The organism is Mesorhizobium ventifaucium (genome assembly GCF_935822925.1).
Classification (GTDB): Bacteria; Pseudomonadota; Alphaproteobacteria; order Rhizobiales; family Rhizobiaceae; genus Mesorhizobium; species Mesorhizobium ventifaucium.
The window spans coordinates 115,344-171,496 of record NZ_CAKXZS010000004.1; the positions used below are offsets into that span (position 1 = coordinate 115,344).

The 56,153-nt window shown below is 61.4% G+C and carries 53 protein-coding genes and 2 pseudogenes (1 of these 55 only partly in view); 28 read left to right on the forward strand and 27 right to left on the reverse strand.

Annotated elements, in window-relative coordinates; genetic code table 11:
- The 14 genes in view from NMG70_RS04155 to tssA are tightly spaced (at most 49 nt apart) and all read right to left on the reverse strand, a layout consistent with a single transcriptional unit that may run on beyond the window.
- On the reverse strand, nt 1-907 hold the 5' portion of the coding sequence (locus NMG70_RS04155; protein ID WP_254023359.1) for a DUF2169 family type VI secretion system accessory protein. The gene continues 191 nt to the left of window position 1, outside the view; only the first 907 of its 1,098 coding nucleotides appear in the window; its start codon is at nt 905-907; its stop codon lies off the left edge, out of view.
- Nucleotides 907-1,434 (reverse strand): type VI secretion system-associated protein TagF, encoded by a 528-nt coding sequence (gene tagF, locus NMG70_RS04160; protein ID WP_254023360.1) that lies wholly within the window; start codon nt 1,432-1,434, stop codon nt 907-909. Before tagF ends, NMG70_RS04155 begins: the two co-directional genes overlap by 1 nt.
- Complete coding sequence (gene tssM / locus NMG70_RS04165; RefSeq protein WP_254023361.1) at nt 1,431-4,967, reverse strand: type VI secretion system membrane subunit TssM; 3,537 nt, start codon at nt 4,965-4,967, stop codon at nt 1,431-1,433. Before tssM ends, tagF begins: the two co-directional genes overlap by 4 nt.
- A 1-nt stretch (nt 4,968) precedes the next feature.
- Nucleotides 4,969-6,291: a type IVB secretion system protein IcmH/DotU gene (gene icmH, locus NMG70_RS04170; protein WP_065006953.1), complete on the reverse strand. Its 1,323-nt coding sequence runs from the start codon at nt 6,289-6,291 to the stop codon at nt 4,969-4,971.
- Nucleotides 6,292-6,295: 4 nt separating this feature from the next.
- Nucleotides 6,296-7,630 (reverse strand): type VI secretion system baseplate subunit TssK, encoded by a 1,335-nt coding sequence (gene tssK, locus NMG70_RS04175; protein WP_023801305.1) that lies wholly within the window; start codon nt 7,628-7,630, stop codon nt 6,296-6,298.
- 38 nt (nt 7,631-7,668) lie between these two features.
- On the reverse strand, nt 7,669-8,121 hold the full coding sequence (gene tssJ / locus NMG70_RS04180) for a type VI secretion system lipoprotein TssJ (protein WP_254023362.1): 453 nt from the start codon (nt 8,119-8,121) through the stop codon (nt 7,669-7,671).
- A gap of 3 nt (nt 8,122-8,124) precedes the next feature.
- Entirely contained in the window at nt 8,125-9,591 is a 1,467-nt protein-coding gene (gene tagH, locus NMG70_RS04185; protein ID WP_254023363.1) for a type VI secretion system-associated FHA domain protein TagH, read from the reverse strand.
- Nucleotides 9,588-10,691: a type VI secretion system baseplate subunit TssG gene (tssG, locus tag NMG70_RS04190; RefSeq protein ID WP_254023364.1), complete on the reverse strand. Its 1,104-nt coding sequence runs from the start codon at nt 10,689-10,691 to the stop codon at nt 9,588-9,590. The genes tagH and tssG overlap by 4 nt, the downstream gene beginning before the upstream one ends.
- On the reverse strand, nt 10,655-12,529 hold the full coding sequence (gene tssF, locus NMG70_RS04195) for a type VI secretion system baseplate subunit TssF (RefSeq protein WP_254023365.1): 1,875 nt from the start codon (nt 12,527-12,529) through the stop codon (nt 10,655-10,657). The genes tssG and tssF overlap by 37 nt, the downstream gene beginning before the upstream one ends.
- 1 nt (nt 12,530) lies before the next feature.
- Nucleotides 12,531-13,286 (reverse strand): type VI secretion system baseplate subunit TssE, encoded by a 756-nt coding sequence (tssE, locus tag NMG70_RS04200; RefSeq protein WP_254023406.1) that lies wholly within the window; start codon nt 13,284-13,286, stop codon nt 12,531-12,533.
- Nucleotides 13,273-13,728 (reverse strand): Hcp family type VI secretion system effector, encoded by a 456-nt coding sequence (locus tag NMG70_RS04205; protein ID WP_023801311.1) that lies wholly within the window; start codon nt 13,726-13,728, stop codon nt 13,273-13,275. The genes tssE and NMG70_RS04205 overlap by 14 nt, the downstream gene beginning before the upstream one ends.
- A 49-nt stretch (nt 13,729-13,777) precedes the next feature.
- Complete coding sequence (gene tssC / locus NMG70_RS04210; RefSeq protein WP_254023366.1) at nt 13,778-15,283, reverse strand: type VI secretion system contractile sheath large subunit; 1,506 nt, start codon at nt 15,281-15,283, stop codon at nt 13,778-13,780.
- 3 nt (nt 15,284-15,286) lie between these two features.
- A complete protein-coding gene (gene tssB / locus NMG70_RS04215) occupies nt 15,287-15,826 on the reverse strand; it encodes a type VI secretion system contractile sheath small subunit (RefSeq protein ID WP_254023367.1) in 540 nt (179 codons plus the stop codon).
- Between the two features lie 6 nt (nt 15,827-15,832).
- The gene (tssA, locus tag NMG70_RS04220; RefSeq protein ID WP_254023407.1) at nt 15,833-17,002 is read right to left on the reverse strand and encodes a type VI secretion system protein TssA; all 1,170 of its coding nucleotides are present in this window, start codon (nt 17,000-17,002) and stop codon (nt 15,833-15,835) included.
- 332 nt (nt 17,003-17,334) lie between these two features.
- Between tssA and tssH the strand changes: the two genes are divergently transcribed.
- From tssH to NMG70_RS04235, 4 genes are all read left to right on the forward strand, one after another.
- Nucleotides 17,335-20,115, forward strand: coding sequence for a type VI secretion system ATPase TssH (tssH, locus tag NMG70_RS04225; RefSeq protein ID WP_254023368.1), 2,781 nt, complete (start codon nt 17,335-17,337; stop codon nt 20,113-20,115).
- Between the two features lie 188 nt (nt 20,116-20,303).
- Nucleotides 20,304-20,429, forward strand: coding sequence for a hypothetical protein (locus NMG70_RS32615; protein WP_301555123.1), 126 nt, complete (start codon nt 20,304-20,306; stop codon nt 20,427-20,429).
- Between the two features lie 230 nt (nt 20,430-20,659).
- Complete coding sequence (locus NMG70_RS04230) at nt 20,660-21,742, forward strand: histidine kinase dimerization/phosphoacceptor domain -containing protein (RefSeq protein WP_254023369.1); 1,083 nt, start codon at nt 20,660-20,662, stop codon at nt 21,740-21,742.
- Between the two features lie 81 nt (nt 21,743-21,823).
- The gene (locus tag NMG70_RS04235) at nt 21,824-22,063 is read left to right on the forward strand and encodes a hypothetical protein (RefSeq protein WP_254023370.1); all 240 of its coding nucleotides are present in this window, start codon (nt 21,824-21,826) and stop codon (nt 22,061-22,063) included.
- A 361-nt stretch (nt 22,064-22,424) separates the two neighbouring features.
- Here NMG70_RS04235 and NMG70_RS04240 read toward each other — a convergent pair whose 3' ends face one another.
- On the reverse strand, nt 22,425-23,348 hold the full coding sequence (locus NMG70_RS04240; protein ID WP_254023371.1) for a glycoside hydrolase family protein: 924 nt from the start codon (nt 23,346-23,348) through the stop codon (nt 22,425-22,427).
- Nucleotides 23,349-23,757: 409 nt separating this feature from the next.
- Between NMG70_RS04240 and NMG70_RS04245 the strand changes: the two genes are divergently transcribed.
- Together NMG70_RS04245 and glf are read left to right on the forward strand one after the other, a co-directional pair.
- On the forward strand, nt 23,758-24,930 hold the full coding sequence (locus NMG70_RS04245) for a glycosyltransferase (protein ID WP_254023372.1): 1,173 nt from the start codon (nt 23,758-23,760) through the stop codon (nt 24,928-24,930).
- Between the two features lie 2 nt (nt 24,931-24,932).
- On the forward strand, nt 24,933-26,102 hold the full coding sequence (glf, locus tag NMG70_RS04250; RefSeq protein WP_254023373.1) for a UDP-galactopyranose mutase: 1,170 nt from the start codon (nt 24,933-24,935) through the stop codon (nt 26,100-26,102).
- Nucleotides 26,103-26,182: 80 nt separating this feature from the next.
- Here the strand turns inward: glf and NMG70_RS04255 are convergent, their stop codons facing one another.
- Nucleotides 26,183-27,331, reverse strand: coding sequence for a glycoside hydrolase family 1 protein (locus NMG70_RS04255; RefSeq protein ID WP_254023374.1), 1,149 nt, complete (start codon nt 27,329-27,331; stop codon nt 26,183-26,185).
- Between the two features lie 712 nt (nt 27,332-28,043).
- On the opposite strand from NMG70_RS04255, the gene NMG70_RS04260 reads away from it, so the two are divergent.
- The 5 genes from NMG70_RS04260 to NMG70_RS04280 all read left to right on the forward strand — a co-directional run bounded on the left by NMG70_RS04260 (nt 28,044) and on the right by NMG70_RS04280 (nt 33,076).
- A complete protein-coding gene (locus NMG70_RS04260; RefSeq protein WP_254023375.1) occupies nt 28,044-29,504 on the forward strand; it encodes a glycoside hydrolase 5 family protein in 1,461 nt (486 codons plus the stop codon).
- Nucleotides 29,505-29,737: 233 nt separating this feature from the next.
- Nucleotides 29,738-30,241: a DUF2243 domain-containing protein gene (locus NMG70_RS04265; RefSeq protein WP_254023408.1), complete on the forward strand. Its 504-nt coding sequence runs from the start codon at nt 29,738-29,740 to the stop codon at nt 30,239-30,241.
- A gap of 104 nt (nt 30,242-30,345) precedes the next feature.
- Nucleotides 30,346-31,755, forward strand: coding sequence for a cytochrome B6 (locus tag NMG70_RS04270; protein ID WP_254023376.1), 1,410 nt, complete (start codon nt 30,346-30,348; stop codon nt 31,753-31,755).
- 45 nt (nt 31,756-31,800) lie between these two features.
- On the forward strand, nt 31,801-32,421 hold the full coding sequence (locus tag NMG70_RS04275) for a DUF4142 domain-containing protein (protein ID WP_254023377.1): 621 nt from the start codon (nt 31,801-31,803) through the stop codon (nt 32,419-32,421).
- 160 nt (nt 32,422-32,581) lie between these two features.
- Nucleotides 32,582-33,076, forward strand: coding sequence for a DUF1440 domain-containing protein (locus NMG70_RS04280; RefSeq protein ID WP_254023378.1), 495 nt, complete (start codon nt 32,582-32,584; stop codon nt 33,074-33,076).
- A gap of 30 nt (nt 33,077-33,106) precedes the next feature.
- Here the strand turns inward: NMG70_RS04280 and NMG70_RS04285 are convergent, their stop codons facing one another.
- The 3 genes from NMG70_RS04285 to NMG70_RS04295 all read right to left on the reverse strand — a co-directional run bounded on the left by NMG70_RS04285 (nt 33,107) and on the right by NMG70_RS04295 (nt 35,134).
- The gene (locus tag NMG70_RS04285; protein ID WP_254023379.1) at nt 33,107-33,889 is read right to left on the reverse strand and encodes a flavin reductase family protein; all 783 of its coding nucleotides are present in this window, start codon (nt 33,887-33,889) and stop codon (nt 33,107-33,109) included.
- Nucleotides 33,864-34,187: an FAD-binding oxidoreductase gene (locus tag NMG70_RS04290; protein WP_254023380.1), complete on the reverse strand. Its 324-nt coding sequence runs from the start codon at nt 34,185-34,187 to the stop codon at nt 33,864-33,866. The genes NMG70_RS04285 and NMG70_RS04290 overlap by 26 nt, the downstream gene beginning before the upstream one ends.
- Before the next feature lie 89 nt (nt 34,188-34,276).
- A complete protein-coding gene (locus NMG70_RS04295) occupies nt 34,277-35,134 on the reverse strand; it encodes a LysR family transcriptional regulator (protein WP_254023381.1) in 858 nt (285 codons plus the stop codon).
- Nucleotides 35,135-35,266: 132 nt separating this feature from the next.
- On the opposite strand from NMG70_RS04295, the gene NMG70_RS04300 reads away from it, so the two are divergent.
- The 3 genes from NMG70_RS04300 to NMG70_RS33195 all read left to right on the forward strand — a co-directional run bounded on the left by NMG70_RS04300 (nt 35,267) and on the right by NMG70_RS33195 (nt 37,567).
- On the forward strand, nt 35,267-36,349 hold the full coding sequence (locus NMG70_RS04300) for an amidohydrolase family protein (RefSeq protein WP_254023382.1): 1,083 nt from the start codon (nt 35,267-35,269) through the stop codon (nt 36,347-36,349).
- 12 nt (nt 36,350-36,361) lie between these two features.
- Nucleotides 36,362-36,715 (forward strand): Rieske (2Fe-2S) protein, encoded by a 354-nt coding sequence (locus tag NMG70_RS04305; RefSeq protein ID WP_254023383.1) that lies wholly within the window; start codon nt 36,362-36,364, stop codon nt 36,713-36,715.
- A gap of 111 nt (nt 36,716-36,826) precedes the next feature.
- Nucleotides 36,827-37,567 (forward strand): ABC transporter substrate-binding protein, encoded by a 741-nt coding sequence (locus NMG70_RS33195; RefSeq protein WP_436798349.1) that lies wholly within the window; start codon nt 36,827-36,829, stop codon nt 37,565-37,567.
- Nucleotides 37,568-37,641: 74 nt separating this feature from the next.
- Here the strand turns inward: NMG70_RS33195 and NMG70_RS04320 are convergent, their stop codons facing one another.
- Both NMG70_RS04320 and NMG70_RS04325 read right to left on the reverse strand, forming a co-directional pair.
- Complete coding sequence (locus NMG70_RS04320) at nt 37,642-38,334, reverse strand: DUF899 domain-containing protein (protein WP_254023384.1); 693 nt, start codon at nt 38,332-38,334, stop codon at nt 37,642-37,644.
- Nucleotides 38,335-38,336: 2 nt separating this feature from the next.
- Nucleotides 38,337-38,630, reverse strand: coding sequence for a hypothetical protein (locus NMG70_RS04325; protein ID WP_254023385.1), 294 nt, complete (start codon nt 38,628-38,630; stop codon nt 38,337-38,339).
- A 790-nt stretch (nt 38,631-39,420) separates the two neighbouring features.
- Here NMG70_RS04325 and NMG70_RS04330 point away from each other — a divergent pair.
- From NMG70_RS04330 to NMG70_RS04345, 4 genes are all read left to right on the forward strand, one after another.
- A complete protein-coding gene (locus tag NMG70_RS04330) occupies nt 39,421-39,639 on the forward strand; it encodes a hypothetical protein (RefSeq protein ID WP_254023386.1) in 219 nt (72 codons plus the stop codon).
- Between the two features lie 507 nt (nt 39,640-40,146).
- On the forward strand, nt 40,147-41,433 hold the full coding sequence (locus NMG70_RS04335) for an SDR family oxidoreductase (RefSeq protein ID WP_254023387.1): 1,287 nt from the start codon (nt 40,147-40,149) through the stop codon (nt 41,431-41,433).
- On the forward strand, nt 41,433-41,906 hold the full coding sequence (locus tag NMG70_RS04340; RefSeq protein WP_254016907.1) for a DUF2269 family protein: 474 nt from the start codon (nt 41,433-41,435) through the stop codon (nt 41,904-41,906). The genes NMG70_RS04335 and NMG70_RS04340 overlap by 1 nt, the downstream gene beginning before the upstream one ends.
- Before the next feature lie 245 nt (nt 41,907-42,151).
- The gene (locus NMG70_RS04345) at nt 42,152-43,045 is read left to right on the forward strand and encodes an NAD(P)/FAD-dependent oxidoreductase (protein ID WP_254023388.1); all 894 of its coding nucleotides are present in this window, start codon (nt 42,152-42,154) and stop codon (nt 43,043-43,045) included.
- Between the two features lie 18 nt (nt 43,046-43,063).
- Here NMG70_RS04345 and NMG70_RS04350 read toward each other — a convergent pair whose 3' ends face one another.
- Nucleotides 43,064-43,387 carry a hypothetical protein gene (locus NMG70_RS04350; RefSeq protein WP_254023389.1) on the reverse strand — a complete coding sequence of 108 codons (324 nt, stop codon included), beginning with the start codon at nt 43,385-43,387 and terminating at the stop codon, nt 43,064-43,066.
- 187 nt (nt 43,388-43,574) lie between these two features.
- Here NMG70_RS04350 and NMG70_RS04355 point away from each other — a divergent pair, with 187 nt between their 5' ends.
- The 3 genes from NMG70_RS04355 to NMG70_RS04365 all read left to right on the forward strand — a co-directional run bounded on the left by NMG70_RS04355 (nt 43,575) and on the right by NMG70_RS04365 (nt 45,186).
- The gene (locus NMG70_RS04355) at nt 43,575-44,396 is read left to right on the forward strand and encodes an SIR2 family NAD-dependent protein deacylase (RefSeq protein WP_254016901.1); all 822 of its coding nucleotides are present in this window, start codon (nt 43,575-43,577) and stop codon (nt 44,394-44,396) included.
- A gap of 85 nt (nt 44,397-44,481) precedes the next feature.
- Nucleotides 44,482-44,730 (forward strand): hypothetical protein, encoded by a 249-nt coding sequence (locus tag NMG70_RS04360; protein WP_254016900.1) that lies wholly within the window; start codon nt 44,482-44,484, stop codon nt 44,728-44,730.
- 141 nt (nt 44,731-44,871) lie between these two features.
- On the forward strand, nt 44,872-45,186 hold the full coding sequence (locus tag NMG70_RS04365; protein ID WP_254023390.1) for a hypothetical protein: 315 nt from the start codon (nt 44,872-44,874) through the stop codon (nt 45,184-45,186).
- A 13-nt stretch (nt 45,187-45,199) separates the two neighbouring features.
- On the opposite strand, the pseudogene NMG70_RS04370 reads toward NMG70_RS04365, so the two are convergent.
- Nucleotides 45,200-46,946, reverse strand: a pseudogene (locus NMG70_RS04370) (thiamine pyrophosphate-dependent enzyme).
- A 391-nt stretch (nt 46,947-47,337) separates the two neighbouring features.
- On the opposite strand from NMG70_RS04370, the gene NMG70_RS04375 reads away from it, so the two are divergent.
- Complete coding sequence (locus NMG70_RS04375) at nt 47,338-47,583, forward strand: hypothetical protein (protein WP_254023391.1); 246 nt, start codon at nt 47,338-47,340, stop codon at nt 47,581-47,583.
- A 17-nt stretch (nt 47,584-47,600) separates the two neighbouring features.
- Entirely contained in the window at nt 47,601-47,816 is a 216-nt protein-coding gene (locus NMG70_RS04380; RefSeq protein ID WP_254023392.1) for a hypothetical protein, read from the forward strand.
- A 121-nt stretch (nt 47,817-47,937) separates the two neighbouring features.
- Here NMG70_RS04380 and NMG70_RS04385 read toward each other — a convergent pair whose 3' ends face one another.
- Nucleotides 47,938-48,627 (reverse strand): phosphoribosyltransferase, encoded by a 690-nt coding sequence (locus tag NMG70_RS04385; protein ID WP_254023393.1) that lies wholly within the window; start codon nt 48,625-48,627, stop codon nt 47,938-47,940.
- A gap of 304 nt (nt 48,628-48,931) precedes the next feature.
- On the opposite strand from NMG70_RS04385, the gene ku (NMG70_RS04390) reads away from it, so the two are divergent.
- Together ku (NMG70_RS04390) and NMG70_RS04395 are read left to right on the forward strand one after the other, a co-directional pair.
- Nucleotides 48,932-49,735 carry a non-homologous end joining protein Ku gene (gene ku, locus NMG70_RS04390; protein WP_254023394.1) on the forward strand — a complete coding sequence of 268 codons (804 nt, stop codon included), beginning with the start codon at nt 48,932-48,934 and terminating at the stop codon, nt 49,733-49,735.
- 32 nt (nt 49,736-49,767) lie between these two features.
- Nucleotides 49,768-50,767: pseudogene (locus tag NMG70_RS04395) on the forward strand (ATP-dependent DNA ligase).
- A 32-nt stretch (nt 50,768-50,799) separates the two neighbouring features.
- Here the strand turns inward: NMG70_RS04395 and ligD are convergent.
- Both ligD and ku (NMG70_RS04405) read right to left on the reverse strand, forming a co-directional pair.
- Nucleotides 50,800-53,349: a DNA ligase D gene (gene ligD, locus NMG70_RS04400; RefSeq protein ID WP_254023395.1), complete on the reverse strand. Its 2,550-nt coding sequence runs from the start codon at nt 53,347-53,349 to the stop codon at nt 50,800-50,802.
- Nucleotides 53,350-53,352: 3 nt separating this feature from the next.
- The gene (gene ku, locus NMG70_RS04405) at nt 53,353-54,222 is read right to left on the reverse strand and encodes a non-homologous end joining protein Ku (protein WP_254023396.1); all 870 of its coding nucleotides are present in this window, start codon (nt 54,220-54,222) and stop codon (nt 53,353-53,355) included.
- A 191-nt stretch (nt 54,223-54,413) separates the two neighbouring features.
- On the opposite strand from ku (NMG70_RS04405), the gene NMG70_RS04410 reads away from it, so the two are divergent.
- Nucleotides 54,414-54,626, forward strand: a complete 213-nt coding sequence (locus NMG70_RS04410) for a hypothetical protein (protein ID WP_254023397.1) — start codon at nt 54,414-54,416, stop codon at nt 54,624-54,626.
- 60 nt (nt 54,627-54,686) lie between these two features.
- On the opposite strand, the gene NMG70_RS04415 is transcribed toward NMG70_RS04410, so the two are convergent.
- Nucleotides 54,687-54,902, reverse strand: a complete 216-nt coding sequence (locus NMG70_RS04415; RefSeq protein WP_254023409.1) for a KTSC domain-containing protein — start codon at nt 54,900-54,902, stop codon at nt 54,687-54,689.
- A 139-nt stretch (nt 54,903-55,041) separates the two neighbouring features.
- Between NMG70_RS04415 and NMG70_RS04420 the strand changes: the two genes are divergently transcribed.
- Entirely contained in the window at nt 55,042-55,680 is a 639-nt protein-coding gene (locus tag NMG70_RS04420) for an alpha-ketoglutarate-dependent dioxygenase AlkB (RefSeq protein ID WP_254023398.1), read from the forward strand.
- A 4-nt stretch (nt 55,681-55,684) separates the two neighbouring features.
- Nucleotides 55,685-56,122 (forward strand): GFA family protein, encoded by a 438-nt coding sequence (locus NMG70_RS04425; RefSeq protein WP_254023399.1) that lies wholly within the window; start codon nt 55,685-55,687, stop codon nt 56,120-56,122.
- Nucleotides 56,123-56,153: the final 31 nt, after the last annotated feature.

Consider the following 56,153-nt stretch of genomic DNA (forward strand, 5'->3'; position numbering starts at 1 on the left):
TGTCGGGAAAAACATTGCCCTCGAAGGTCTTCCCTCGTCCTTTGAACAGCGTCATAGGCAGCGCAGTCGATGGTAAGCGGAAGCTTACTCGTCCTTGGGGTGTCAGATTAACCAGCATCACCTCTTCGCCGCCTCTCGGCAGGTCGATCTGCTGATCCGGCGGCGCCATCTGAAAGTAACGTTCGTCGAAGTCGGGCGGCAGAAACGGAAAGATGTTTTTCGTCCAATTGTCGTCATAGGTACCGCCATATTCGATCCGGCCGGGCCAGCCACGGCCCATTGGCCCAAAGCTCATGGGCTTGTAGTCGCCAAAGGGCGAGCGGATTTCTTCGTCGACTGCTTGCGTGTTCGGTAGCCGCAACCCCGGGATCAACCGCTGGTTCTTCGTACGTGACCAGCCGGTTCCGACCGGATTGTATTTGTAGCTGGCGGGGAGCTTGTCCTCCGGGTCCAGTCTGTCGACGCCACCCCAGGCAACGTCATAGGAGATGGGCAGTTTCAGGAAGGGCTGTGGCGACGTGGCGGTAAAGACCGGGCCGATGGAGCGCCATTCGCGGTGGCCGACGACCTCGAACAGTTTTGACCAATTGCCGACCTTGATACCGACCGGCACGCGCTCGGCCGGTCTGCCGTTTGGCGCGTAAGCACAGCCATTGGCGACAACGTCGCAGCGCGGCTTGCGGAAGGCGAAATCGGTTTCCCACAGCGTGGCCGAATAGCCGGGCACGCCGGTTTGCATGTCGGCCATGACCAGCGGAACCTGTTCCGACGATTTTTTCACCAGTCCGCCGGGTGTCGTGGGGAAGTCGAACGTGCCTTTCACCACCACGACGATCCACTCATGGCCGGCCTTGTCCATGCCCATGGTAAATTGATGCGCATACCCCATCTGGTTCCAGATCTGCATCAGCTGGTCTCCCAACTGGCGGCGAAGATCTGCTCCAGCGTCGCTTGCGGAGCCTGCGGATCAATATCGAAAATGTCGGAGTGCGCGGTCCACATCACCATGTCGCTGATGACCTCTGCCCCCGGCTCGACCGGCGGCACCGGCAGTTCGGCCAACGCGATGTCCAGTTCGTCAGGCGTCAGTGCGCCCCGCTGGGCGGCAAAGGCAGCCTCTTCAATCCCGGCAAACCACGCATCGGCGCGAGCCAGTTGAATGGAAGCGTCAGGAAGCTGCGCGACGACGCTGAGAGGGAACTGCCGGCCGACCCTGTCGGCGCTCTGCAGAATAATGCCCGCCGATGCGCCGAAGGCAGCCGGGCCGGCCAGAAAGCGTAGCGCGGCGGCGCGCGGCCAGGTTTCCGAGCCGATCAGCGGCACGATGTGCTGCGCAAGCCAGCGGTCCCAGATGCGCACAAAATCCCCCGGCAGCCGCCGCGTGACGAAATCGCCGGTGGCGGGCATTTTGCCGTAAAAGCCGGGCAGAATCATATCTGCGGTGGACATGAGAATTTCTTGAACATTTGCAAATTATAGGGGTTCTCGACGCTTGCCGCCTTGAGCTCGAAATCGGCGTACATGCCTTGCGTGCCCAGTCGCAGGCTGTAGACGTCGGACAGCGAGGTGCCGGTGAAGCGGCCGCTGCGCAGCAGCCTCAGCCAGGCCCAGCTGCCGGTTTCGTTCAACATGACTTCGGGCGAGCCGTCGATCGGCTGGAACGCGAGCGAGATGACGCCGGTGCCGTCCTTGCCGGGCCAGGTCATCGGTTGCGGCCGCGTCGCGTTGTTGTAGTAGACGAGGTTCTGGCCATCGAGATGGAGCGTCACGCGCGTGACGTTGGGCGACAGGTCCGTCGGTTGCAGCGTGAAGCTCATCACCGGGCCGGTACCGCCTGGAAACAGATCGTCGCGGATCCGCCTGGCCTGTTCGAACGCCGCCAGGGCAGCCGCGTCGAGGCCAAAATCGGCGCGCCATTTCCATGGCTGGCTGGCGGTGTCGACATAGCTGATCAAATGATCGTTGATGAAGGTGTCGATCATCCCGGCCGGCCCGAACAGGCGGGCGAAATCGCGGACATTGACGTCGACCGCGCTTTCGGGGCTGAACGGATAGCGGTCGTTCAGCGCCGCCTGGCAGAACGGCAGGATGTCGGCGCGCCAGATGGCGTTGAGCTCCGAGGTGACCGCCTTCTGTGTCAGGCCGCTGGTGTCGCCGGCAATGCCGCCGAGCCAGTCGTCGACCGGATCGGGCAGGATCTGCGCTTGCCTGGCGACCGCTCCCGTCAGTTCGGCCAGCCCACCCTGCTTCTTGATGGCGTCCTGCGGGTCGGGATTGGCCGTGACCGTCTGCAGCACGTTCGATAGTGCGGTCAGCGCCACCACCGCGGCGTCGAGTGCCGGCGGCTGGCCGTCGACCTCGGCGATCGCGCCCTTGAGCGGCTTGAAGTGTTCGGCCACCAGATTGCCGGTAAGATCCACCTCGTTGGCGGAGCCTGCGCGCGGCAGCAGTTTTGCGCCTGTCTTGGCCAGCTTGCCAAGCTTGCCGAGTTTGCTGAGCAGTTTTGAGCCGCCCTTGGCTGCCGCCTTGTTGTCGGCCGGCGCTTCATCGGATCGGGTCAGCTCGGTCTCCTGAACGACCGCCGTAAGCAGGCGCTTCAGCGCCGAGTCGGCACTCGAAAGGTCCTTGAGGTTCTCGCTGGCGACATTCAGGTCGGCCAATGGCGCGAGCCTGAGATCGCGCAGGATGCTGTCCCATTGCGCGATGTAGTCTTCGTAATAGAGTTTCAGGATATCTTCGGACAGCGCCGAGACCGAGGTTTCGGAATTTTCCGAACAGCCTCCGGCAAAGACCGCCCGATCGAGTGCGGCCTGGGCGGCGACGTCCTCGACCCGGCCGAGAATGGCATCGTGGAAGCCGGAATAGGTGAACGCGCCCGAAATGCCGACGCGCAGCGTCTTGTCGGAACGCCGTGCAAAGACCTTGGCGCCGTTGGGACCGGCGAAATTCGCCGGGATCCATTCCTTGAGTCCGGCCACCGCCGGATCGGCCAGCAACTGCCTGTAGGCACGCGCCGGCAGCGAAATCGTGCAAACCGTTTTCAGCGCCTCGGCAACCAGCGCCTGATCCGGCGCGATATAGCTGTCGTCGACCGCCATGCGGCGGATCGCAGCAAGCTGGTGCTCTTCCGCGTCGACGGTCGGAAAGGGCGCCGCCGGCGCGAATTCCGGCAAATCGTTGACCCACCAATTCTCAACGAAATCGGCGTCCATCTGCGACAGGCCCGTCATCATCCGATAGGTCTTCAGCGCACCCAGCATGAAATCCGGATCGCGGATCTGCCGCCACATGGTCGCCTCGAGCAGAGCGACCATATGCGGCTCGAGGACGTTGCGCAAAGCGTGGTCGTAAGTGTCGGCCTGCGCCCGCAGCAGCTCTGCCGACGCCGATGGCCCCAGCAGATCCTGGGCACTGCTCGGCGGTGCGGTACGGGCATTTGCGACCTCGGCAATCGCGTTGAGCGCGCTGTCGATGGCGGGCTGCTCCACCGATGCCGGGGTCGCGGCTGCCGCGGTCAGCGGCGCCTGCAGCGCTTCGAACTGGCCTGCCTGCGCTTCGATCGCATTGCGGTTGTCGTAGTAGGACCAGGTGAACATCGCACCGGCCAACAGGGCGGCGGCGGCACAGGCTGCCGCGGCGCCACGCCAGATCCAGGCGCGGCGGCGCTGCGCCAGCGGATCGAACGTCCCCAGGCCGGCTTCCCTGAAGATGACCTCGGTCAGCAGGTTCTTCAGGAAAAAGCTGCGTTTTTCAACGCGCGGCGCCGGCATGGCTCGTCGCGGCGGAAGACCGAAGGATGAAGACAGCGCCGCGGTCAGCCGGTCGATAGGCGCCCCTTCCTGGGTCGCCGACGTCAGATATAGGCCGCGCAGCCAGGCGGCTTCTTCGTAGCGGCTTTCGCCGAACATCGCCTCGACCAGCACCTGGATCGGCTCGGACAGGCTCGTGAGCTGGGCGGGAAACCTGAAAATCTCCGCGCGGGCGGCGAGTTTGTCCTCGTCCTCCAGGCGCGGTACCAGCCGCCGCTCGAGTTCCGTCGCAAGGGTCGCGATTTCCCGCTCTATGGTCTTTGCGTCGACACGCGCATCCAGCGCGAAGGTCGTCCCCCAGACCTGCTCGCGCGAGGCCGTCGACAGGCCACCGAAGAAGGCCTCGAAACCCTTGATCAGATCGGCCTTGGTCAGCATCAGATAGACTGGAAGGCGGATTTCCAGCCGGTCGTTGAGTTCTGCCAGGCGACGACGGATCTTGCGGCCATGAGCCTTGATGGCTTCGTCGCCCTCTGAAAGCGCATCGATCGAAAGCGCGACGATCACTCCGTTCAGTGCCCGGCGGCCGCGATGCTTTTTCAAGAGGTCGAGGAAGCCCAGCCATTCCGCCGCATCGACGTCCGGCTGGCTCTCCTGCTGCACATAGCGGCCCGCCGTGTCGATCAGAACCGCGTTCTCGGAGAAAAACCAGTCGCAGTTGCGCGTGCCGCCAACCCCCTGCAGATCGTCGGTGAGGTCGATCGGAAAGTTCAGGCCGGACTGGCGCAAAGCCGTGGTCTTGCCGGTGGCCGGCGGCCCGACGATCACGTACCAAGGCATCTCGCGCAGGAATTTGCGTCCGCCCAGCTTGCGGCGCTTCAATTCGACCATCACCTCGGCGAACTTGGCGCCGACGGCGGCGACGTTCTCTTCGCCGGGGCTCAGCGGTTTTTCCACCACGGGCGCAGCGATTTCGGCGACGAACATGCGGTTGGCTCGGATCGCCCGGCGCTGCGCGACGATCAGCCAGATCAGCCAGAAGATGACCAGCAGCGCAATGATGACAATGCGGACATTTTCCGAGGCGAAGGGTTCGTAAGCACCGACCCTGACGATCGGGCCGAACACCCAGATAACCAGAGAAAGCAGCGTGATGCCGATCAGCGTCCACAGCCAGCGCGATGTCAGAACCGCCCAGAGGAAGCGCAGGATGAACATCTCACAGCCTCTTTTCGACCAGCACCTCGACGCGGCGGTTCAAGGCCCGTCCCGCGCGGGTGCTGTCGTCGGCCACTGGATCGGTAGCTGCACGCCCTTCGAAGCGAATGCGGTCCTGCGGCACACCGTTCTGGACCAGCATCTCGGTAATGGTTGCTGCGCGCGCTTCCGACAGCCGCTGGTTGGTGGAAAGCGGATTGGACCGTTGCAAAGGGATACTGTCGGTATGGCCGACCACCGTGATGTTCCCGATCAGTTCCTGATTGGCGAGGATCACTTTGGCGATCGAACCGATCAGCGGTTCGAAGCCTTCCGTTAGTGTCGGCCGCGACGACTGGAACAGTTCGGGGTTGGAGGCCTGAATGATCAGCCTGGCCAGCGAGACGCTCTCGGTGCCGCTTAGCGCGGCCCTGAGATTTGCCGGCGCTCCGGCCTGAAACTCCGGCACCAGCGCGAAATCCACTGCCTCCGGCGGCGGCGCGTCGACCTGTGGCGACGTTCGGCTGATTTCGCCGCGGGCTGGCGGCGGCAAAGCACGAACCAGCGTCGAAAGCTCGACCGCCTGACTGCTCAGTCCCATCGACAGCCCGAGATAGATTGCAGTGGCGAGAACCGCCGCGCCGAGCCCCATCACCCAGATCGGCACGATGAAGCGCTGCGGCTCGTCGGATGCGATCACGCCTTTCCAGTTCGGCGACAGCGGCGCGCCGTCGGCATCGGCATCGCGCAGAAAGCGCGCCGCAGCAACGCGAACGGCATTGAGCGAGCGGTCGCCCGACCGGCCTGGAACACGATATTTGCCGCGGAAGCCGAGCGCCAGGCAATGATATTGCAGTTCGAGCAATTCGCGATCCCGGTTCGGATGCCGCTCCAGTTCGTCGAGACGCGTGAAGAACTGCGTGCCGGCATCGACATCGCCTCGCAACATCACCACAAGCGGCTGGCGCGGCCATGCGCTGGCGCCGCCCCATGGCGTGTTCAGGGCGAGGTCATCCAGCAATGCCGCCACCACCCAGGCTGCCTGGTCGGCGCGCTCCAGAGAGGACCCCGCCGCCATTGCCGCGTCACGCGCCCGAACCAGCTCATCGAGCAACCGGGTGCGCAGCGCTTCCGGGTTTTCCGGCGGCAGCGCGCTTTCAAGCTCGGGCGCGAACTCGAGCAGTGGCGCGAATGCGTTGACCAGCGTGTTCGGATGCGTACGCGACCGTTTGATTGGCACACCCGACAAGAGTGGCGTCATCGGTCGCGGCATCGGCGCGCCGGTCAGTCGTATGCGAGTGCGTTCGCGATCCTCCGACAGTCCGAAAGGATCATCCCGGCTCATCATCTCACCTGTTTACCGAATAGCAGTCGACCTGCGGCTCGCTCGGCAGCACACCCGACACGCCAATGACGAAGCCGGGGGCATCGAGCAGCGAGGCCCAATGCTCGCTTTTCTGATCCAGCTCAAGGCACAGCCGATCGCCATCGTAGGGGATTTCGCGCGGCTGGGAATGAAGCGGCTTCAGTGGAATGCCAGGTAGACGGGATTTCCACAGGCCCTCGAACTGATCGGCCGAACCGACAGTCGCCTGGTTGACGAAAATCTTGCGCAAGGCATCTTCCGACAGCTCGGAGCCGACCCGGATGACGATCCGGCTGGCCACCAGCAGCTTCGGGTTGTCGATGCGGATTTTCCAGACGTTGGTCGAATGCCGCATGACCGGCAGTGCGCGTGATTTAGGCTCGATGTAGCGCAGGCTCAGGATGAGCGAGCGCAAGGCGTCGGCCAGCGCCGAATAGGCGGGGCCGGGCGCCATGTGATCGTAGGCGGGCAACTCGCTCAGCCGTCGCGCGCTCGAGCCATAGGTCGCCATTGAACCGGCAAGACCGGCAAGCTCCAGGTAAAGCTCGGCCGGATGGAAAACATCCTGAGCCAGCATGTGGGCCAGCCGCGGACGCGCCGCATTGGCGAGGTTGAGCATCAACAGGTCTTCGACGCTGCGGCCTGGCCCGCCCATGACCATTTTGCCATGCGCCTCGGCGATCTGGTCGAGGCCGGTGACAACTTCCAAAAGCAGCTGCCGGTACCAGGCCACCGCTCCGGTAACCAGTGTCGGCGGCAGGAACGTCTCGTCCAGCGAGACGCCGCCGTCGGCTCGAACCCCTTTGATATCGGCTATCGGCAGGGCGGTGTAGCCCCCAACCGATTTTCCGGGTGCAATCAGCAGCGCCTGCGGGCGGGCGATTTCGATTTCTTCAGGATCCGAACCGCCCTGGACGGCGTCGCGCACCGAAACGATCCGCCCATGATAGCGTGCGCCTGTCGATGCGGCGTGCGCCGGATCGAAGCCGACACCGCCGGCAGGCTCGAGCGGCAGGGCGACCAGCACCGGTCCGGCGCCGGTATCGGCGGTGACCGGCAGCGGTCGTGGCGCGTCCATCAGGTCAGGGATGGAGAAGGGGGTTCCATCCGGAAAGATGCCCCGTGCCGACAGGATCGAGACCTGGCCGGCATCGAGCATTGCCTGGTCCAGCGTCAGCTGCTGAAAGCCGAACGTATGGAGCTGCCCGGCCTGCAACGCGCCGCGCACCGTCGCCTCGAAAAAGCGATCCTGTTGCTGAAAATGCTGGGTCCGGAGAAACAGGCCTTCGGACCACAGCACCCTGTTTGCATCGCTCATGCCGCTACTTCCTGCATCGAGCACCTTTGCCCTGGCCGCTAGGCCGAAATGCCGCCGCTGCCAAGCGTGACGTTGACGGTAACTTTCGATCCCGGCGACACCGACTTGGTTGTACGCCAGCTCCGGCCGCCGGGCTCGCGAACGAGAGCAACGAAGCCCAGCGCAGCCGCGTCCGGCTCGACCGTGATGGTTTTGGATGCGGTCTTTCCAGGCCCGACGGAGATCTGGTCGGATCCGATGAGATCGCCTGCGAGTGCGGAGCCGGCATCCCCCTGCAGCGCGAAATAATCGGCCGAATTGAATTTACCGGTGCTACGCAGCCGCATCACGAGGACCGTCACCGGCCGGTCGCCGCCGCCTGGTCCCGGGTTCATGCCGGCCGCGCCGGTCAGGTTGACGGTCACCGCGGATGGTTTTGGCGGACCGCTCTGGCAAGCAGCAAGCAGCCCGGTTGCGCCCAGGGCAACGATGAATCCGCGGCGATCGATCATGTTTCACTCCTCCTCATATGCATCCCGAAAATCAGCGCCGATTTCGCCCAAAAAGCTCAATTCCGCACTCTGGGCGATTTCACGATGGCGTTTCTGGTAAAGCTCCCACAGCTTGGCGCGGCGCCCGCCCGAAAGCAGTGTGCTGATCGCGGAACTCGATTTGAGCTCTTCCTCGATCGCTGCCGGGTCAAAACGGTCAATCATTCGCCGCAAGGCGGACTGCACGCCTCGCCAGGCGCGCACGTGATGTTGCGCGAGATCGCGGACCGCGTCGGCGATTGCCGCGTCACCGGCCAGAAATCCGGGGCTGCGCTCCGCGATGAGGGTCACGATGGCGTCGTCGACCGTCGGCAGAAACTTGAGCGGATTGACTTCAGAGGCCCCAACCACCGTCTGGGCGACGCGAGCGTTTCCCTTTTCCTCGGCTCGCTTGCGCAGCAACTGCATCAGGCCTTCCATCATAAGCCGATACTCGCGACCGAACTTCTCCATTTCCGCGACGCTGTCGCGTCCGGGAAAATCGGCTTCCTCAACACCCATGCCACGCAAGAACGCCGTGCGAAGCGCCGTGTTCGCCGGTTGCGCCGCTGCCGGGGAGGGCGCGGGTCTGGGCGCAGCCCGTGGCGGAGAAGGGATATCTGCCGCACGGCCAGGCAAATCCCAGGGATTGGCCGGCTGCGGCTCTCCGGCGACGTGTTTGCGTTGACCGGCCGGGCCGGCGCCGTTTCTCAAATCGGGCGACGCGGCCGGCCCGAAACCGAAACCGTCATCGAATTCAGATGACTTTCTTGAAACGGCCTGGACTGGAGCGGGCTCGCTTGCACCGGACGGCACCGGATCGAAGCTGAATGGGTCTGCGGCGTCCGGCGCACCAAATGGTTCGGGATAGCCAGAGCCATTCGGCGCGGGCGTTGCTACCGGGTCGAGGCTGAACGGGTCGTCGAAGGCAGGCGAACTGCGCTGGTTGGCGCGCTCGAACGCTCCTGGAACGGGTTGCTCGAACGGGTTGGGCAGATCGGCGGGACGCGGTCGGCGCGGCTCTTCTTCGGCCGTGGCTGAAAAGAAGTCATCGCGGCCGATGCTTACCGGCGCTCGCGATGCCGGCGGTGACCGTTCGGCGAACGATTGGCTGGCCGCTGGTCCCTGAGTGACCGGCGTCTGCAGATCGACGCATACGATGTAGTCGCCCAGCCTCAGCCGCATGCCGTTCTGAAGACGGACCGACGTGCCTGCGCCGAGCGGGCTGTCGGCATCGTTTATGAACAAGCCGCTGCTTGATGTGTCGGTGACGAAATATCCATCCCGCCCGCCGGTGATCCGGCAATGGGCACGTGAAACGAACATGTCGGGATCGTCGATCTGCCAGTCCGCGTCCGCGCTACGGCCGATCACCAGTTCACCCTCGTCCAGCCGGGTCTGCCGTACCGCCTGGGTGCGTGGCCCGTGCTCCAGCGTCAGCAGCAGACTCATGCCGCGACCTCCGCCATTTCCGGCCGCCATCCGACGATCGTCCGCAGCCGCATATCGTCAGCATCGCCCCTTTCGGTGGGCCGCGCAAGCCAGGTGGTTCGGCCGAGCTGTACCGCTCCGATGCGCGGCGGCGGCACAGCTTCGCGCGCGAGCACGATCCGCAGATCGACGTCCAGCGATTCCCCGACCATGTCGCGAACCGCCTGCTTGAACATTTTCAGGCGTTGGCCGCCCGGCAGGAACGTCTTGAACTCCTCATAGCCGAGTGGGCCGACGCGGAGCTCGATCCTGCTTTGGCGGCTGAAAACGCGCGGGCCGATCGTCGCCCCGCGACCCAGCACTGCGTAAGCCTGGGTAAGCCGGGTCTGGAGCGCCGCCGGTATGGTCATCCAGGTGGCAACGAACTCCTTGATCGCGACCGGCACCTTGAACGCTTCCGCCAGGAACAGCGTCAACCGCTCCGGACCGTCGACCTGGCTGGCGAGCGACGCGGCCTGGCGAAGCTTCACGGCGTCGAGATCGGGATTGTGGGTGCCGGGGAGTCCTATTCCCGCCATGGCTTCAAGCATGGCCCTTACCCGGCCGCCGACCGGACGTTCGACCTGTACCGCCGGATGCGCGTCGGCCCAGGCCCGATAGTACAGGGCGATCATCCGGTGTTGGAGAATATTGACGAAATCCACGAACGTCGTATCGACGGTCTGTCGTGCGTCAGCGCCGGTGAACCAGCGCTGCGACAGACGATCGAGCACCCAGCGCGTCAAATGCAGCGGCATCGGGCCTTCCGGTCCCATCAGCCCGAGATTTGCAACGGTAACCCGGGCCGGTGTCCAGTCCTTGCCCAGCGAGTTGTCCTTCCCCGGCGTCTTGTCCTTCGCTTCGCGGAATTCAACCACGTCCTTGGCGGAAAAGCTAAGACGCACATGCTGCCCGAGCCTTGCCGGCTCGCGATCCGCGCGGCCGGAATAACCGAACAGCCCGCCCCGTTGTTCAAGCCGGCGCAACAGTTCGAAAAAGTCGAACGTATCATCCAGCTCTTCGGCCCGGCCCGTGTCGAGCTTGCCTAGATCAGGTAGCGATTGCCGGGCGTCATCGGCCATGGCACATCCTCCTGCTTCTGCAGCAGCCGCGTGCGGGTCCGCACAAAGCCGTTTATTCCGGCGTGACGGGCAAACAGCCGGGCAAGCAAGGCCGAAAGCAGCAATGTGCTTTGCCCGGCCAGGACCGATTGGTCCACATGCAATGTTACTTCCGTGCCCCGTCCGAAGCACATCGGCCCATCGATCTGCAGCCGTTCGATAACGGAGCGCGAGTCGATGCGAACGATCGAGTGCACGTTGCGAGCCAGGCTCGGATCTCCCCGGTCGGCATAAAGATCGAGCAGCGCATGCAGCGGATCGATACCGCGGCCTTCCTTGGCGAGGCTGAGAAAGTTGAGGGCCAGCTGCGCCACGAGCCGCCATGCGAGATCATCGGCTCGGGATTCGCCTTCGGCGCCGGCGGGCAGCGCGGCCGGGATAGCCGGCTGGGGCGGGCGCAAAGCACCGAGAAGCCGGACCGTTTCGACCGGATCGCCTGTCTCCAGCGTCAACGTAGGGTTGTCGTCGAGAATCGGCAGATCGCGGTTGGTGCAAAGTGCCATGATGTCGAGACGCTTCAGCGGCCGGTTCGCCGGGCTTCCGGCCGGCCGTGAAACCGAAAGGAAAACGTCGTCTCCGGTGTAAGAAGTGCGGGTCAGTCCGTCGCGCCGTTCATCTTCGGTGGCCCGGCGGGGGCGCCGTTCGGTCGAATAGACCCAGCCATTGCTGCGGTTTTGTCCCAGGCTGAAGAGTTCTGGAATTTCGGCGTCAGGACCCTCGGCATCGGCGTCCTCGACATGGGTCACCCGATAGATTTCGAAGTCACGCGCCCGCGTGCGGTCGGCATGCAGCACTTGCCGCGTTCTGCGCGGATCAAGCTCGATGACGTTGCAGTCACGCTCGAACAGGTTGATGATCGGCGTCGCGAAAAGTTCGAAATCCGCCGGCGTCACATCGGCAAGTTCGGGTACCGGACGCCGGAACATGAAGATGATCTCGACCCCGGCCTCGCATCGGCGCACGACCGGTTGCAGTCCTGAAACCCGCACGTAGTGAAAGCGCTCGGGCATCATGAAATATTCACGCAGCAGGCGGTAGCCTTCGAATGTCGGCCGGGTACGAGGCATCAACGCCTCGTCGTCGCTGATGCCGACCATTTCGGCTTCCGGCAACGGCGATAGCGGATTGGCCTTGCCCTCGGCGCGTGCGCCAACGGCCGAGCAGGCGCCGAAAATCGCGTCGAACAGCAATGGCGCTTTGGTGCGCCCGGCAAAATAGAGATCAAGCCGGTCGAGCGCCAATTCGCCGAGCTTGCCTTTTCCGGCCCGACCCAGCGTGATGCGCAGCGCCGCCTCGCCGCCTACGCCGCCGATCGGTGTTATGCCGGCCGCCGCCAACCCGCTGCGATCCTGGAAATAGCTGACCGAACTGATGGTTATCGGCCACAGCGTGATTTCCTGCGCGGTGGTGAATGTGCAGCGCGTCGACAGGCCGGGTTGCAGACTGGACACGAGGCGGGTGTTGCGCTTGATGACATGGCCGGCAATCATCGACTGGACCTGCTGGCCGGGTTTCAGCACTGCCATCGCCGTTGCCGGCGCCGGGGTAACCAGATCGGGATAAAGCACATCCAGCACGCTGCGTGAAAACCGCGAGCGCTCGGCGTCGACTTTCAACCGGGTACGTGCAGCGAGGAAAGCGACGCCGTCAAGCAGCCGCTCGACATACGGGTCCGGGCAGGGGACAGTATCGAGAGAAAGATTGCGTGCCACCGCCGGATGCATGTCGGCAAATTCCGCCGCGAGTCCGCGGATATGGGTCAGTTCCTCCTCGTAATATTCTACGAAGACCCGATCCATCTCAGCTTTCCCTGAATTCGGTCCGCGCCAAACCGTTGTCGAGGTTGACTGTAGTGCGCAGGCGCATGCGTTCCGGCGTCGGCGTCATGATCAGCACAGCGTCTATCTCGATCTTCAGGCCCGCACTTTTGTCACCAAGGGTGACCGCTACCTTGGTTGCGCTTTCCTTGAGACGCGGCTCGAACGTGGCAAGAACCGAGCGGATCTCGCGCGCCAGCGCCTCGCGATCAAAGTCGCGGGACGAACGGCCCGAAAACGACGGCACGCCGTAGTTGACCACGCTTCGGCGCACCTCAGGAAAATCGGCCAGCGATGGCGGATTGTCTGCAGCCTGTTCGTTTTCGAAATCGGAAAGAAGCGGAACAGCTTCGAAACGCTCGGTGTTGAACAAGGCCTCGATGTCGCGCCGCACGGCCTCCCTGAGGACGCGGGCCGATACGACCACGCCACGGCTTTCGATCTCGGCGCGGTGTTGGGTCTGAAAGGCCAGGCGGTGCAGACGCCGCTTCTGATCGGACGTCAGTTCCGCGTCGGCATCGATAAGCCGCGCGTTGCCCGCAAGCAGCGTGTCCAGCCGGTCCGCGCCCAACTCGTCCTGCAAGGTATGGCGCAGCCCGTCTATCTCGGAGGTGACGCCCGGCAGGTCGTTGACGAGGCGGTCCCAAAGAGAGGGCTGGACCGCTTCGCGTTTCGCGCGCGAACTGCCGGTGACCTGTACCTTGTCCGCGCCGGGCCGCCGCGCCTCACTTGCCGACATAGACATCCATTTCGATTTCGTCATCCTTGTCATAGACGAACTTGATCTTCTTGTAGGCGAAGCTGACCTCCTCCTCGATCAGGTCTTCCTCGTCCTCGGCCTGCGACATGTCGTATTCCATGATCGAGGCGTCGGTCAGGGTGACGACCAGATAGTCGCTGGTCTCGCCATCGATGGTCCGGCGGGCGGAGAACACAACCTCGTCCAGCGCCTTGTTGTCGAACAACGCCTTTTTCAGATAGGGCGAGGACTTGTCATAATGCTTGGTGAACTTGATCATCCCCAGTGACACGCGACCGCGGCGTGAGAGCGAATTCGGATCATATGGCGCGATTATCTTGTAATCGACCCCGTGGACTTCGATTTCGTCCTCATGGCCGTCTCGAACGCTTGGCCCTTTGATATCCGGAACTTTTAGAAAACCATCAATTTTCACGGGCATTGTCTTCCTCCAGCGTTTTCAAAACAAAGCAGGATTATGTTGCTGCAAATCAAGTCTTTACGGACGGTAGTTCCGACACCAGCCGAAGCGAGGCGTTGATGCCCTCCAACTGGTAATGCGGGCGTAGATAGAAGCGGGCGTTGTAGTAGCCCGGCCGCCCCTCGACGCTGTCCACCTGGACCTCAGCGGCGGCAAGCGGGCGCTTGGCGCGCGCCTTGTCGTCGGCAAAGGCCGGGTTGGCCAGCACGTATCGGTTGATCCACTCGGTCAGCCAGATCTGCATGTCCGACCGCTCCTTGAACGACCCTATCTTGTCGCGCGCGATGGCTTTGAGGTAATGCGCAAACCGGGAAACCGGGAAGAGATAGGGCAGGTTGGCGCTCAGCCGCTCGTTCGACTGCGCGTCGGGATCGACCAGCCGGCCGGCGCGGGTTTCGTCATCCTGCAGCGAATGCGCGCCGATGAAAGCCGCAAGATCCGTGTTCTTGCGGTGCAGGATGGGCATCAGGCCGAGCTTGGCCAGTTCCGCCTCGCGCCGGTCGTCGATGGCGACTTCCGTCGGACATTTCATCGCCACCGATCCGTCGTCGGTGGGAAAGGAGTGCACCGGCAGGTTGATGACCGTGCCGCCATTCTCGACGCCGCGGATCTGCGTGCCCCAGCCATAGAGCTTGTGGCTGCGGTTTATGTTCACGGCCATCGGGAAGGCGGCGTTCATCCAGACATATTTGTTGTGGTCGCCCCGGACCTCTTCCTCGAAGGTGAAACCCTTCACCGGAACCGTATCCGTGCCGTAGGGAAGCCGTGCCAGGACACGGGGCATGGTGAGGCCGATATAGCGCGCATCCTCACTCTCGCGCAGCGATTGCCACGAGGCGTAGGCCGCGTTGGACACGATCTGCTGCAGGTCCTGCGGGTTCGGCAGTTCCTGCCAGCTGTCCATGCGGAACAGGCGCGGCGAGGCCGCCGCGATGAACGGCGTGTGCGCCGAGGCGCAGATGCCCGAGATGTTGCGCAACAGGCCGACGTCACGCGGATGGTTGGAGAATTCGTAGGCGCCGATCAGGCAGCCGATCGGCTCGCCGCCCAGCATCGAATACTCGTCCGTATAGACCTTCTTGAAGATCGGGCTCTGGTCCCACATCTGGCCTTCATAGTCTTCAAGCGTGTCGGCGAGTTGCTCCTTGGAAATGTTCATCACCCGGATCTTCAGCTTCTGATCCGTCTCGGTGTTGTTGATGAGATACCACAGGCCGCGCCATGTACCTTCCATTTCGCGCACTTCCGGCGCGTGCAGGATCTCGTTGACCTGCTCCGACAGCATCTTGTCGATGCCCGCGATCAGCGACTTGATCGATTTGATCGCGTTGGACGAGATGGTCGTGGTGTCGGATCGCGACTGTGCCGCCAGCGCGAGATTGCGAACGAGTTGCTGCAACTTCTCGCTGTCGTCCTTCTTGACCTTGAAATCCTTTTCCAGGAGCCCGCTGAATTCTCCGAGATCGATGGTCTCCGCCTCGGCGGCGATGGCTGCGGTTTTTTGCTGTTCGGCCATGACTTACACCTCAACCTTGTCTTCGTCCGACAATGCCTGGCTGGCGATTTTGCCAAGAAGCGGCTCGTTGTTCAGAAGCTGCGCGATGCGCTTTTCGGCGTCGACGCGGCCATCCATGAAGCCGAGCAGTTCCTCGAGCTGACGACGCATCTTGAGGATTTCGGCGAGTTGCGGGACTTGCTCGGCGATCTTGTCCGGGGCGAAATCGCCCATCTTGGTGAAGGTAAGATCGAGTGCCAGCTCCTCATCCCGCTCGGCGCCGTCAGCCTGAGGCAGCGTATTCTTCACACGGGCTTTGACGCGCGGTCCAAGCGCCTCCATGAAACGGGGGAAGCGGTTCGCGTCGGTCTCGACAAAGGAGCGGTCCAGAACCGACTTCATCGCTTCCTTGGTCTGTGAAGCGCCGGAAAGGTCGGCCATCACACCCATGACGAACGGCAATTCGATCGTCGTCGGGCTACCATAAGTTTCCACGTCATAGGCGATCTGCACGCGCGGAGCGCGGTTCCGTTCGATGACTTTCGCTTTGCTTTCAGCTGGCATGGCTCGTTACCTTTCATCCTTCTGGGCCGTCTTCTTGGCATCGGGAACGCCGGCAAGCAGCCGGAATTCCTTCAGCCCCGACGGGGCGAGATCTTCCATCAGTTCAACGAAATCCATATGCACCATCCGGCGCACCCGGCGGGCGAGGTGCGGGATCGGGCTCGACGGTTCGGTGCGGTCATAGAAGGCGACGACGAGGTCGAGGCATTTCACGACGTCGTCGCGCGAGGAAATCCGATCCGGGAGCCCCGTGCTCGGTTCCGCGTAACTCGCCATACTTGCCATAGTATCGGCTCCATTACCGTTTCGAACAGGCGTTGCTGGTTCTGCAGGCGCGGAAACAGGCTTTGCGGCGCCATTCTCGATGGCGCCGGCGGCCGAGTTTCGTTCGAGGGTCGTCAGCAAACGCTGCAGAAACCGCTTTAATTCCGGAACGGTGGCGCCGCTGCCCTCGATACGGGCATTGAGGGCGGTCTCCACCGCCTCGAGGGCCGCGATCGCGGCGCGCGCATTGGCAAAGAGCGACGTCATCTCCGCGCCGGCCTGATCGATCTGTGCGACGCATGCGCTGCGCACCCGGTTCACCAATTGGCTGTGCGCGCTCGCCAGAGCCGCCTTTTCGGTCGCGTTCAGTCCCGAGGCCGCTTCCTGAAGCATGACACGCTCGTCGAGCGCGCCCTTCTCCAGATCCTCGCCGAGGATCGGGCCGATTGCACGCGGCGCGAAAAACGTCATTTTCCGCAAATCCTTGAGCAGGCCATCCTGACTGTTCTGGAGGTCAGTCAGCGCATTGATGCGGCGCAGGGCGGCGTCGCGCGGCGTAGCACCGGACCGCAGGGCCGGGTGCATGGTTGCCCAGTGCTGATCGAAGGTTTGCGCTATGAGGGTCAGGCCCTCAGCCAGCCCGGCCAGCCGATACTCGTTGGCCAGAGCACGCGTAACGATGACGAGGAGGCGCAGGTCCCGGCCGTGTGGACGCAGCTCTTCGGCCTTGGTGAGCACGGTGGACCAGTCGATCGGAACGGCAACTTCTAACTTGGCGTTCCCTTGATACTCGACCTTTTTCTGCTGTTCCGTCAGGCGCTCCAGTTGATGAAAGGCTGGATCGTTGCGCAAATCTTCCCCTGACGGATTTTCACCGTCCAGCGGATTCAGCCAGAGTGCGAGATCAATCACACCAACCCCCAGCAAGCGGCCCTTGTGCCGTGCGTAACGCAACGTTACCACACCGCGACACTTTACCACAATTTAGTTGCTGCTCAATCTTAATGGGAGCTTGCAAACCGGGTCCTGAGCTCGAAATCGCTGGCGCAATTGTCGAACCTTTTATGTGAAGGCGTCGCAACGAGATGGGGCATTCCATGGCTGTTGTAGCCGATGTCGCCGGCTTTGCCGGAACGCAAGAAGTCGACTGAATCGAGCACCCGGTCGCCCCGTCCATAACGCTCTTTGTCAAGTCGCCGCTTATGTGGCAGTTTATTGGCTGGCAGATTGGAGGAGCAAGTTCGATGGAACAGCGCCGGTCGTCGCAGAGCTTCAAACGCAAGGAACTGGTCGGCAAGCTCAACCCCGTCTGTTTGCGCGCCTTCAAGGCTGCGGCCGACACCGCCAAGCTGCGCGGCAACCCTTATGTCGAGCTCGTTCACTTCATCGAACAACTGGTGCTCTCAGAGCGCTCGGATGTGCAACTGATACTGGCAGACGCCGGGGTGGATGCGAGCCGGCTCACGGCCGATATGACCCGCGCCGTCGACAAGCTGCCCTACGGCGCCACTTCGATCGAGGAATTTTCCGATCATATCTTCCACGCCATCCAGGAGGCCTGGGGCCTGGCGGGGCTGGAATTCAGCGTCGACGAAGTGCGCAGTGCGCATATTCTGCTCGCCTGCCTGAAGACCCCGGTGCTGGAAGGCCTGCTGTCGAAGATCAGCGGCGAATTCGACAAGATCGATGCGCAGGCCGTCATTACGCGGTTCGCAGACGTCATGGAAGGTTCACTCGAAGCTGGCGCCTCGACTGCGGTTCCAGCCGCCGAAACGCCGCGGCGGGCTGCGGGCGGGGATTCGGCGCTGGCCAAATATGCCACCGACCTGACCCAGCGCGCCCGCGACGGCAAGATCGATCCGGTCGTCGGCCGCGATCCCGAGATCAGGCAGATCGTCGATATCCTGATGCGGCGCCGGCAAAACAATCCGATCCTGACCGGCGAGGCCGGGGTCGGCAAAACCGCGGTCGTCGAGGGCTTTGCCTTGCGCATCGCCGAGGGCGACGTGCCGCCGACGCTGCAGGGCGTCAGCGTGCGCATGCTCGATGTCGGCCTGATGCAAGCGGGCGCCAGCGTAAAGGGTGAATTCGAAAAACGGCTGAAGGCGGTCATTGACGAGGTGCAATCCTCGGAAACGCCGGTCATTCTCTTCATTGACGAAGCGCACACCTTGATCGGCGCCGGCGGCGCGGCTGGAACCGGTGATGCGGCCAATCTGCTGAAGCCAGCGCTGGCGCGCGGCGAGCTTCGCACCATCGCGGCAACGACCTGGGCCGAGTACAAGCAGCACATCGAGAAGGACCCGGCGCTCACCCGTCGCTTTCAGGTCGTCAAGATAGATGAGCCGTCGGAGGCAGTGGCTGTCCTCATGCTGCGTGGTGTCGCCGGCGTCCTCGAGCAGCATCACAAGGTGCAGATACTCGATGAGGCGATCGAGGCGGCGGTCAGCCTCTCCCACCGCTACATCCCGGCACGGCAACTGCCCGACAAGGCCGTGAGCCTTCTCGACACCGCCTGCGCCCGTGTCGCCATTTCGCAGCATGCCACCCCTGCCGAGGTCGAGGACATCATGCGCCGCCGCCAGGCGCTGGAGGTCGAGCGCGCCATCATCGGCCGTGAGGCAGCGATCGGCATCGACGTGGCCGACCGGCAGGCTCGGGTCGAAACCGGGCTGGCCGAGACCAAACTCACGCTTGCGGCCGCGCAGCAACGTTGGGATCGGGAAAAGGCGCTGGTTGGCGAGATACTCGAACTGCGCGCCAGGCTGCGCGGCGAGGGTGTGCCGCTCGACGCGGTGGAACCTTCGGGGGTGGTCGCCGAAACCGCAGGCGCCGATGTATCTGAGATCAAAGCGCCTAAAACCGATGCGCCTGAAACCGATGCGCCTGAACCCGATGCGGAAACAACGGCCACTGCCGATCCTTCTGCACCCGATCCGGCTGCCGATCTCGCGCGGCTGCGCGAACTGATGGCCGACCTCGCAGAGGCGCAGGGCGAGACGCCGCTGATCCTGCCGTCGGTCGACCGCAACGCCGTGGCCGCCGTGGTGCAGGACTGGACTGGTATTCCGACTGGGCGAATGCTGTCGAGCCAGACCGAAAAGGCGCTGCGGCTCGCCGTCACACTGTCTGAGCGCGTGGTCGGTCAGGATCACGCCATGGAAATGATTGCCAAGCGCGTGCAGACCAGCCGCGCCGGGCTCGGCACGCCCGAAAAGCCGGTGGGGGTTTTTCTGCTCTGCGGTCCCTCGGGCGTCGGCAAGACCGAAACCGCGCTGGCCCTGGCCGAGACGCTCTATGGCGGCGAGCAGAACCTCATTTCGATCAACATGTCCGAGTTCCAGGAGGCGCACACCGTCTCAACCTTGAAGGGCGCGCCACCCGGATATGTCGGCTACGGCAAGGGCGGCATCCTCACCGAGGCGGTTCGGCGCAAGCCCTATTCGGTGATCCTGCTTGACGAGGTCGAGAAGGCGCATCCGGACGTTCATGAAATCTTCTTCCAGGTCTTCGACAAGGGAATGATGGACGACAGTGAAGGCCGGCGGATCGATTTCAAGAATACGCTGATCCTGCTCACCTCGAACGTCGGCTCCGAAGTCATCATGGACCGGACCAGAAGCGGCACGGTACGGGCGGGGCTCGACGACCTCGACACAGCATTGCGCGCCCCGCTGCTGAAGGTTTTCCCAGCGGCCTTCCTCGGCCGGGTGGTGACCATCCCTTACTACCCGCTCTCGGACATGATGATAGAAGCGATCACCCGCCATCAGTTCGCCAAGATCGCCCGTCGGCTGCGCTCGAGCAACGATGCCGAGTTGGTGATCGGTGACGGTGTCATGGATCTGGTCAAAGCCCGCTGCACCGAGATCGAATCCGGCGGGCGAATGATCGACGCCATTTTGACAAACACGCTTCTGCCGGAATTGAGCCGTGGCGTGCTGAACCGGTCGCTGGAGGGCGAAAAGATGACGAAGGTGACGGTCGGAGCCTCCGAAGGAGGTTTCACCTATTCCTTCGAATAGCTGAGCAGCAATCTGTAGTTAACCGGAGCCGTACGACCGCTTAGGGTTGATCCCGCCGCATTTTACGATCAGCTTCCGCGCGGGCAGAGAACCAGGTCTGCCAAAAACAAACAGAACACGTGACGCGGGAACCAGCCTCGGCAAGACACGTTGCTAAGCCATCGACCTTTCAAACAGGGATACGTTCAATGGCGAAAGAGATACCTCGCGAGGAAGAGCAACGCGGCACCGGAAAAGTCATCATGTGGGGCGCCGTAATCTCCGCCGTGCTTTTTGTTGGCCTGATGGCCATATTCGTCCTCGGGCCGATCTGATCTGGTTGCGGGAGCGAGCTTCGAACTGCCCTTCAAATTGGCTTACGTGCTCGGCCATGGCGTGCACCTCTGTGCCGGAGGGCGCCGATCGGAATGTGTCGTAGCCCTGCGGCCGGCGCGCGACGCACATCTTTTGGTCAGATGCCCTGACACCGCGCGATGCAAGTTCCAGCTTTGGTGATGGCGGGCGCACTGCATTATTGTTATTGTACGCCCGAACAGGCGCGCAAATGACATCCAATTCAGAGCAGGCCGAGGCGGTCGAGCAGTTGCTTGACACACCTGACCTTGCGACCGCACTGGAAAGCGAAGAGTTCAAAAAATTTCTTGACCAGGTGCCGATCGCCATAGCGGTTGCGGACCTGACCGCTGAGGAGCGTGTGGTATACGCCAATCCGGAATTCGAGAAACTGTCAGGCCTGACGGTCGCCAGGCTTACCCGAGAAAACTGGGCGGCCCTTTCGGGCACAGGCATCCACCAGCAGAAGGGCCGACCTCTTCCCGAGGCCTTGGTCGAGCAAACCGATTTTGTCGGGACCTTCCGGCTGGAGCGCGTCGGGGACAATCCGGCTCTTGTCGACGTTTATTCAAACATAATCGTGGACGACAACGGCCAGATCTGCTTCCGGCTGGTGGCGCTGGTCGACGTATCGGCCCATGGCGAAGCGGGGGATCAGCGCTCGGTGGAGGAGCGGGTCAGCGAGAAAGACACGCTGCTGCGCGAACTGCAGCACTGCGTGAAGAACAACCTGCAGATGATCACAGCCCTTATCCGGCTGGAAAGCCGCAATGCGACTGAGGCCGACCGGAGACGGTTTGAGCGGCTCGCCGGTCGCGTCGACGCTCTGGCGATCCTCTACCAGACGCTAACGGCCGACGAGCAGAAGGAGGAGGTCGATCTTGGCGTCTATCTCAGTCAGATCGCGTCCGCGGTGATGAGCTCGCATGCAGTCGAGGGGATCCGGCTCGATATGAGGGTGGATACATATCCGGTGTCGATAAACGTCGCCATGCCGGCGGGACTGGTCGTGAACGAATTGCTGACCAATTCGCTAAAACATGCTTTCCAGGGGCGCGAAGGTGGCACGATAACGCTGCACAGCATCGTCGATGGCGACGGCTGCCGGGTCATAGTGGCTGACGACGGAATTGGCCTGCCGGAAGGCGAGACGTGGCCCAAGCCAGGCAAGCTCGGAGCGCTGATCGCGCGCTCGCTGACCGAGAATGCCAAGGCGCGGCTCGCCGTTGACTCCAGCGCCGGCAAAGGGACGAAGGTGACCATCGTTTTCAAACGATCAGCGGCAGCAAGCTGAAAATTTCCATTTCGCGCGTCGGTTGCATCGGGGCCCCAGACACGCTACTATACCCTCTCGCGTTCCCGGGGGGGAAGGTGGATGAGCATCGTCCATAGGGTCGGTCCAGTTCTAGATCAGGCGATTGCCGCAGTCCTCAACCGGGCCGGCTATGGCGACACCGTCTCGGTCAAAGCGGCATTGAACCAGGTTCGGCAGGCTGCACCTGGTTTGGTCGCATCCAATGACGATCTAATCGAAGCTATCCTCGAAGTCGCTGCTGCCCTGGGCCTGTTCGTGGCTTTCGATGAGCACGAGCAGTATCCGCTCAATCCCGCTTAGTAATCCGATCACCGCTCGGAAGGTCTAGCGAAATAATTCGCCCCCTCATGGAACCCTTTAGTAATCGGCGAGTTGCGTTCAGAGCTAAAGGTGACCGTCATGGCAACCCGAGAGAGCGATCGTGGGTTCCGAGAGTTGGTCCGTTCGGAGGACAATCGTCGGAGACTACGCAAGCGGTTAGGACTGGAGGGCGATCAAACCCTGTCGCCAAGGCTTGCCGCACTAGCTTTGAAGCTTCAGAAGGAGCTTGAGCGGCGAGAGCAAGAGGTGGCCGACGAGAACCCCCAATCCCCCTGAAGTTGGTCATGGCATCTCGTCCTCCGGACCATGGATGGCAAAGCGTGAGAGAGCGGTCGTTCTGTTAGGCGACTCGCGAAAGGGCTTGCTGATCCAGATCGCACCTTGCCAGTCCGAAACGCCAGCGATGGTTCGTTGCCTCACGTCTGCTCTGGTAGAACAAGGTCAGTTTCCCGCCCTCGATCATCACCGTCGAATGGCCGTTCTCCCCAGGCTCACCAGGATCGAGCACGGGGCCGACCGAGACATAGGGCCCCTGGACGGCGTCGGCGATGGCGAAGAATACGCGCTGACGACTTCCGCGCGGGCCGTCAGGAAGGAAGCAGGTGGCGTTGAGAAGCACGCGACCGTCGGGCAATTCGACCAGTTGGGCGCCCTCGATCCCCCACTCGTAGTCCGGATGCTCGCGCGCATTGTGATGGGGAACATCGAGATGATCCAATATCTTGCCGAGACGTTTCCACGGCCCAAACCAGGAATCGGATTGGCTGCGCGCCAGATAGACGTCAGGCTGCGGCACCCTGGTGAATTTAGGCATGCCTGAATAGACGATGTAGCGCTTGCCGCCGATGATCGCCGGATGGGGATCATAGATACCATCCTCATCGGTTTCCGGCAGGGACAATATCGCCGGATTCAGCACCACCCAGTTGAAACCATCATTGGAAACCGCATGTTCGCAACGTCCGCCCGACTTCATGAATTCGGTCTGGATAAACATATGGAAGACGCCGCATTCATGAATGACGCCGGGCGCCGCTATGCCCGATCCGGTTACCGCTAAGTCGAGCGCCTCATGCTCAGTCCACGGCCCATAAAGGTCCGGAGCCGTGGCATGTAGTATTTTCCAGCTCTCGGTCGTGACGGTGCCGCTCGAGCCGAAGACGTGCCAAAGCGTGCCGTCGAACACCGGACAAGGATCCTTCAGATCATCCACGGCCTGCGGGTGAAACAACGGAAAGACATTGGTTTCGAAGTTGAATTTCATTTATTGGCTCTCTCACGGCGTGTTTAGTCGGCGGTCGCGGGCCCGTGCGCCACTCGGCCGAATCGATTCACAGACCGTTAACTTATAGCTCCCTCGATTAACGCTTGTTGAACGATCAAACGTTCTCAACCGTTCTGTGGCAATGCGCCAAATCTGTTGAGATCACGCGCGGCCGACGCGCCCGCGTGGACAGGATGCGTTTGGGCATCTTCGGCTGGCAGCGCCGTTTATCGGTGGATCAATCGCACAAGTGCGGCGCCACTGCTCGGACACGCACGCAGTTCAACCCTGTGGAACAACTTACTTAAATGAAAGTTAGATGTATGCCTTCGGGTCTTAGGTCGAACGAACCTCGATTAACATATGTTAATTCGAGAGGCTATCAAACTATAACCAAGGGATAACCTATATGGAAATGGCGGGCGGTAAGCAAATATCACCTAACACTCCCGAAAAATTGTCAATACTACTTTGCTTTTCTCACTTAAGATGGAATTTCGTACACCAACGCCCACAACACATTCTGACGCTCGCTTCAAAACAGCAACAGCTAATTTACTTTGAGGAACCGGTCTTCGAGGAAAGACACTACCCCTTCATGCGGGTGAAAGATGAGTCGCCGATGATCCGAACCGTAACCCCGGTTCTTCCGGTCGGCATTTCCGCAACAAAGGCGGACGCCATCCAGCGTAGGTTCGTCGACCAGATCCTCACCTCAGTCCCGCATGACCGGCTGACTATATGGTACTACACGCCGATGGCGCTGCGTTTCAGCGATCACCTCCGCTGCGACGTGTGCGTCTACGACTGCATGGATGAACTCTCCGCCTTCAAGAACGCGCCGGCAGAGTTGACGCAGATGGAAAAGGCGCTGTTTCAGCGCGCCGATGTCGTCTTCACGGGCGGACAGAGCCTGTACGAGGCCAAACGATGCCTCCATAACTCGATCTTTCCCTTCCCAAGCAGCATCGACGTTGCGCATTTTCACAAGGCAAGAGACCCCGGCGATGACCCTGTAGACCAGGCCGACATACCTCACCCGAGAGTTGGCTTCTTCGGCGTGATCGACGAACGGCTCGACATTGAGATGATCGCGCAGGCGGCTGCGGCAATGCCCGACGTGCATTTCGTCATGCTCGGCCCGGTGGTCAAGATCGACCAGCTAAGCCTGCCGCGCGCAACTAACTTGCATTGGCTCGGTGCCAAGTCCTACGCCGACCTGCCTCGCTATCTCAGGCACTGGAGCGCCGGCTGGATGCCCTTCGCGCTCAATGAGGCGACACGCTATATCAGCCCTACCAAAACTCCTGAGTTCCTGGCGGCCGGACTGCCGGTGGTGTCCACGGCGATCGTGGATGTCGTGCGCACCTACGGCGCGGAAGGCCTGATCGATATCGTCGACGCCGACGATCTCGAACCCAAGCTTCGGTCTGTTCTGTCGCGTCCGCGCGACTTCCTGCTGAAGAAAGTCGACGCCTACCTCGCCAACATGTCGTGGGAACGGACGTGGGAGGCAATGGCTGCCCATATCCAGCGCGCCTATGCGATGAAGAGCATTGTGCCGTTGCGCAGGAGAGCCTGACCATGTTCGATTGGCTCATTGTCGGTGCCGGCTTCGCCGGTAGCGTGCTTGCCGAACGCATCGCATCGCAACGGCATGAAAGCGTTCTGCTCATCGACCGGCGAAATCACGTCGGCGGCAACGCTTATGACTGCTATGATGAGGCGGGAATTCTGATCCACCGCTATGGGCCGCATATATTCCACACCAACGCCCAATCGATAATTGACTATCTCTCGCAGTTCACCGAATGGAGGCCTTACGAACATCGCGTACTGGCTTCGGTCGACGGAAAACTGCTGCCGATACCGATCAACCTTGATACCATCAACCGCCTGTACGGCTTTGAATTCACATCCGAGCAGTTGGAGGAGTTCTTCGTCTCCCGGCGAGAAACGGTCGAAGAAGTTCGCACCGCCGAAGACGTGGTTGTGAGCACCGTCGGCAGGGAACTCTACGAAAAGTTCTTTCGCGGCTATACAAGGAAGCAGTGGGGTGTCGATCCGGCCCAGTTGAGCAAGTCCGTGACGGCGCGGGTCCCTACCCGAACCAACCGCGATGACCGCTACTTTGGCGACATCTTCCAGAATATGCCGGCTGGCGGGTATACACGCATGTTCCAGCGCATGCTGGACAACCCAAAGATCAAAATCATGCTGCAAACCGATTATCGCGAAATTCGCGACACGATCCCCTATCAGCGCATGATCTACACCGGGCCGATTGATGAATATTTCGATTGGAGCCTTGGTCGTCTGCCTTATCGGTCACTGCGGTTCGAGCACGTGACGCTCGATTGCGAGCAGTTTCAACCGGTCGCGGTAGTCAACTATCCGCAGACGGAGAACTATACCCGCATCACCGAGTACAAGCATCTGACCGGCCAGCAGAGCCCGAAAACCAGCCTGACCTACGAATATCCAACCGATATCGGAGATCCCTATTACCCGGTGCCGCGGGCGGAAAACGAGGCGCTGTACAAACGTTATGAAGCACTGGCTGCGGCGTGCCCCGACGTCTGGTTCGTCGGGCGCCTGGCCACATACCGCTATTACAACATGGATCAGGTCGTCGGTCAGGCCTTGGCGACGTTCGCGCGTATTCAACAAAGCCTGCCGGCAAACGGCATCGCGCAGATGTCAACGCAGCGAGCGATGCTCGATTCGTCGGGCATGGCTCTCGGCGACCATTGAACTCTAATAGCGGCATCAAGGCGTGCCTTGCCGTGATCCGCCGCGCAAAGCCGTGAAGGGTCGCGCGCTTTTTTCGACGGCTACGAAACACCAGCCGCGAACAATGTGCGCTGGCGCTCCAATTCATCTGCAACCGGCTGGCGAAGACTGCGCGAACCGTCGGCATGAATCGTCGAGAACAAGCCGACTTCCGCGTGGCGCGAATTGTCCCAGCCGGGATACGCCGTCACCGGGTACAGGCATATGCCCTGAATCGGCGCACCAAGGCTCATCGCGTCACGGACCTCATCGCAAACATAATGGAGCCATGCCGGCCGGCCTGATCCTTCAGCGCCCGTCTCGGCGATAAAAATTGGCTTCCTGTAGCGCTCAGCGAGCTCGACCAACATTTCCGAGAGTGCCCGGTATTCGTGATGGCCCATCGGTATCGTTGGCCCCTGAAAGTACCATTGATTGTGCGGATAAAAGTTAAGGCCGATGACGTCGACACAGTCCTCGCTGCCGCCCAGTTCGGGCTCGGCAAGGCCCGTCAGCATGTCATAGGCTTCAAACTGGCCCTGACGAACATTTTCCGCGCGCCGCTGCTCGGCGCGAGTGCGGTCTCGAGGAGCGACATGGATTAGCGGTTCAGCCCAGATGAACCTGCAATCAGGTTCGGCATCCCTCATCGCTTTGACGCCGGCAACCGCTGCCCTCACAAGCTGCCGCTTGAACCATCCCCGCTTCTTCGGCCCCACGCGCGGGAAATAGCCGACCTCTATCGCCCATGCGAAGAACGAGATTTCGTTGATGGGACATACCAGAGGAGCTGTCCCTGCAACGGAGCGGTGAACCCGGACAGCCTCAGCGGCGAATCGCACATAGGCCTCGGTGAAGCCTGAGCCACCCTGGTCGACATGATCCGGCGAGCCGTAGTGAAAGATATCCCAGATGACCTGCACACCGGCGGCCTGAGCTGCTTCGATCATCGATATCCAACCCGACCAATCGAAAACTCCTGGCGCTGTTTCAATCAGGTGCCAGCGCAAGCCGTCGCGAATGGTGCGAAGCCCAAGGGCAGCACAACTGCGATAGTCGCCGAGGGCGTGCGTGTCGTGTGCGGTCGCGCGGATCAAATCGAGGCGCACTCCGTCGCCGCGCCGATGCGATGAACACTCGAACCCAGCCATGAAGAAGCTGGCAAACGCGGACCGGTATTCGCCTGGCGGACGCGCCGGATCGTTGTTCATATGTGCGACCCGTCGGCCAAGGCTCGCGCCAGCGCTCCCGCTAGGCAATAGTCCATTGGCAGGCGATCGGCCATTACCAGTTTCGACGGCCTCACGTCGTCCCCTGAGCGACAAATGCGGTGCAAGCGTCGAATGTTGACTATGCGAGTGTGAGTGGAGCCGAATCCAGGTGTTGTCGGTGAGAAGACATCGACCTCAGGATGACAGACTGGCGCTCTCAAGCCGAGCCTCGTCAATCCTCGTCGAGCTGGATGTTTGGATCCGAGGAAGGAGAAGATCGCACGCACCACAACTATAAAGCCGATGAGATGAAACGACACGCGCAATCCCCCACATTGCTTACCGAACTTGCCTGCGACCGTGAGGTTCCTTTCGGCTGAAATTTTCTGGTCGGGCGGGCGACCCGCCAACTTGGCATTTCTGCTCTTGTCGACGAAGCGACGCACGACAATTTCCGCATCCCTCGTCATGTCCGCAGCGAGGGTTCTCACACAACTATCTGAACCGGGCGTGCGTTCTGCGGCCTGCAACTTCCCTGGTGATCAGCCAACATCACCAGCGCCGCACTTGAGGGCAGGGCGCCGCAGCGCCGAGACAGGGCATCGTTGGTACCGCCGAATGGGACGAAAGGATCCATTGGACTGCCAAGCCCGACGAAACATTTTCCCACCGCGGCAGTTATACTGCTCCGCGGACGAAATTCGAGCATGCCTTGAACGATATCAGATTGGCGATACCGCTGGTCGGCGAAGTGGAAGACTCCGCGCCAAGATCGGCTGCGGGCCTGCCTTGGATCAAGGTAGCCGGTTCCTATTTCGTCACCGAGGACGGCGAGGCATGGACGCCGATCGGGCAGAATGATGCGGTAAGCTGGCCCGAACTCAATGGCCTGTTCCGGCGCGCCGATATGGCCGGCGTGGAAGATCATCTCCGTTGGCTGAAGGAAAGCGGCGTCACCTGCCTCAGGCTGATGCTGGAATATGCCCAGGTTCGCCACCGCTACTTCGAGAAGCCGCAGGGCCGCTTCGTGCCGGCGATGGTGCAACTGTGGGACGACCTCTTCCGTCTTTGCGAAAAACAAGGCTTAAGAATCCTGCTCACCCCCTTTGATACGTTCTGGCAGTGGCTCCACTGGCGCCACCACCCCTACAACCGCCACAACGGAGGCGTGCTGGACCACCCGTCGCGATTTCTGGTCTGCGCCGATACCCGCCGCGCGATCAAGGCAAGGCTGGAGTTCGCGGTTCGCAGATGGAGCGGCAGCGGAGCCCTCTTCGCATGGGACCTCTGGAACGAAATCCATCCCGAGCAGGCTCAGGGCAGCGCGGATGGCTTCGGCGCCTTCATCCATGATCTCAGCGATTTTGTGCGTCGCCTGGAAACGTCACTTTACGGCCGCTCGCACCCGCAGACGGTTTCGCTGTTTGGACCTGAGCTTCGCTGGCGGCCCCACATGCCGCTGCCCGCGCCGATCTTCCGCCACCCCGACCTCGATTTCGCCTCCCTCCATCTCTATGAGGAGGGCACAATTGACGACCCCAGTGACACGGTGGCGCCGGCGCTCGGCATGGCGCGAATCGTCGGAGAGGCGCTTGGTGAAATTCTTGACGGCCGCCCTTTTCTCGATTCCGAGCACGGCCCGATCCACTCGTTCAAGGACAAGAAGATCACACTCCCCGAACCTTTCGACGATGAATACTTCCGCCATTTGCAATGGGCTCACCTGGCGGCGGGGGGTGCCGGTGGCGGCATGCGGTGGCCGAACCGCACCCCGCACGTGCTCACCCCCGGAATGCGGCGGGCGCAGCGTTCGCTGGCCGACTTCCTGCCTCTGATAGATTGGGTTTCGTTCCGGCGTGTCCATCTCGGCGACAAGATGCGGGTTTCCGGTCCCGACATCGCGCCGGTCGCCTGCGGCGACGATTCCCAGGCAGTGGTCTGGCTGGTTCGCAGCGACACGATCGGACGAAACGGTATGCTGCGTGCTGGCACTGCGCCCATTCCTGCCGTCTTGAAACTGCCCGGGTTGGCTCGCGGCACCTATCGCGTCATCGCCTGGGACACCGCGGCCGGCAAGCAAACGGCGGAATGGCAAGCGAATTCGGACGGTTGGCTGAAGCTTGATGTGCCGCCGTTCTCCGCAGATGTCGCGCTTGCCGTCCGCCGGATCTAGAGGAGGCAACGTCGCGCCGATGCCGATTTCAGTGATCTACCAAGGCCTGGAGTCTCGTGCCGGCGATGCAGCCTGTCGCGAGGCGGCATGTTGCGAGACGCCGGAGTCCTTTAGGCGGTGAGCTCGCGCTTGATTGTTGCGCCTGCTGCCTTAGCGACGCGTATCCGACACGCAGGTAGGGCAGGGAACACATGGCCTGGCCCGAAGTTAGGGGGTGGCAAAGGAGAAGAGGGATGGCGACCACGGCTTCGCAGCATCGCCGTTTTCCGACGTCCGCAGGTATTCTTCTGGGGCTTGGCTTGGGCGGATTCTTCGATGGAATCGTGCTGCATCAGTTGCTCCAGTGGCATCATATGGGGACCAGCGCCGGCTATCCCGCCGACAGTGTTGAGAACCTTCGGTTCAACACGCTTCTCGATGGCCTGTTCCACGCCGGCACATATATCTTCGTCGTGCTTGGTTTGGTCGTGCTCTGGCGCACCGCTCACAAATCTCATCTCTGGTGGTCGGGAAAGATGTTGCTTGGGACGATGCTCATGGGCTTCGGGATTTTCAACCTGGTCGAAGGGCTGATCAATCACCAGCTTCTCGGCATCCACCATGTCAACGAAACCGTCCCGCAGGACCAGTGGATCTATTGGGACATCGGGTTCCTGATTTGGGGTGCACTGATGCTGATTGGCGGCTTGGCGCTCGCAAGGCGGGGCCAACGGCAGTCGCCAGGCGAGCCTCGCTAGTTTGGGCGTCCGGCACTGTCAGCATACACCGAACCGGTCGATCCCAGTTGCGCCGCTCGCGGCGGGAACAAATCACGCGCAGCGCGGTTCGGAGCATTCCAGCCATGGAGGGAAAAAAGCGCAGAGTGTTGAATGCAGGCATTCCATGCGCTCTTGTCGTTGTTGCCGCCAGCCTCAGCGCACTGTCGGATCCACTGCCGCCCGATATAACCTACCGACCACTGCCCGCCCGTCCGTTCTCTGCCGTCAGGGCCGACGACGAAGCGCAGAAGCCGCGCGTCATGGCGCGCCAGAGGGCTTTGCTGGAGGAGCGATACGACCTGTCGGATCGCCCCATGCCACGCACAATGATGTCGGGCGGGACAAAACCTGTCCAGGACGGCGTCCGGGTCAAGCTGGCGAAGGACCAGACCTGGCAGGGCCTGGCGGAGATGAGCCCTGGCGAGATACGTGACCGCAACCTGCTGCCCAATGGCCTTCTGCCGCTGCCCCATGTCAAACAGGCGACCGGAGGACAGGTTTTTCCGGAAGAAGAAGTTCGTGAGATCGGCCGGCAGGAGGGGCGCGATCTGAGACGTTTCGACGTCGACTTCGATCTTCCCAATCACCTTACGCCAGAGTTCCCGTCACCGATATTCTTGACTACCCATCCGGAACTGGGCGACGTTTCCCGCGGCGAGTTGCTGACGATCCGCAACTACTATGAAATCATGAACGGCATCATCACGCCGGTTCAGATGGAAGGGCTACGGCTTCTCCTGACGCCATTCCCGCAGGAGGAATTCAATCAGACCGAGGACCGCAAGGTGGCGGCGCAGAGCCTGGGGGTAACCTGCCTCGATTGCCATGCCAACTTCAACACCAACGCTGCCTTTCATCTGACGCCCGATGTCAGGCCGCAGGCCGCGCGCTTCCGTCTCGACACGACCAGCCTGCGCGGTCTGTTCAACCAGCAGATCCATGGGTCGAAACGGTCGCTGCGCTCGGTCGAGGATTTTACCGAATTCGAGCAGCGCACCGCATACTTCAACGGCGATCATGTCAGCGCTACCAGGAAGGGCGTCAACCTGCCCGATCGCACAAACCAGGTGGCGATGATGGCGCAGATGCAGAACATCATCGATTTTCCGCCGGCGCCGAAGCTCGACCCGTTCGGACAGCTCGATCCCGCCTTGGCCAGCGAGCAGGAACTGGCAGGCGAGCGCGTGTTCATGGGCAAGGGCCGCTGCGCGCAATGCCATGTCCCGCAAGCGTCGTTCATGGACAACAACATGCACGATCTGAAGCTGGAGCGCTTCTATAAGCCGGGGCAGACCTTCAACGACATGGTGGAATTGCCGGACGGGCCGATCAAGACGTTTACGCTGCGCGGCATAAAGGACACGCCGCCCTACCTGCATGACGGCCGTCTGATGACGCTCGCCGATACGGTGGAGTTTTTCAACCTGGTGCTCGGCACCAAGCTCACCCAAGACGAAAAGAATGACCTCGTTGCCTATATGCTCGCGCTTTGACCGCGGCAGCCGACCGACCTCAGCACATCTTTGATGGAGGTTCTCATGCGTGTTTTTGCAACTGCTTTGGGGTTGGTGGTGTTTTCCGCATCGCCTCTCTCGGTATCGCCCCTTTTGGCCCAGATCGGAAACCCGGCCGGCATGGCCCCGGATACCAGGATGGAGGCGCCGGGACAGCCGGCGCCTCATCAGACCAACTACCAGGACCGGCTGTTCGCGCAGCTCGCCGCCGCCGGCGGCGCAGCCGAGGTCGAATTCGGCAAGCTCGCGAAAAAGTCCGGCAACTCCGCTGTCACCGCATTTGCCGGCCGCATGGTCGACGGCCACTCGGCGGCGAACGCGAGACTGAAATCTCTCGCTGAGACCAATAAGATCCCGCTGCCGGAAGGGCTCGACGAGGAGCACGAGCGGCAGCGGGCCGAGCTTGAAAAGCTCGACGGGGCGAAGTTTGATATTGCCTATATCAGCGGGCAGATCACCGATCACCAGAAGGCGGTGCAACTGCTTGAATGGGAGATCGGTTCGGGACAGGACGCCGACCTTCAGCATTTCGCCTCCGAGACTTTGCCGACGGTGCTCGAGCATCTGCAACTGGCGCGCGACATCAAGGCGGAACTGGCAAGCCAAGTGATCGCCGGCGCCACCACGGCGCCGCCCAAGCAGTAGCCCGCCGGCGGCAACATCAAGCTGTTTCCTGCATTGTTCCTCGGCCAGTCTCGTCGCGTTTTTCTAGCGGCGAGTGGGCCGCCCACGATCCCGCGCGTAGCGGTAGTCGGGAACAATCGCGCCAAACTGCCGTTTGGCAGTATCATCGCGGGAGGAGGTGTTGCAGCGGATCGTATCAGGAGCACTGGCGGGACTTGCCGCCACGATGGCGATGACCATCGCCATGAGGCACCTTCACCCGTTGCTCGACAACCGGGACCGTTATCCTTTGCCGCCGCGCGAGATCGTCGAACGCGTCGCAGCCGCCGGTGACGAGCAGGACGCGCGAACGAGCACGCTGCTTGCCCATTTCGGCTTTGGAGCCGTGACCGGCTCGATTTTTGCGCTTTTGCCCATGCGCCGTGGCAACGGCATCCTTTATGGACTCGGCGTGTGGGCGCTCAGCTATCTCGGATGGATTCCCGCCGCCAATATCCTCGCGCCAGCCTGGCGGCACCCCGCCTACCGAGATCTTCTGATGCTGGCTGTCCATGTCGTCTGGGGCGCTACCCTCTCCAGATCTCTGAGCGAACTCGAAGCCGCAAGCACCGAAGTGTTTGGTCGGCCCACCCGCCCAAGGGCGGCGATATCGGAAATTCGTGAGAAGCCAGGCTGACGGCTCCAATGCCATCAGTCCGCAATGCGCTCAGAGATCGAGGCAGACGGTGCCTTGCGGCCGGCTGCAGCAGGCCAACACAAGACCAGCCGCCTTCTCTTCGAGGCTCAGTCCTCCAAGGTCGTCCATCGCGACTTCACCCGACAGCTTGATCGTCCGGCAAGTTCCGCAAAAGCCCTGCTGGCATGCGGTAGGAATGTAGAGGCCGCTATTGCGCGCCGCATCGAGCAGGGTCTCTCCAGGCGCACACAGATGCTCCACGCCAGACCGGGTGAAACGGACGCAAGTTGGGCCAGCGACAGCCGATTGCAGAGGCATGGAATTGCTCGCACCGCCGAAACTTTCCTCGTGATATTGCGAGGCCGCGATGCCACTCTCCGCGAAACAGGCCCGAACCGTCTGCATAAACGGTTCGGGGCCGCAAACGTAAGACGTGCGCTGGTGAAGGTCCGGAGCCAGCCGCAGGAGCATTGGGCCGTCGATCCGACCCATAGGGCCCTGCCAAGCCGAACCTTCCTGGCTGCAGATGAAGCTTACATCGACATTGGAGAATCGCGCGGCAAGCGCCTCCAACTCGGAGCGGAAGGCGATGTCGCCCGCCGTCCGGGCGCAGTGAATGAAACGGATGTCATGGCCAGATGCCCGGTCGGTTAGCGCCCGCAGCATCGACATAACGGGAGTGATGCCGCTGCCGCCCGAAAGGAAAAGCGGCTTCTCGCATGGTAGATCGTCGAAGTTGAAGTGTCCGATCGGCCCTTCGATTTCAATGTCGTGGCCCGGCCGGAGATTAGTCGTGAAGCCAGTTGGAAACAAGCCCGCCCTTCATCCGCTTCACCGTGATGTGCAGGTCGAGCGGTCGAGTCGGCGGCGACGACACCGAGTACGATCTCGTTACCCGGGTGCCGTCGATCGTCAGGTGCACGACCAAATACTGGCCTGCACTGAAGCTGAACATGTGGCCGGAAGCGGCTGAAAGGACGAACGTCTTGACGTCGTGCGTCTCATCGATGACGCGCCGGCAGCGCACGACCTGCCTTGAGCCTTCCGCCCATTGCCGTTGACGCATCGCCGGAGCGAAGTAGGTGGTCGAAAAGGACGCATGTGCGTTCATGACTAGACTCTGCTTGACCCGGCCAGAATGGCAGCCGGGACACTTTCAAAAAAGCGGCAGATGTCGACTTAACAATCGGGTATCCCGATCTAATTTTCCATGGACATGACGGCCAGATGGAGCGCGCGGATCCCTCTGCGGATGATCGGCTCGTGCTTGCGGTGCGCCAAAATTGCGGTGTGAACGGGCTGCTGAAGCGCGGGCGCACCCTCGACGACGAAAGACGGCCGCTCGGCCGTATAGCGCCGCGCGTCGTCACTGCGCATATAGCAGGTGCCTCCGGTCCGCCGCAGCATCGCTTCGGCGAGCGTTTCCGAGCCCATCGACAGCCGGCCTATTGCCAATTGCGGCAGTGCCTCGGCGTGGGCCTTTTCGAGCACGACCGTGTACCCTGGCCGGATATATGTATCCGGATTGACCTCTGACAGGACCCTGGCTGCAGTAGACACCATCACATATTCTTCGACCATGAGAGGATCGTAGGAGATTTCAGGCAGGTATCGGGGCGCGTAGACCACAGCAATATCGAGGTTTCCCAAGCTCAAATCGGAAATCATCTGCGGTGAATAGTCGGATTCCACGTGAATTGACGATTTTGGCAGCACCTGGAACAGAGTTTCCACCCAACCCGGCAATATCGATCGCGTCATCCCGACCTGCGCAGCGACGCGCAAGGTGCCTTCGAACCGGTTAAATGCCCGCACGTCATGGCGGGCCTGTGACCATGTCGACACCATGGCGCGCGCATAGGCTTCGAAACGTCGCCCCGCCGCGGTCGGTTCGGCGCCGGCGCGCCCTCGCAGGAAGAGCTCCGAGCCGATTGCCTGCTCCAGATTCCTGATGCGGGTGCTGACTGTTGACTGCGTTACGCCCAGACGATCCGCCGTACGGTTGAAATTTCGCGACTCCATGATGTCGAGAAAGGTCTCGATGTGATCCAGCTGCATGCCGCCTCGCGATCGAAAAATCCGATCGTATACCCGAAATCACAAGCTTGATCAAATAATGCCCGAAGCGGAAGCTGCGATTGAAGAAGCCGGCCACGTTAGCCGGCCTGCCAGGCCGGGGAGTTGGATAGGGTGTTCATAGTCGATTGCGATTGTCACAATTACTGGTCGAGCGCGACGGTGCTCGAGCCCTATCTTTCCGGCGTCTGGAAAGACATGTTCACGGAAGGCGAGAAAACTGGTCCGAAGGGCGCCTTCCCGCACGGGCACCGTCCGTGGTTTCACCCGCAGGACTTTTCCCGCAAGGATGTCAGGCCAGAAACCGAAGCCGACAATTATCTCATCATGAAGCAAAAGCACCTCGACAAATACAATGTCGGGGCCGCCATCCTCACCGGCGACGAGCCGATAGAAGCTTCCACGCTGGCAAACCCCTACTACGCCAGTGCGCTGGTCAGCGCCTATAACGACTACCAAATCGCCGAATGGCTTCCCAAAGACAGCCGCTTTATGGGTTCCATCATCATCGCGCCGCAGGATCCCAAGCTCGCAACAGCCGAGATCCGCCGCCTCGGCAACCATCCGCGTATGGTACAGGTTCTGGCCTCCCAAGGCTCGGTCAGACCCTACGGCGATCCGTTCTACCATCCCATTTTCGAGGCTTGCGCCGAAGTCGGGCTCCCATTCGCGATCCATCTGGGCGGCCATGGCGGCATCAACTGGAACGCGGTTGCGCCGGCTCCGACGACCTTCTTCTGGGAGACGCACGCCATTCTTCACATGTCGGCCTTGTCGCATGTGGCGAGCATGATCGCGCATGGGGTATTCGAGAAGTGGCCGGATCTGTATTTCGTGATCATCGAGTGCGGCGTGGCCTGGGTTCCGTCGGTATTGTGGCGCCTGGACGCAGACTACAAAGCGCTGCGCAAGGAAACGCCGTGGCTGAAGATGCTGCCATCGGAATATTGCCGGCGCAACATCCGCTTTTCCACGCAGCCGCTGGAGCAGCCCGCGAACATACAGCATCTCTGGTCCACTCTCGAAGCAATGGACGGCGAGAACACGCTGATGTTTGCCTCCGACTACCCGCATTGGGACTATGACGATGCCAACACGCTGCACATCCCGCCCGCCTGGAAAAGCAAGATCATGGGATTGAATGCGCTCGAGGTCTATAAACGCATTCCCCGCACGCAAGCGGCGAACGCCGCGTGACGGGAGCAAACTATGGCTGAGAAGACATACATTTGCCGGGTCGACGAAATCGAGACCGGAATTCCCTACATCGCCAAAATCCGCAGCCTTTCAGTCGGGGTTTTCCGCATCGGAGATTCATTCCATGCCTTGCTGAACGTTTGTCCGCACCGCGGCGCTCCGCTTTGCGAGGGACCGCAATGCGGCACCACGGCGCCGGTCGACCAAGCGCAATTCATCTACCACCGCGAGAACGAGATCGTGCGCTGCGCCTGGCACGGCTGGGAATTCGACATAAAAACTGGTGCGGCCCTGGTCGATCCGGGCGTACGAGCCCGTACATTCCCAGTCACGGTGGAAGCTGGTGAAATCTATGTAACGGCGTAAGATTAGTGTCGAAAACGCGGAAATCGAAACGGGGCAAATCGGCTGAATCCGCCAGATCTGCTCGATAGTGCCAACAACAAGAATGCGGGAAATCCGCAATGGGAGGAACCAGTGTCAGAATCTGAGTATAAACTGCGCCTGGCGCAAAATCTGATCGGCCGCGGCAAGGTTTCGCGCCGTGATTTCATCCAGCTCGGGCTGAAGGCCGGCCTAACGGTCGCCGCCGCCGACACGCTCTTCGTGAGCGTGGCGCGGGCCGAACCGCAGCGGGGCGGCTTCGCCAAGCTCGGCATGGCGCATGGCGCGACGACGGATTCGATCGATCCGGCCGGCTATCCCGATACTTTCACGCAAACCGCCTTTTCGGGCGCCATGTCCAACAGCCTGACCGAGGTCGACGCGAAAGGCAGCATCCAACCGGACCTTGCCGAGAGCTTCGAGACCTCGGACGAGGCGACGACATGGGTCTTCAAGCTGCGCAAAGGTGCGACCTTCCACAACGGCAAGACCGTAACAGCGGACGACGTGGGCGCTCGACCAGATCGTACAGGAAGAGATCCTGAAGCTCCTTATGCGGCTGCAACAAGAATTCGGAGTCAGCTACATTTTCATCACGCACGACATCGCGACGGTGCGGGCGATCGCCGACGAAATTGTCGTCATGCATCAAGGCAAAGTCGTCGAGCAGGGGCTCAAGACCGAAATCCTGACGCCGCAGCATGCTCCGTATACCGAACTGCTTCTCTCCTCCGTGCCGGAGATGGATCCAGACTGGCTGACGAAGCTGCTGGAAGCCCGGGAGCGCAAGCGGGTCGGCGCGGCGAATTGAAATCCCAACACTCTTACGAATAGGGAGCAACGGCTCGTAGGTGCGACGGATACTACTCGTTTACCATCCGGCATCATTCCACCGCTCCCCCGCGGGTCTACGCGTAGCGGTCGTGGCGGCGCACCCAGTCCATTCCCTCAGCTTCGTTGCGCCCCTTTGGCATGAGGTCGAGCATGGCGTAGGTGCCCATCATCACCTCTACACCGCGGCCAAAGGTGGAGTAGGTGTGAAAGACGTCGCCAGCCTCATCCTTGTAGAAGGCGCTCAGGCCAGGCCATTCCTCGCCGGTTTCCCGCCATTCGCCAAAATTGTAGTCGATGTGCCCGGTGGCGACCTCTTCGGGCGTGAAACTGACCCGGAAATCGTAGTTAAACGGACTGCCGTTCGAGGACACCCATCGGAACTGCCAGCCCATACGCCTGCGATAGCGCTCGATCTCGGCAAGCGGCGCTCGCGAGACGGCGATCATGGTAACATCGTGATGCGCCAGATGCTTGTTCATGCCGTCGGTGTGATCAGCCATGAACGAGCAACTCGGGCAGCCTTCCTCCCACCCCGGCGCGAACATGAAATGTTGCACGAGAAGTTGTGAGCGGCCGTCGAAGAGATCGGCGAGCGCACGCGGACCATCCGGCGTGTCGAACAAATAGTCCTTCTCGATACGCACCCAGGGCAGGGCGAGCCGCTCGCGTGCGACCTTGTCGCAAAGATGCGTGAGTTCCTTCTCCGCTCGCAGCAGGCCCCGGCGGGCAGCCAGCCAGTCATCGCGTGAAACAACAGCGTGTTGCATTGTCAGTCTCCTTTGGTTTGGGCGACGGAAGTGTTGCGGTGCTGCGAACGGGCGGAAAACAGCTTCAGCCACGGCGATACGTGAAAGAGGCTCATCAGCAGATACATCAGGGCCATGTCGTTGATCGGCATGAAAGGCGAGGCGGCAGAGCACATGGTCATGCCCGCCGAGCCGACAGCAGAAATCCACGCCATCAGTGCAAAGGTCGGTGCGGCGGCGAGCCCGAGCCAGCGGCCAAGATCGACCGCCTGCCCGAGCAACGGAGTGGCTTTCTCTTTTGCTGCAAAAATCGTCATTTCGGTCCTGTGGTCGAATTCGCCGTTTCCACGGTTTCGATACGAAGAGGCTAGTTCGGGCAGACGGGGAACTGAGAGTTACAAGTGTGACGGGATTTCAATGTGGGGGTGCAAACGGACCTGCAGCAAATCGCCTACCGCAATCATTGCGGTTCGGCAGCGCTTTAGCCCTCAAATCCAACGTAATCTGACCGCTTGGCCGACACGGACACCGAATGACGCGACGCCTGGCCAATGGTATTTTTAATGGAAGGCTAATATACATAGGCGCTCGAACGAGCAGCGCCTGCCAAATGCTTGAGGAGCGCCATGCGAAGACTCGTCTTCACTGCGATCTGTATAGTCACCACAACTGCCGCTAGCGCCCATGATTGGTACGAGGACAAGGTTGACCCACTGACGAAATTCAAGTGTTGCGGTGGCTCTGATTGCCGCGCCATACCTCGCTCGTCGGTACGGTCCAGGATAGACGGTGGTTACACTTACTTGCCGCATAATTTCGCCATTCCGCGTGACCGTGTGCAGGAATCCCCGGATGGCCAATACCACATCTGCGAGAGTACTTACGTCATAACCAATCAGCTGTATTGGCGTTGCTTTTTCGCACCTCGCGTAAACGTCTCTCTAATTCTCCTACATTAAAATACTGCCTGAATTCCTTGCCGCCCGGACAAGTGGAACTGGACCAGCCCCAGCGCTTCGGCGGAGAAGCAGCCGTTGTGATCGATCATCCGGGGAACATTTTCGTCGGCCTTCAATTTAAACAGAGAAGCTGGTTTGGAGCAGATCAATGGGCATTTTTTCCGATCTCAACAAGAAGCTGACGGAAAATCTCTACGCGCACGGTAACGACCTTATCGATCCTGCTGTGGATCTTCCCGAGAGCGTTGAGGAACGGGTCGAACTGTTGATGCCGTTCGTTCAGCCGGAGGCTCGCGAGTTGGTCCGCTCGCAAATCCTTGGCCTCATTCATGAGTACAGAAATGAAGGTTCCGCTCCATCGAGTTAGAGACCGTTGGAAACTCTACTCTGGCGGCCAAACTGATGGCGTTTTCTGCGCTGCCTACAGCGCCGCGCGTCCTTTGGACGCGCAAAGGACGCTGTAGCGCTTTTGGTTTTGCGCATGATCCTTTCCGAAAATCTTCCGATTGTCGGGGTCATGCGCGGGCACACGGACCAGCGCATGACCCCGGAAACAGATTTCGGTTTCATCGCGCAGGTCGCTCCGCGGTCCGGTTGACGAAGCCCCCCTGTACTCTAGATCAAGTTGCACACCAAACTCGTGGTCACGCGGCGCCGGGAGGACAATTGTCTGGGAGCAACGCTGCAAGCGCGCACTATAATCACCAGTAAACGTCGCCGCCTTCGACTTGAATGCCTATCATCAACCCTGAGCAGCTGGCCGAAAGACGTGTGCTTTTTGCAGCGCCGGAAAAACATCGACGATATGGAAGAGATACGCGCCGAATAGAACGGCGACGATCTCGTGGTTACCGCTACCGAAGATCGGGGTCCGATGAGAATTCTCGTTGTTGGAGCCACCGGCTTGATCGGCGCTTCAATCTGCGCCCGCCTCGTTTCCGAAGGACATGAGGTCGTCGGCATCGTCCGTCGCCCTCGGGCAAATGCAGCCCGTGATTACCAGGCCTTGGTGCTGGATATGGCCGCCGCGCTACGCCCTGAAGATTGGCTGCCGCATCTGACTGGCGTCGATGCCGTCGTGAACTGTGCCGGCGTTCTGCAGGACAGCCCTCGCGAAAAGACCGGGCAAGTCCATCGCGATGCGGCGGGGGCTCTTTTTCTCGCCTGCGCGCGGGCCGGCGTTGCCAAGGTGATCCACTTCTCGGCAATGGGTGTGGATCGGGCACAGCCTTCGACGTTCTCGGCAACGAAATATGCCGGCGATCAGGCGCTCATGGCGCTTGACCTCGACTGGATAATCCTTCGCCCTTCCGTTGTGCTCGGCCGGCCTGTGTTCGGGGCCAGTGCATTGTTCCGCGGCCTGGCCTCGCTGCCGATCCTGCCATCAATGCCAGATACCGGCCGGCTACAGGTCGTGCAGCTCGAAGATGTGGTCTCGACGGTCGTCTTCTTTCTCAATCCCGGCAGTCCGTCTCGTATGGCGCTGGAACTTGCCGGTCCCGAACAGCTGACCATGGATGAGATCGTCGGTACTTTCCGCCGCTGGCTCGGCTGGGCTCCCGCAGCCAGACTGGTCTTGCCGGGATGGCTTGCGCGGCTTCTCTACCGCCTCGGCGATCTTGCCGCGATGCTCGGCTGGCGGCCTCCGATGCGCACCAACGCCGCCAGGGAGATCACGCGAGGTGCGCTCGGAGATCCATCGGACTGGATTTCCCAGACCGGCATGCGGCCACAAAGCCTGGCGCAGTTCCTCGCGCTCAATCCGGCGACGGTGCAGGAAAAATGGTTTGCCGGGCTTTATTTCACCAAGCCTGCAATCTTCGTCGTTCTGCCGTTCTTCTGGATCATGACAGGGATTGTGTCGCTGACCACTGGCTACGGCAACGGCATCGACCTCATGCAAAGCACGGGGGCTGGCATGTTGTCGGCGCCTGCCGTGATCGCCGGCGCTCTTGCCGACATCGTCGTCGGCGCACTCATAGCCTGGCGGCCAACGGCGCGAAAAGGTCTCTACTCTGGCATCGCGCTCTCGCTGTTCTATCTGCTCCTGGGCACGTTGCTGCGCCCCGACCTGTGGAACGAACCGCTTGGGCCGTTTCTGAAGGTCCTGCCGATCATCGTCCTTCACTTCGTTGCCTTGGCGATCCTGGAGGAGCGCTGATGCTGTATTTCGTGCTGAAGTTCCTGCATGTCATCGGTGCCAGCGTGCTGCTTGGCACCGGCGCCGGCATCGCGTTCTTCATGCTTCTCGCCCACAGGACCGGCAATGCGGCAACAATTGCGGCAGTGGCGCGCATCGTAGTGGTCGCCGACTTTCTCTTCACGGCAACTGCCGTCGTGGCGCAACCGATAACCGGCGTCGCGCTCGCCTGGCTGGCGGGCTACTCGCTCTCCGAAGGCTGGATCGTGCTGTCCATCGCGCTCTATATCGTCACCGGTGTGTTCTGGCTGCCGGTGGTATGGATGCAGATGGAGATGCGCAATCTGGCGTCCGAAGCCGCCAAAGCGGGGGCCCCGCTGCCGGCCCGGTATAGCAGGCTTTTCTGGCTGTGGTTCGCCTTTGGCTTTCCCGCCTTTGCTGCCGTGCTCGGGATTTTCTGGCTGATGATCGCGCGGCCGGCGATCGAGTGGTAACGCCTTGCCGCGATAATGCATGTCGCGCCAAAGCATGCCCTCGGGCTTGACTGAGGGTGCGCAGCGATTTTGCGACAATGATCATCCATAAAACAACAACTTGAAGCCCGTCGCATGAATCCGTTCAAATGCGACACGCTTTAGATGTCGTTGCTTCGATTTTCGGCACTGGAACATCTTTCCCATGAATGCGTTCGGCGCGGATGGATCAACCCGCGCGCAAACGCCGACATTCAGCCTTATCCGTGACTGAAGCGGATGTTCTCATTCTTGGCGGTGGACCTGCGGGGCTGGCGGCGGCTATCTATCTCGGCAGGTTCCGTCATCGGGTCGTCGTGGTTGACGCGGGTGAATCGCGCGCGATGCTGATTGCGCAAAGCCGTAACTGTCCGGGATTTCCGGAAGGGATCAGCGGCCCCGATCTTCTGCAGCGGCTTCGTTCCCAGGCCGCCAAGTTCGGAGCGACACTGGTCCAGGATCAGGCGTCATCGGTCGAGCCGACCGTAGGCGGGTTCGGCGCAGAGACCAACGGCGGGCGGATCGTCGCCCGCAAGGTATTCCTGGCGACAGGTATCGTTGACGTCGTGCCTGCAATTCCGCGTCTGCGCGAGGCCATCGCCAAAGGCAGCGTACGCCTTTGCCCGGTTTGTGACGGCTACGAAGTCATAGATCGTCAGGTCGCGGTCATCGGTCACGAGGCGCAGGTGCTGCGAGAGGCCCTGTTCCTCAAGCAGTATACGCGGCACGTCACAATGCTCGCACGATATCTTCCCGATTTTTCCGCCAGCACACGGCGCGTGGCCATGGAAGAGAACATTGCTGTTTGCGACGCATTCAAAAAATTTGTTCCCACCGACAGCGGCTACCAAGCCATCCTCAAGGACGGCGAGGTGCGCCATTTTGACGTCATCTATCCGGCGATGGGATGCCAGGTGCGTTCCGAACTCGCGCTGGCAATGGGCGTCAAATGCTGCGACGAGGGCTATGTCGTCGTCGATAAGCATCAGCGGACCTCGGTCGAGGGGGTGTATGCCATCGGCGACCTGGTCAAGGCCCTGAACCAGATCGCAGTCGCTTTCGGCCAGGCTGCGATCGCCGCGACAGATGTTCACAATGACCTCGCCCTCGGGTACGAATAGCTCTCGAAACCTACCTCGCTAGCGCAGCATGGCTGCTAGCACGAAGGCGGCGGCCGCTACGAGAACGACTGCGGCAATCACCAGCACCGGCCAGTTGCTGCGAGGCTGAAGATCAGGCTCGCTTCCTACCGGCCGCATGGCATCGCCGAAGCTTGCTTCATTCGTGAACTCGGGCTGTCGCCGTGGACGAGCCTCGGCGACAGGATTCGGCACATCTGCCGCTTCGGCGTCGGTCTCTTCAGGTGCGGCGGCAGGATCGAACCCGGGGGTCTTATCCTGTGTCGCCCCGGCCTGAATATCGCCTGTCGCTTTGGCGGGCGTCTGATCTCGTCGTGCGGCCATCATGGTGTCTCCCTGGCAACCAAACTTCGATCTGCCTCAGCGGTTCCCGTCTGCGCCGCATATGCTGAACACACCCGATTTTCTGAACAGGCCCGATTTTCTGAACAGAATTGGCGCTGATCCTGCTTCTCCGGAACAGAGGGCGCCATTCGCAGTTGTGTTTGGATCATTGCCTGGTGAGTTGGCCATGCCGTCTGCACTTGAGCAACTGGCTCAATCCGTGAAAGAGCGACGAGCGATCTTGTTCGTTGGGGCGGGGGTGTCGATGAGCGTCGGCCTGCCATCCTGGGAGAAGCTCATCGAGCATATGGTGGATGAACTCGGCCTCGATCGAGACGAGGTCGACAGGCCTGAGTCCAGTTACCAGGCTCTTGCCGAATATTACCGGCTGAAGCATGGCAGTCTCGGCCCCTTGCGCAGTTGGATGGATCGCGAATGGAGCGTCTCGCGGGAAAAAGTCAGGGGATCGGCGATCCACAAGCTGATCGTGTCACTCGATTTCCCGATCATCTACACCACCAACTATGATCGAAACCTTGAGGTTGCGTTCGAGGTCCACGACCGCGCGTTCGTAAAAGTGGCCAATGCCAAGGATATCGCCAAGGTGAACGGCGAGGTTACCCAGATCATCAAATACCACGGCGATTTCGACGACGATGCATCGCTGGTTCTGGCGGAGTCCGACTATTTCGAGCGGCTCTCGTTCGAATCACCATTGGACGTGAAGTTTCGCGCCGACGCACTGGGGCGCACCGTCCTGTTCATCGGCTACAGCATGTCAGACATGAACATCCGTCTGTTGCTGTATCGGCTTTGGGAAACCTGGCGCCGGTCCGGTTATGAAAAGAATCGTCCGAAGTCGTTCGTCTTCATGCCGCAGCCGAGCGTCGTCCAGGAAGCGGTTCTCGGACGGTGGGGTATCGACATGCTAACCGAGGAGGCCGATCGGCCGGAGGATGCTCTGGTGGCATTCCTGAGCGAACTCAAGGACGCGACGGACCAGGCTTAGCGCGTATGCGTTCGGCCGGCCGGGAACATTGTCGATCGTTGCGACGTTCATAGCCGCGAAGGGATGCTGTTTGCGGAGGCCTATAATGGGCCAGTTCCAAATGATCGATCTCGTTTCCGTCATCGAAGCCTGCACCACCGACCGCGCCGCAGGGCGATTGGTGTCGATGGCCAAAGCCGTCGAAGAGTTGCGGGTGCTGACCGGTGATTTCATCTCGCCGGACGAAGTTGTGGCCAACGCCCTTTCGCCGGTGGCGTGGGAGCGCGGCTGCGCGGTCCTTTTCGACGAGCAGCCGGGCGCCGATATTCTGCACGCGCCATGGCAAGATGCCTGACTGATGACGCCTGAGCGTGCCGAATATCGAGAGCCGCGCCGGCCGGGCGCTGCACGCATCGCATATGCCGCCGTCGGAAGCGCTGGCGGCGGTACCGCAACAGGAGTGTTTAGCCACAATCCGTGAAACCGGAGAAATGCTATGAGCAAAAACGAGACCCGTTACGAACATGGCGCGACCAAGTACCCGGCCAAGAAAGATGCGGACGCGTCGGATCAATTTTCCCAGGAGGCAGCCGGCAACAAGAAGCCTGCCGGGGGGATGGGCCTGACACGGTCAAGCAACGAGGTGGAGGACAAAACCCATCAGTCCGAAGGGCAGAACCCGCCCAGGCAGTCCACGCCCAGTGCAGCGACCGAAAAGACATCCGGCGCCGGTCCGTCGATCGCCGAGCGTTCCAAGGACGCCAAGGCTCCGAAGAGCGGCCGCCAGCCAGGCGCCTACGTCAAGGACTAACCCGCGAGGGAACTCAGCCCATCATCGTCTTCAGCGGCTCCCGAGCGAGGTTTGCTTCGATTTCCTTGCGGCCCGGCGTTTCCCGCAGGGCTGTGAGCATGTTCTTGCGATATTCGTCCGGCATGCGCGGCGGCAGCATAGGTTCATACGCGTCGACGACCGCCTCTATGATCACCGGGCCTTCCGCGGCAAACGCGGCATCAAGAACCCCATCGACGTCCTCAGGCCGGGTGACGCTGTAGCCGTTGCCCCCCATAGCTTCAGCGGCCAGGGCGAAATCGATCGGCTGGAGTTCGCAGGCAAACTGCGGGTTGCCGAGGAACATCATCTGCTCCCAGGCGATCTGGTTGAGCATGTTGTTCTTGATCACCAGAAGCTTGAGCGGAATCCTGTAACGCACGGCTGTCGAAAATTCGCCAAGCTGCATCGCCAGCCCGCCATCGCCCACAATCGCGAAAACCGGCCGGCCCGGAAAGGCGATCCCGCCGGCAATCGCATAGGGCAGCCCGCAGGCCATCGATGCCAGCGAGCCCGAGACGGCGAAATCCTGTCCTGCCTTGATATCGATATGACGGGCGGCAAGTTCGGTGTTTTGGCCGGAATCGCTGGCCAGGATCGCATTGGCCGGCATTCGGTCGCCGAATGCCTTGACGACTCGTTGCGGCTTGAGCGGCACGTCGTCCCTGCTTTCCGCCTCGGCCATCATCTTGCGCCAGCGCTGTAGGCTCTGCTGCGCATCTTCGAGAAAGGCTCTGTCCTGCTTTCGGCTTCAGCCTTTCATTGAGCAATTGCAGCGTGATGGCCGCATCGCCGACAAGGCCGGCCTCGACGGGATGGCGAAGGCCGATGCGCTGCGCGTTGCGGTCGATCTGCACGCCGCGCGCCTTGCCCGGCTTGGGATAGTATTCGATGTAGGGGAAGGTCGAGCCGACGATCAGCAGCGCCTCGCATTCCTCCATGATCTCCTGCGAGGTCAGCGAGCCCAATATTCCTATTCCGCCCATGACGTGCGGGTGATCGTCCGGCAGGACGGCTTTGCCGAGCAAGGCCTTGGCGACGGGTGCGGCGAGGAGTTCCGCCGTCCTCTCGAGTTCGGGCTTCGCATGCAGCGCGCCGCGCCCGGCAAGTATCGCCACCTTCGAGGCTGTGTTGAGGATGTCAGCTGCAAGAGCAAGCTGGGCTTCGTCGGGTCGCTTGTCCCCTTCGAACCACCGTTCGGGCGTGTGTCTTGGAAGGTTGCGGGGCGAGCGCTTTGCCGACGTCTGTTCCTGCACGTCGCTGGCTATCGAGAGATGGGAAACGCCGCGTCCCGCAAGCGCGGAACGACAGGCCAGGCCGGCTACGTTTTCCATATGCGCTGCGTCGGTCACCTGCGTGTTGAAGACGGTGACGTCGTTGAAAACGCGGGTGAGATCGACATCCTGCTGCGTGAACGTCTCGATCAGGTCGTGAAATTGCATGCCGGTTATGGCAAGGACCGGCGCCTGGTCGAGCTTTGCGTCGTAGAGGCCGGTGAGCAGGTGAGTGCCTCCTGGCCCTGAGGTGGCGAGGCAGACACCGAGCTTGCCCGTCCATTTGGCATAGGCCGTCGCCATGAAGGCGGCGGATTCCTCATGCCGCACCTGGACGAAGCGTATTTTGTCCTGCCTTGTGCGCAGCGCCTCCATGATGCCGTTTATGCCGTCCCCCGGCAGGCCGAAGATCACGCGCACGTCCCAGGCGATCAATGTGTCGACAAGGATCTCGGCAGTGTTGGGCATGGTTGCCTCCTGTGTGTGTGTTTTGTCCCGAGCCTGCAGCTTTACGCTCTCGCTGCGGCGTGGGGCTCAGACGTGGACATAGGCGATCAGTCGCCGAACGACGGAGATGCCCTGATGTTCCATCGGAACACCGCGAGGAGAAGACCGACGGATTATGGCAGATGCGGATGAGCAGCCCGGAGTCGATGAGCGATGGACGGTTATTCGGCCGCCATCTCGGAACGATCCCGCCGCCCTGCCATTATCGCCATAAGGACAGGCTCAGATCGTGGTGGCCCACGATTGGTCCCGCTTCGGCAAGGACCGTTGCCACCTGCAACACCGGGAAGTCGACGATTGCCGCCAGCGATCTGGGCCTCAAATCGAACGCAAGGTACCTTGGAGGAAACCAATGGTTGGACGCAGAACCCATGAGCAGCAATTGCGCATCATTGAAAAGCGGGAGAACACGAAGGGCGCCGGCAAGGATTTCGACGCAGAGGCTGACCTGAAGCGATCAGCAGCGGAACGTGAAGCGCTGCGCAAGGGGTCGGAAATCACGTCCAAGACACCCGACCTCGTTGACCCTGACGATCGCAACATCCTTCGCGGAGAAAATCAGGAGAGCGTTCATCACAAGAACCGTCCCGACGACTAAGAATTGGAGCGAGGCCCATGGCAAAAGGTGGCAAGAAGCACATCGGAGCGGGTGCACGGGGAAAGGGTTCTGGTACAGGTGCCATGACCACGACCCCAAAGGATCAGCTCGAAGAAAACCAGATCCTGTCCAACCGCGACAAGGCTCAGCATACGAAGGAACGCGGTCTGGATTCCAAGCAGATCGCAACTGAGCAGCGCCAGGATCACGCTGCCAATCGTTTGCGCGATTGAAGGGCTCGCTCGCCGCTGGGGCGCGGTTTGGCCAGTAGAGAAAGATATCGCCGCGCTCGACGATCTCCATCCGTCGGCCCTTGCCAGCCATGGCGTGCCCCATCGGCTGTCGGCGAACGGGCTAGCCGGCAGATCGCATCGACGATTTGCTCTCGAACTGCTCTGCCTCACGCAGCAGCCGGACCACCTCTGCGTCGGTGGTCTGCGCGAAATCCTCATAATACTGGCTCACGGCTCCAAACGGCTCGGGCGTCGCGAGACAGACCACTTCGTCCACATCGGCTTTGATAAGGTCCAGCGTGTCCTGGGGTGCGACCGGAACGGCCAAGACGACATGCGCGGCCCGATCCTTCCTTAGCGCCTTGAGCGCCACTCTGACCGTGCCTCCGGTCGCAATGCCGTCATCGACGACGATAACGGTCCGGCCCAGGACCGAAGTCGCAGGCCGGCTGCCGAGATAGAGGGTTCTGCGGCGCTCTATTTCGAGCAGTTGCCGCTGTTTCTCTGCTTCGACGTAATCGTTTGACGGCCGGACCAAAGCCATCGCCTCCTCGTTGAGGACGAGCTGCGGATTTTCCCCGTCGACGATCGCGCCGATGCCATATTCGGAATGGCCCGGCGCGCCGATCTTGCGCACAAGCAGCACGTCGAGCCGGGCACGGAGCGCCTTCGCCACTTCGAAGCCAAGCGGCACGCCGCCGCGCGGCAGCGCCAGCACCAGTGGATCGGTTGCCGCGAACCTGGTCAAAGCGGCGGCAAGCTGGCGCCCCGCATCCGTTCGATCTTTGAATCTCAAGGCGTCAAAGCTCATGGTCTTCACCCTTTTGGCCCTAGCATCGCGCTACTCAGGCCCGGATTGTCGAAAACACCCAGGCCGGTCGCACTCCTCGACCAAAATTCCTTGCCGGCGAAACGATGATCGGAGGCAATTGTTTCGTCTCACCCTGGTAAAAATTTTGCCGAACCATACGATTGGCCCCCCGGTTCTGCTGCTGGCCCGGAGGGCCACCCAGGCAAAGGGCTTATACCGTGGGCCAGGCGCGCGACAAAAACGCTGCTGGAACAATCGATCGCCCTGCTGCGTTCGACTGTTTTACTCCTGTCGGGAGTGCTCGATGGCGCCACGCCCTTTCTGGAAAGGCTATCTGAAGCTTTCGCTGGTGACCTGCCCGGTCGCGATGACGCCCGCTACCACCGAGAGCGAAAAGGTCCGGTTTCATACGCTCAATCGCAAGAGCGGGCATCGGGTGGTCAGCCAATATGTCGACGCCGTCAGCGGCAAGCCCGTTGCTGAAGACGACGAGGTGAAGGGGTACCAACGCGGCGAGGACGAATACGTCCTGCTCGAGGACGATGAGATCGACGCGGTCGCGCTGGAGAGTACGCGCACCATCGACATCGACATGTTTGTCGATGCCGACAGCATCGGCTGGATCTGGTACGACAAGCCGCACTATCTCACCCCTGACGACCCGGTTGGGGAGGAGGCATTCTCGGTCATTCGCGACGCGATGAAATCGACAGGGACGGTCGGAATATCGCGACTGGTCATGTACCGCCGCGAGCGCGCCGTCATGCTTGAACCACGAGGCAAGGGCATCGTGCTGTGGACACTGCGCTATGGCGACGAGGTCCGCGATCCCGAGGATTATTTCGGCAAGATCGACGACGTCAAACCCGACCCGAAACTGATGGATATGGTCTCGGCCCTTATCGATGAGCGAACCAGGCAATGGGATCCCGCCATGACCGGAGATCCCGTCCAGGCGCGGCTGCTGGAGATCATTGCCTCGAAGAAGAAGGGCAAGAAGGGTCCGGCCAAGGCGAAGGTCAAGGCCGAGCAACCATCCAGCAACGTGATCAACATCATGGATGCGCTGCGCAAGAGCATCGGCTCGGAGGCCGGAAAGCGCAAATAGGCGCCTGGGAGCAGGGAGCACAAGGCAGTACAATGAAGGTCTTCCGTGATGGCGGGTTCACCTTGCCGCTCGATACGCCTCCAATGGAAGCCAAGGCCGCCGATGCGATTCCCGAAGGAGACGGATGGCAATACGAGCGCAAATGGGATGGTTTTCGCTGCCTGGCATTCCGGCAGGATGATGCGGTGGAGTTGCGCGCAAAGTCAGGCAAGCCGCTCGGACGCTATTTTCCCGAACTCGTCGAGACATTGAAGGAACTACCGTCGCGCCGTTTTGTCGTCGATCATCTCGGTCGATGGCAAGTTTTCGTTCGACGCGCTCCAAATGCGGCTTCATCCCGCCGAGAGCAGGATCCGCAAGTTGTCCGCCGAAACCCCGGCGCACATCGTCCTGTTCGACATGCTCTGCGACGAGCACGGAACCGTCTGGTTGGCCCGGACCCTGAAAAAACGGCGAGCGATCCTTGAGGCTTTCGTCGCTTCGGCAAACCGCAAGAACATCGTGCTCTCGCACTGTACGCGCGATGTGAAGGAAGCCCGCTCCTGGCTAGGGGATGCCGGACATGGGGCGACAGACGGCGTGGTCGCCAAGCGGCTGGACGGCCCGTACCAACCGGGCGTGCGCGCGATGGTGAAGGTAAAGCGGCTGCGGTCGGCCGATTGCGTGGTCGGCGGCTTCCGCTATCTCAGCAACAGCCCGCAGGTCGGCTCATTGTTGCTGGGTCTCTATAACGAGGCCGGCAAGCTCGATCATGTCGGCTTCACCTCGACCATTGCCAAGGACGACAGGACCGAGCTTACCCGCAAACTCGAAGCCATGCGCGAGCCACCCGGCTTTACCGGAAAGACGCCGGGTGGGCCGAGCCGCTGGAGCACCGAGCGCAGCGGCGAATGGGAGCCGGTCCGGCCCGAACTGGTGGTCGAAGTACGCTTCGACCACGTCACCGGCGACCGTTTCCGGCATGGCACCAAGTTCCTGCGCTGGCGGCCGGACAAGGCACCAGAGCAATGCACGTTCGAGCAGATCGCCTGATTATTCCGATGCATGCACTCGTAGTGCCGTCCTCAAGCCGCTTTCTTGCGCCGGTTTGAACGGTTTTCGATTGGCGCTGCGGCGGTGCGGAAATCCTGCCAGGGATCCGACGCTAGCGAGGCAAGCCGGGTCGGCGTGTTCTCGACGGTAAAATAGGCCGGTCCGATGCTGGGGCCGAGTTCGTCCCAGGCAAGCGGCATCGACACCGCCGCACCCGGTCGTGCTCTTGTCGAATAGGGTGCGACCGCGGTCGCACCACGCTGGTTGCGCAGATAGTCGACAAGGATTTTCCCGCGCCGTTTGGATTTGGTGATGGTCGAGACGTAGCGGTTGGGACTGTCGGCGGCCATCGAGTCGGCAATCGCCTTGGTGAAGGCTTTGACAACAGGCCATTCCGCTTTCGGCTTCAACGGCGCCACGACGTGCAGACCCTTGCCGCCGGAGGTCTTGATGAAGGCGACAAGCCCTGCATCCTTCAGCCGGTCGCGGGTCTCGACGGCGGCTTCGATCACCGCCTGCCAGCTCACGCCCTCGCCGGGGTCGAGATCCATGATGATCGTGTCCGGACGCTCCCAATCGCTCACCATCGAGCCCCAGGGGTGGATCTCCAGCGCCGCCGACTGGACGAGACCGATCAGCCCATCGAGATCATTGATGCTGATCAGCCGCTCGTCGGGCGGATCCTTGGGGTCGTGGACCAGCACGATGTTTGGATTGAGCCCCTTCCAGGCATGCTTCTGGAAGAATTGCTCGCCCGAAATCCCGTTGGGACATCGCACCAGCGCCAGCGCCCGGCCGACGATGTAGGGCGACGCATAGCGCCAGACCTCGGCATAATAGTCGGCGAGACCTTCCTTGGTCACGCCCTCGTCCGGCCAGTAAAGGCGGTCGGGATGGGTGAGCTTTACGGTCCGGCGCTGAGGTTGGGGCGCTGCCTTGCTCGTCTTCGGCGTCTCGCGCACGATCTCCTTCGCCGGCTTGTCTTCGCGCAATCCGCGGAACGAGGCGTGGCGTAGATTGCCGTCGGCGGTCCACGCCCGGAACTCGACTTCGGCGACGAGTTCCGGCCTGACATAGCGGACTTGCCGAGCCTCCTCGGCGGCCAGCCGTTCGTCGAACGGGCTTGACGGAACGCGGATCCGCTCGAGCTTCTTGAACAGGCTCTCGGCAGCCGCCGCCGTGTAGCCGGTGCCGACGCGCCCGACATGATGAAGCTTGCCGTCGTCATAGACACCCAGGACAAGCGAACCGATCGCCTTGCGCGACGTTGTCGAGGGGACATAGCCGGCCACGACAAATTCCTGCCGCGCCGAGCATTTCGACTTCACCCAGTTCTTGCTGCGGCCAGAGCGGTAGGGCGCATCGCGAAGCTTGGAGACAATGCCTTCCAGGCTCAGCCGACAGGCATGTCGAAGCACCAAGGCGCCATCCTCCTCAAAATGGCCGCTGTAGCTGATGATGCCGCTGTCTCTGCCGATGATCTTTTCCAGCAATTCCTTGCGCTTGATCAGCGCAACGTCACGCAGATCGTAGCCGTCGAGATGAAGCAGGTCGAAAACGTAGAAGCGAAAGCGATCACTGCGGCCCTCGCTGAGATCGGCTTGCAGCGCGGAAAAATCCGATGCGCCGGCGGATGTCTCGACCACGAGCTCACTGTCGATCAGCGCCGTCCCGGCCGGGATATCGGCCAGCGCCGAAACGACCGCCTTGCCGAATTTCTTCGTCCAGTCGAGACCGCTCCGCGTCAACAGTTTGACGCGGCCGGCTTCGATCCTGGCCTGCAACCGGTAGCCGTCGAATTTGATCTCGTGCAGCCAGCGTTCGCCCGACGGCGCGGACGAGACCAGGGTCGCCAGCGTCGGCTCGACGAAATCGGGAAGTGCTGCCTTCCTGGCGCCCTTGATCTTTGACAGTTCGGGAACGCTGACAGTGGCGGGAGGCTGTTCCGCAGGAGTTGGCCTGGTGCTGCCGCCGCGGCGCTTGCGAATGCGCCCTGTCTTGGACGACCAGCCGGGCTCCTCACCGGCGACGTCCTCGATCTTGCGGCCGGTCGCGACGGATTCCGGCCGCTCGTTCAGAATGTCGGGATCACCTTCGGTGCGCGCGGCGTCATCGTCCCCTTTGATCAGCAGCCAGTTCTCGCGCTTCTCCCGCGGCTTTCCCGCCATCCGCACAAGATGCCAGCGGCCGCCAAGCTTCTCGCCGTGAAGTTCGAAATCGAGATGGCCTTTCGCATAGCCGCGATGCGCGTCGCCGATCGGCGTCCAAGTACCTCTGTCCCAAAGGAGGACGGTGCCGCCGCCATATTCGCCCTTCGGAATGGTGCCTTCGAAGTCACCATATTCCAGAGGATGGTCCTCGACGTGGACGGCAAGGCGCTTCTCGCCGGGGATCAGGCTCGGCCCTTTTGTGACGGCCCAGCTCTTAAGGACGCCGTCCATTTCGAGGCGAAAATCATAATGGAGCCGGGTGGCATCGTGCTTCTGTATGACGAAGCTGTTGCCGGTCCTGGGCGCCCTGCGGCCCTGCGGCTCCGGGGTAACGGAAAAATTGCGCTTCTTGCGGTAGGTCTCGAGCGCCATCGGTCAGCCGGCCTTCCGACGCGGCGCTGTCTGCTTCGCCTTGGCATGGCGCGCTGGCTTTGACTTTGCCGCGGGCTTTCTTGTCGAGGGCTGCTTGCCGCCAACGCCGGCGCTCTGGCGCAGTGCATCCATGAGATTGACGACCTTCTCCCGCTTGGCCGGCTTCGGAACGGTGATCTTCCTGCCTTCGAGCTTTGCCTTCACAAGCTCGGCCAGCGCCGCCTCATAACGGTCGTCGAATTTGGTCGGATCGAATTTGCCTTTCTTGGTCTTGATGATGTGTTCGGCCAGTTCGAGCATCTCGCCCTCGATCTTCATATCGGGGATGTTGTCGAAAGCCTCATCCGCCGAGCGCACCTCGTAATCGAAATTCAGCGTCGTTGCGACCAGGCCTTCGTCATAGGCGCGGACGAGCAGGGTCCGGACGCGCCGGAACAGCACGGTCTGGGCAATCGCGGCGACCTTCTTCCTGCGCATGCCCTCGCGGATCAGCCCAAACGCTTCTTCCGCGTGTTTGTCCGACGGGGCGAGGTAATAGGGCTTGTCGAAATACACATCGTCGACATCGGAACAGCCGATGAAGGCCGAGACCGACAGCGTCTTGTCGCTCTCGGGAACAGCGGCTGCGACCTCATCGGGTTCGAGCACGACGTACTCACCTGAGCCGATCTCATAGCCTTTGACCTGATCGTCCTTCTCGACCGGCTTGCCGCTGTCGCTGTCGACGAAAGCGCGATGCACCCTATGGCCCGAGGCGCGGTTTATCGTGTGGAAGGCGATCCGCTCGGAGGTCGAGGCAGCCGTATAAAGCGCCACCGGGCAGCTGAGTTCTCCGATTTTCAGAAAACCCTTCCAATTTGCTCTCGGCGCCAAGACGATAGCCTCGCGGTTACAAGCATTGCACAGGGAATGCAACGTGGCGGCGCCGAGATTTGTTCCTTGGCGCCTGCGCGGCGATGATCAGAAGGGTCCTGGGCCCAGCAGACAGCCATTCCGCTGCAACCAAATTCACCACCCGCCGTTGTCGAGCAGCAAGGGAGCGGTAGGCCATGACGGGACTATCAATGACGAGATTATCATTTTTGTCGGCCCTGGCGGCGGCTCTGGCTTTGGCGGGTTGCAGCAACGAGACCGAACCGACACAGGGCAGCACCAGCAGCACTGAGCCGACCCAGAGCAACACCAACACCGTCGATCAAAATCCCGAGGTCGACAAGGATCCGACGCCGAAGACAACCACGGGCGGCGATCAACCCGGAACGCCGCCGGCGCAATGAGAATCGGGCAGGCCGACTGGATTCTCCCGGATGCATTACGGGCGACAAGGGCAAAAGATCTCACCGTGACTGGCTCTGCTCGACCAGATGATAGCTATACCGGTCTCGAATGAACGCGTTGAAAAACCGGCCTTTTGACCAGGCCTTGCGGAATGCCGCATAAGCCTGCGGCGGCACGTCGTCGAAATCGTAGCGATTTCCGCTTGGGACAAACCATACGGAGAGGGTCCTCGTCGCCGGATCGTAATTGATGCTTTGGATAACAGTTGAAGGCATTTCCCAACACTCGACGCGCCTGGGCAATAACCCGCCCCGGCAATCTGGGTTCCGTCTCGCGCATGTGGAGGCGATGATCCGGCCGGCCCGTCGCCTCCAAGGCCTTGCCGCCAGCGGCCGGCTTCACCAATTAGGGTTGATGCCATCGCTCAAAACCAGGCAGCCGGGATTCGCTGGCCAAGGCGACCTGTTTCGCGCGCCCCACTTTCACGCACGTGACGACTTGCCGGAAGGATTTTGCTACCAGCCGGAGCTGATCACGGCGGAGGAAGAGGCCGAACTGGCGCGGCAGCTCGAAAGTCTCGCCTTCCAGCCTTTCGACTTTCATGGCCATCTCGCTAACCGGCGCGTCGCCGGTTTTGGCCTGCGCTATGATTTTGACCATCGCAAAGTCGTCGAGGCGCCGCCTATCCCTGCTTTTCTGATGCCGCTCAGGGACAAGGTGGCGGCATTTGCGCGGCTGCCCGACGACGCATTCGTGCACGTCTTGATCAACGAGTACCGGCCCGGTGCTGGTATCGGCTGGCATCGCGACAAGCCTCAGTTCGATACCGTGGCCGGCGTTTCTCTTCTTGCGCCATGCAGCTTTCGGCTCCGCCGGAAGAACGGCAAGAGATGGGATCGCGAGACTATCACCCTCGAGCCAAGGTCGGCTTACCTGATGACGGGCCCGGCGCGCACCGAATGGCAGCACAGCATCCCGCCGGTTGCCGCGCACCGCTATTCCATCACCCTGCGGACCCTGCACCCGCAAGGGTCGCCTCGATCAAAGCGATAGTTCGATGACCAGGATCGAGACTGGCTCCTGTTTTTGCGGTTCGATAAGTGCGGAGATGCACGGCGACCCGTTCTGGATCTGCTCTGATCACGATGACGATTGTCGCAAGGCGATAGGCAGCCCGCTGACCGTCTGGGTCGGCTATCGACCGACCCAATTCAGATTGCTCACCGGCGCGCCAAAAAAATTCTCAAGGACCCGAGGCGTGCTCCGCACCTTCTGCGCCGATTGCGGGACATCCATAGCCTACTTCGACCAAGGGCTTCCCGAGGAACTTTATCTGACGATCGGCTTCTTCGACCACCCAGAACGCTTTGCGCCGCAGGCTCATGCCTATTGGGACATGAAGCTGCCGTGGGTGGAATTTCGTGACGATCTGCCGCGTGTGGGAAGATATTCAAGGCGACGCGATCCGGCGGTCGGAAATCCCGCCGATCGGTAACCGGCAAAACGCCGCCAATGGGTCGATCTGT

Excerpts from the sequence above, each read along its gene's own strand:
- tagF (WP_254023360.1), bottom strand. The coding sequence starts at position 1,434 with ATGATTCTGCCCGGCTTTTACGGCAAAATGCCCGCCACCGGCGATTTC.
- tssM (WP_254023361.1), bottom strand. The coding sequence starts at position 4,967 with ATGTTCATCCTGCGCTTCCTCTGGGCGGTTCTGACATCGCGCTGGCTG.
- icmH (WP_065006953.1), bottom strand. The coding sequence starts at position 6,291 with ATGAGCCGGGATGATCCTTTCGGACTGTCGGAGGATCGCGAACGCACT.
- tssK (WP_023801305.1), bottom strand. The coding sequence starts at position 7,630 with ATGAGCGATGCAAACAGGGTGCTGTGGTCCGAAGGCCTGTTTCTCCGG.
- tssJ (WP_254023362.1), bottom strand. The coding sequence starts at position 8,121 with ATGATCGATCGCCGCGGATTCATCGTTGCCCTGGGCGCAACCGGGCTG.
- tagH (WP_254023363.1), bottom strand. The coding sequence starts at position 9,591 with ATGAGTCTGCTGCTGACGCTGGAGCACGGGCCACGCACCCAGGCGGTA.
- tssG (WP_254023364.1), bottom strand. The coding sequence starts at position 10,691 with ATGGCCGATGACGCCCGGCAATCGCTACCTGATCTAGGCAAGCTCGAC.
- tssF (WP_254023365.1), bottom strand. The coding sequence starts at position 12,529 with ATGGATCGGGTCTTCGTAGAATATTACGAGGAGGAACTGACCCATATC.
- tssE (WP_254023406.1), bottom strand. The coding sequence starts at position 13,286 with ATGTCGGCAAGTGAGGCGCGGCGGCCCGGCGCGGACAAGGTACAGGTC.
- NMG70_RS04205 (WP_023801311.1), bottom strand. The coding sequence starts at position 13,728 with ATGCCCGTGAAAATTGATGGTTTTCTAAAAGTTCCGGATATCAAAGGG.
- tssC (WP_254023366.1), bottom strand. The coding sequence starts at position 15,283 with ATGGCCGAACAGCAAAAAACCGCAGCCATCGCCGCCGAGGCGGAGACC.
- tssB (WP_254023367.1), bottom strand. The coding sequence starts at position 15,826 with ATGCCAGCTGAAAGCAAAGCGAAAGTCATCGAACGGAACCGCGCTCCG.
- tssH (WP_254023368.1), top strand. The coding sequence starts at position 17,335 with ATGGAACAGCGCCGGTCGTCGCAGAGCTTCAAACGCAAGGAACTGGTC.
- NMG70_RS32615 (WP_301555123.1), top strand. The coding sequence starts at position 20,304 with ATGGCGAAAGAGATACCTCGCGAGGAAGAGCAACGCGGCACCGGAAAA.
- NMG70_RS04230 (WP_254023369.1), top strand. The coding sequence starts at position 20,660 with ATGACATCCAATTCAGAGCAGGCCGAGGCGGTCGAGCAGTTGCTTGAC.
- NMG70_RS04235 (WP_254023370.1), top strand. The coding sequence starts at position 21,824 with ATGAGCATCGTCCATAGGGTCGGTCCAGTTCTAGATCAGGCGATTGCC.
- NMG70_RS04240 (WP_254023371.1), bottom strand. The coding sequence starts at position 23,348 with ATGAAATTCAACTTCGAAACCAATGTCTTTCCGTTGTTTCACCCGCAG.
- NMG70_RS04245 (WP_254023372.1), top strand. The coding sequence starts at position 23,758 with ATGGAAATGGCGGGCGGTAAGCAAATATCACCTAACACTCCCGAAAAA.
- glf (WP_254023373.1), top strand. The coding sequence starts at position 24,933 with ATGTTCGATTGGCTCATTGTCGGTGCCGGCTTCGCCGGTAGCGTGCTT.
- NMG70_RS04255 (WP_254023374.1), bottom strand. The coding sequence starts at position 27,331 with ATGAACAACGATCCGGCGCGTCCGCCAGGCGAATACCGGTCCGCGTTT.
- NMG70_RS04265 (WP_254023408.1), top strand. The coding sequence starts at position 29,738 with ATGGCGACCACGGCTTCGCAGCATCGCCGTTTTCCGACGTCCGCAGGT.
- NMG70_RS04270 (WP_254023376.1), top strand. The coding sequence starts at position 30,346 with ATGGAGGGAAAAAAGCGCAGAGTGTTGAATGCAGGCATTCCATGCGCT.
- NMG70_RS04275 (WP_254023377.1), top strand. The coding sequence starts at position 31,801 with ATGCGTGTTTTTGCAACTGCTTTGGGGTTGGTGGTGTTTTCCGCATCG.
- NMG70_RS04290 (WP_254023380.1), bottom strand. The coding sequence starts at position 34,187 with ATGAACGCACATGCGTCCTTTTCGACCACCTACTTCGCTCCGGCGATG.
- NMG70_RS04295 (WP_254023381.1), bottom strand. The coding sequence starts at position 35,134 with ATGCAGCTGGATCACATCGAGACCTTTCTCGACATCATGGAGTCGCGA.
- NMG70_RS04305 (WP_254023383.1), top strand. The coding sequence starts at position 36,362 with ATGGCTGAGAAGACATACATTTGCCGGGTCGACGAAATCGAGACCGGA.
- NMG70_RS04320 (WP_254023384.1), bottom strand. The coding sequence starts at position 38,334 with ATGCAACACGCTGTTGTTTCACGCGATGACTGGCTGGCTGCCCGCCGG.
- NMG70_RS04325 (WP_254023385.1), bottom strand. The coding sequence starts at position 38,630 with ATGACGATTTTTGCAGCAAAAGAGAAAGCCACTCCGTTGCTCGGGCAG.
- NMG70_RS04330 (WP_254023386.1), top strand. The coding sequence starts at position 39,421 with ATGGGCATTTTTTCCGATCTCAACAAGAAGCTGACGGAAAATCTCTAC.
- NMG70_RS04335 (WP_254023387.1), top strand. The coding sequence starts at position 40,147 with ATGAGAATTCTCGTTGTTGGAGCCACCGGCTTGATCGGCGCTTCAATC.
- NMG70_RS04340 (WP_254016907.1), top strand. The coding sequence starts at position 41,433 with ATGCTGTATTTCGTGCTGAAGTTCCTGCATGTCATCGGTGCCAGCGTG.
- NMG70_RS04350 (WP_254023389.1), bottom strand. The coding sequence starts at position 43,387 with ATGGCCGCACGACGAGATCAGACGCCCGCCAAAGCGACAGGCGATATT.
- NMG70_RS04355 (WP_254016901.1), top strand. The coding sequence starts at position 43,575 with ATGCCGTCTGCACTTGAGCAACTGGCTCAATCCGTGAAAGAGCGACGA.
- NMG70_RS04360 (WP_254016900.1), top strand. The coding sequence starts at position 44,482 with ATGGGCCAGTTCCAAATGATCGATCTCGTTTCCGTCATCGAAGCCTGC.
- NMG70_RS04365 (WP_254023390.1), top strand. The coding sequence starts at position 44,872 with ATGAGCAAAAACGAGACCCGTTACGAACATGGCGCGACCAAGTACCCG.
- NMG70_RS04375 (WP_254023391.1), top strand. The coding sequence starts at position 47,338 with ATGGTTGGACGCAGAACCCATGAGCAGCAATTGCGCATCATTGAAAAG.
- NMG70_RS04380 (WP_254023392.1), top strand. The coding sequence starts at position 47,601 with ATGGCAAAAGGTGGCAAGAAGCACATCGGAGCGGGTGCACGGGGAAAG.
- NMG70_RS04385 (WP_254023393.1), bottom strand. The coding sequence starts at position 48,627 with ATGAGCTTTGACGCCTTGAGATTCAAAGATCGAACGGATGCGGGGCGC.
- ku (WP_254023394.1), top strand. The coding sequence starts at position 48,932 with ATGGCGCCACGCCCTTTCTGGAAAGGCTATCTGAAGCTTTCGCTGGTG.
- ligD (WP_254023395.1), bottom strand. The coding sequence starts at position 53,349 with ATGGCGCTCGAGACCTACCGCAAGAAGCGCAATTTTTCCGTTACCCCG.
- NMG70_RS04410 (WP_254023397.1), top strand. The coding sequence starts at position 54,414 with ATGACGAGATTATCATTTTTGTCGGCCCTGGCGGCGGCTCTGGCTTTG.
- NMG70_RS04415 (WP_254023409.1), bottom strand. The coding sequence starts at position 54,902 with ATGCCTTCAACTGTTATCCAAAGCATCAATTACGATCCGGCGACGAGG.
- NMG70_RS04420 (WP_254023398.1), top strand. The coding sequence starts at position 55,042 with ATGCCATCGCTCAAAACCAGGCAGCCGGGATTCGCTGGCCAAGGCGAC.
- NMG70_RS04425 (WP_254023399.1), top strand. The coding sequence starts at position 55,685 with ATGACCAGGATCGAGACTGGCTCCTGTTTTTGCGGTTCGATAAGTGCG.